The sequence below is a fragment of the Brevundimonas sp. genome, from assembly GCF_035999125.1.
Lineage (GTDB): Bacteria > Pseudomonadota > Alphaproteobacteria > Caulobacterales > Caulobacteraceae > Brevundimonas.
The window spans coordinates 1-55581 of the sequence record NZ_DASYGX010000008.1; the positions used below are offsets into that span (position 1 = coordinate 1).

The following is a 55581-nucleotide window of genomic DNA, read 5'->3' on the forward strand; positions in this document are numbered from 1 at the left end:
CCCTCCCCCGCGACGGAACCCCCAGATGCTGCCCCACGCCCAAACCGACGTCGGAAAGTCGCGGATGGAAAAACGCAGCGCGTTGAAAGAGCGAGGAAAGACGGGAGAAGTCGTCACGACTTCCCGACCCAAGGCGCCGCACCCTCTCCCGGCGGGAGAGGGCTTGAGCGTCCAAGAGCGGAGCGATTGGAAACGCGAAAGGGTGAGGGGCTGCGGGCGAGAGGGGGCCCCTCACCCTTTCGGCTTGGCGCATCGCTGACGCTCTGCGAGCCTCAAGCCCTCTCCCGCAGAGAGAGGGGCGGGTCAGGAAGGCGTGCGCTTTAACGGGGGGAGGCGGGTCAGGCGCGGCCGACGGTGACCGGGTGGTCCGGAGCCCTGGGGCGGTGGCGGTAGCGGGCGCCCTTGAGCAGCATCTTCAGGGCTTCCCAATGGATGGCGGCGGTGACCTTGAAGGTCAGCAGGGCGTGGGTGACGAAGAGGCGGGCCAGCGAGGCGTCGGTCAGGGGGCGGCGGTCGCCGGCGAAGGAGGCGGTCAGCAGGGGGCGGCCGTCGCGCTTCGCCAGGATGGCGACGGAGACGCGGTCGTCCGGGGCTTGGACTTCGAACTCATAGGTCAGGGCCGCGTCCATGAAGGGCGAGACGAAGTGGGTCTTGTCCGTCGCATGGCGGGCGTGGCCGTCGGGGGCGAGGCCGGCGGGCATGGCGTAGCTGTGCCGCTCGCCGAAGGTGTTGGTGACCTCGTGCACCAGTCCGCGCAGGGCGCCGTCGGGGCCGTGGGCGAACCAGACGCTGATCGGGTTGAAGCCGTAACCGAGCACGCGCGGCATGGTCAGCAGACGGATCGGGCCGCCGTCGAGGTGGACGTCGGCCTGAGCCAGCGCGGCCTCGATCTGGGCGCGCAGCGGCACGGCGGAACCGTCGCCGTGGTCGGACGGGCGCCAGGACAGCAGAGAGAAACGGCGACGGGAGAGCAGGCGCGGGCGCTCGGCCTCTATCGCGTCGAGGTCGATCAGCAGCATCCAGGTGCGATAGCGCAGGCGGTGGTCGAAGTCGGCCAGCCGGCGGTGGACGACGTGGCCGACGTAGAGGGCGCTTTTGAAATCCTCACCCGTAGGGGGAGGAGGACCGCGGAGGGCGGAGCCCGACGGGGTGGAGGGGGCATAATCCAAATCGCGGGGAGAAGCGGCGGGCGCCGACGGATGCGGCCATCCCCCTCCACCCCCGTCGCTGCGCTCCGGCGGTCCTCCTCCCCCTACGGGTGAGGATTTGTGGATCACGCAGCTTCCGCGAGGTCGGGGGCGGGCGTCAGGTGGATGCGGCCGCTTTCGTTCTCGACCTGCCACGGGCGACGGACGCCGCCGATGGCCTCGGCGACCGCAAGGCCGGCCTGGAGGCCGTCCTCGTGGAAGCCCGCGCCGAACCAGGCGCCGGCGAACCAGACGCCGCCCTGTCCCTGCAGGCTCCAGAGCTCCTTCTGAGCCGCCACGCCGGCGACGTCGAAGACGGGGTGCTCATAATCCCATTCGCCGATGACCAGTTCGGGGTCGGGCTCGCGCGCCGGGTTCAGGCTGACGAACAGGGGAGGCCCCGGCAGGGACTGGAGCTCGTTCATCCAGTAGGTGACGCCGCCTTCGCCCGCGCGGTCGGAGCGGCCCATGTGGGTCCAGGCGGCCCAGGCCTTGCGGCGGCGCGGCATCAGCGAGATGTCGCGGTGCAGGACGGCGCGGTTGGCGCGATAGGGGATGGCGCCCAGCAGGCGGCGCTCGGCGGCGGTCGGCGCCTCGAGCAGCCGCAGCGCCTGATCCGAGTGGGTGGCCAGCACGACGTCGTCGAAGCGATGCAGCGTGCCGTCGGCCATGCGCAGGGCGGCGCCGTCTTGGTCTCGGACCACGCCGACTATGCGGGCGCCGGTGACCACGCGACCTTCCAGCGCCTGCCCCAGACGATCGACGTATTCGCGGCTGCCGCCGTCGATGGTGCGCCAGGTCGGGCGCAGGTCGTAGGTCAGCAGGTTGTGGTTCATGTAGAACCGGACGAAGGCCGCGGCCGGATAGTCGGTCATCTGCTCCAGGGTGCAGGACCAGATGGCGGCGGCCTGGGGCAGCAGATAGGCGTCGCGGAACATGGGGCCGTAGCCGCAGCGGCCCAGCCAGGCGTCGAGGCTTTCGCCGCTGGCCTCCAGTTCCGAGAGTTGCCGCGGCGCCTCCTTCTGGAAGCGCAGGATGTCGCCGATCATGCGCCAGAAGCGGGGGCTGGCCCAGTTGCGCTTCTGGGCGAACAGGGCGCGCAGGCCCTGGGTGCAGTATTCCAGCGCGCCTTCGTCGATGGAGACGGCGAAGGACATCAGCGCCGGCTTGGTGGCGACGCCCAGGTGGGCCAGCATCGCGGTCAGGTTGGGATAGTTCGCCTCGTTGAAGACGATGAAGCCGGTGTCGACCGCCACGGGGCCGGCGGGGGAGGGGGCGTCCACGGTGTTGGAATGGCCGCCCAGCCGGTCGTCGGCCTCGAACAGGGTGACGTCGTGGGCCTTCGACAGGAGCCACGCCGCGGACAGTCCCGAGATGCCGGAACCGACGACCGCGATCCGTTTGCGGGCGGCGTGCGTGGCGGCGAAGGTGGTCATGGCGTCTCCAGATCTGCGCCAGAGCATGATCGTTTTTGCCGGAACCGCGAAGCGGTTACGGCAAAAGCGTGAATCATGCTCTCGCATTAATGCTGGAGCCTGATTCACCGCATCGGCGGAACCGCGAAGCGGCTCCGTCTTAGCGGATCAGGCTCCGTGGCAGCTACGTTACGCCTCATGTCATGGATGTGGGGCATCCGACACAAGACTCGTCGCGTAGTAATGACGCACAAGCGGAGCCGGTCCGCAGGCGCGCGCGTTGGTCGCGGGCGTCGAGGTCGATCAGGGGACGAAATCAACACATGAATCCGGCCACAGCCGCCATCCGCAACCTGCAGGACGCGCCCTTTCCCGACTTCGTGACGCGGCCGGCGATCGCCGCCCTGGTGACCGAGGCGCGCAAGCGGCTGGATCGGGAGGCGCCGCACGACGAGGCCGCCTTCGCCGCCGACATGGCCAGGCGCGCGGTGGCCGAACACGCCGACGCGGCCAACGCCCAGCACTATGAGCTGCCGCCGGAGTTCTTCCGCATCTGCCTGGGGCCGCGGCTGAAGTATTCCTGCTGCCTGTATCCGACGGGGTCGGAGACGCTGGCGGAGGCGGAGGTGCTGGCCCTGACCGAGACCTGCGCGCACGCGGGGCTGGAGGACGGGCAGCGGATCCTGGAGCTGGGCTGCGGCTGGGGCTCGCTGAGCCTGTGGATGGCGGAGCGGTATCCGCGGGCCCGGATCACGGCGGTGTCGAACAGCCACGGGCAGCGCGGACACATAGAGGCGCAAGCCGCGGCGCGGGGTCTGACCAATCTGACGGTCATCACCCAGGACATGAACGACTTCCGACCCGAGGTGGCGGAGCATGAGCGGTTCGACCGGATCGTCTCGGTCGAGATGTTCGAGCACATGGCCAACTGGCGGGCCCTGCTGACCCGGGCGAAGGGTTGGCTGAAGCCGGACGGGCGGATGTTCATCCACATCTTCACCCACAGGGCCGCCCCCTATCGGTTCGACCATTCGGACACCGGCGACTTCATCGCCCAGCATTTCTTCACCGGCGGGGTGATGCCGTCGAAAGGGTTGATGCGGCGGTTCCCCGATCTGTTCGAGGTGGAGCGGGAGTGGACCTGGAACGGGGTGCACTATCAGCGGACGGCCGAGCACTGGCTGAAGAACATGGACCTGAACGTGGACCGTGTGTCGGATCTGATGCGCGGGACCTATGGAGCCGATTGGAAGCTGTGGCGGCGGCGCTGGCGGCGGTTCTACCTGGCCACGGCCGGCCTGTTCGGCAACGACGACGGAAAGACCTGGGCCGTGAGCCATTACCTGCTGAAACCGACGGGAGCCGAAGCATGATCAAGTGGGTCGCGGGATATCTGGGGGCGGCGATCACCATGGCGGCGATCGACGCCGTCTGGCTGACGACGATGGCGGACCGGCTGTACCGGCCGGTGATCGGCGCGATCATGGCGGACAAGCCGGACATGAAGGCGGCGGTGGCCTTCTACCTGCTGTACATCTTCGGCATCTGCTTCTTCGCCATCGCGCCGGCGCTGAAGGACGGGCAGTGGACGCGGGCGCTGATCAACGGGGCGGTGCTGGGGCTGATCGCCTACGGCACATACGACCTGACCAATCAGGCGACGCTGTCGGTGTGGTCGACGCGGCTGACGATGATCGACATGGTCTGGGGCACGGCCCTGACGGCTGTGACGGCGACGGGCGGCTACCTCGCGGCCCGCTGGGCGGAGGGGCGCTGGGGCTGAGATCGGGCGGCGCCTAGGCGAGCGAGGGGGCCCCGTCTGTAGGTTCTTCACCAAGGACACCAAGAAAGAGAAGCCACCAAGGACACGAAGGGCCCGCGCTCGTCGTCGCGCGCAGCGCCTTGTTCTTCTGAAAGTCGAAATGCCTGCGGCGGCCAGTGCTCGGTCCCTTTGTGTCCTTGGCGTCTTCTTGGTGTCCTTTGTGATGAACCAGCGCTTTCTCCGCACCGCCGGGGGGTTAACCTTTTCCCTCGCCTGACACGCGCGCGCGGTGGCGGAACGGAGGATTTCGGGTAAGGGTGCGCCTCCGAAGGGTTAACCGGGGGCGGGCGTGAAGTTCGGCGTCAATACTGTGACCGCGATGTTCGTGGCGGGCGTGGTCGGCGGTCTGGCCCTGACGCCCGACGGCCGCGCCTGGCTGCGGTCGCCGACGCTGATGCTGGGCGGGCAGGCGAACGCCTCCGCCAGTCCGGAACCGGCGTCGGAGCCGGTCGCAGCGCCGCCCGCGGCTCCCGCGGTCCCTGTGCAGGACGCCTCGGTGCTGAGGGCCAAGGCCGGGAACCTGAGCGTCGGCGTGTTCGGCGACAGCATGGGCGACGGCGTCTGGGCGGCCCTGTACCGCGAGTTCCGCGACGACGCGGGCGTCGAGGTGACCAAGTTCAGCGAGGTCTCCACCGGCCTGTCGCGCTACGACTATGTGAACATCCAGGCCAAGACGACGCGTCAGCTGGACGAGGCGCCGGTGGACGTGGCGGTGGTCGTGTTCGGCACCAACGACGCCCAAGGCATCGACGACGGCGGCGTGATCCATGACTTCGGCACGCCGGGGTGGAAGGCCGCCTATGGCCGGCGGATCGACGACCTGGTCGGTCTGTTCCGGTCGCGCGGCGTGGTCGTCTACTGGGTCGGCATGCCGCGCATGAAGCGCGACGGCTTCGACGGGCGCATGGCGATCGTCAACGAGGTGGTCGAGGCGCGGATGAAGGCGCTGGGCGTGCCGTGGCTGGAGACGGTGGGCCTGACCACGGACGCCGACGGCGAGTACATGCCCTATGCCGAGGTGGGCGGACGGCGCCGGCTGATGCGGGCCAACGACGGCATCCACATGAGCATGGACGGCTATCTGCGGCTGGCCGGGCCGGTCGAGGCGGCCATCCGGCGCGACGCGGGGCTGGCCGAGTGAGAGCCCTGCTGGCGGTGGCCCTGCTGGCCCTGGCCGGCCCGGCCGTGGCCCAGACCTGTCCGGGCGGAGTGTGCGGCGCCGAGGCTCTGACGCCGTGGTTCGAGGATCTGGCGGCGCTGGAGGCGGGCGAGCCGATCAAGGTGCACGTGCTGCAGATCGGCGACAGCCACACGGCGGGCGAGGTGATCCCCGGCACGGTGCGCAGCCGTCTGCAGGGACGGTTTGGGCGCGGCGGGCGCGGCTATGTGGCGCCGGGCGTGCCGTTCGAGGGCTATGCGCCGCGACAGGTGGTGGTGACCGCGACCGGGTGGAGCTGGGCGCCGAGGCCGGCGCGGGTCGGCGGCTATGTGAACGCGGAGCGCACCGGGCTGTTCGGCGGGCCGGCGCGGCCCGGGACAGGCGACGTGCTGACGCTGGCGCTGGATCCGGAGGCGGAGACGACGCGGCTGGGCCTGTGCGGGCGCGACGGGCTGTGGGACGTGGCGGCGGACGGGGCGAAGCCGGAGCCGGCGCAGATCCTGGGCTCGCGCTGCCGCTTCATGCCGATCGCGGCGGGGGCGCGGACGCTGACCCTGACGTCGCGGACGGCCGACGGCGGGCTGGACGGGGTCTGGCTGGAGGGGCCGACGCCGGGGGTGATCCTGTCGAACGTCGGGCATGTGGGCGAGACCCTGGCCGACTTCGCGGCGCGGGACGAGGCGACCGTGCGGGGCGAGCTGGAGCCGCTGAACCCCCACCTGATCATCCTGGCCTACGGCACCAACGAGGGGTTCGACGACGGGCTGGACCTGTTCGCGCACGAGGCCCAGCTGCGCGACCAGATCTGGCGGCTGAAGCGGTTCGCGCCGGACGCGGCGATCCTGATCCTGGGCGCGCCGGACGCCCTGAGGCGGGGCGAGGCGACGACCTGCCCGGGCGCGGCCGAGCGCGGGCCGCCGCGCAGTCTGGCGCGGGTGCGCGACTTGCAACGCCGGGTCGCGGCCGAGACGGGCGTCGCGTTCTGGGACTGGCAGGGGCGGATGGGCGGAGCGTGTTCGGCGGAGCGGCTGGCGACGGCGCGCGACCCGATGATGCGCGGCGACCGCGTGCATTTCACCTCTGCCGGCGGCGAGTGGATCGGCGGCCTGCTGGCCGACGACCTGATCGGCGCCTACGACGCCTGGAAGGCGGCCCGGGCCGGGACGCCTTAGGATGCTGTTCCCGACGCTCGCCTTCGGCGTCTTCTTCCTGTTCGTCTATTTCACCTCGTGGTCGCTGGATCGCGAGAATGGCCGGCGCAAGCTGTTCCTGCTGCTGGCCAGCTGGTTCTTCTACGCTCAGTGGGACTGGCGGTTCGTCGGCCTGCTGATCCTGTCGGCGGTGCTGAACTGGGGCGTGGCGGCGCTGATCGCGCGCAAGGAAAAGCCCTCGACGCGGAAGTGGCTGGTCGCGCTGGGCGTGGCGGTCAACCTGCTGATCCTGGGCTTCTTCAAATACTACGGCTTCTTCGTCGAGGAGATGGGGCAACTGCTGGCGCGCGTGGGCTGGGAGCGGGATCTGCCGCTGCTGCAGATCGTGCTGCCGGTGGGGATTTCCTTCTTCACCTTCCAGGGCATCAGCTACGTCGTCGACGTGCATCGGCGCACGACCGAGCCGGCGAAGAGCCTGCTGGACGTGATGCTGCTGATGAGCTTCTTCCCGCACCTGGTCGCCGGGCCGATCGTGCGGGCGTCGGACCTGCTGCCCCAGTTCGACCGGGTGCCGCGCCTGACGCGCGAGATGGCGACGCACGGCCTGCTGCTGATCGTCTGGGGCCTGTTCAAGAAGACGGTGATCGCGTCGGAGCTGGCCGTGCGGCTGGTGGACCCGGTGTTCTTCGATCCCTCCGCCCATTCGGCCCTGGACATCGCCGCCGCCGTCTATGGCTACGCGGTCCAGATCTATTGCGACTTCTCGGCCTATTCCGACATGGCGATCGGGATCGCGGCGCTGCTGGGCTATTCCTTCCCGCGCAATTTCGATCAGCCGTATCGCGCCCATTCCATGCAGCAGTTCTGGCGGCGGTGGCACATCAGCCTGTCCAGCTGGCTGAGGGACTATCTGTACGTACCGCTGGGCGGGGGGCGGAAGGGCGTCGTCAGTTCCAGCATCAACGTGATGATCACCATGCTGCTGGGCGGGCTGTGGCACGGGGCGGCGTGGACCTTCGTGCTGTGGGGCGCGCTGCACGGCGGGGCGCAGGTGGTGGAGCGGGTCGGCAAGAAGTTGCTGGGCGGCCGGTCGGTCGTCCCGATGTGGTTGGGCGTGCTGATCACCTTCCACGTGGTCTGCCTGGGGTGGATCCTGTTCCGGGCGGAGACGTTCGATCTTGCCGTCGCCATGCTGCAAGGGCTTGGACGCTGGGGGCCGGTCGCGGTGACGACGCCTTTCCTGCTGGGACTGATCGTGATCGGCCTGGGCATGCACTGGCTGCCGCCGCGCGCGGTGGAAGGGATGACCGCCCGCCTGAAGGAGGCGCCGTCGATCACCCTGGGCCTGTTGATCGGCGCGGCCTTCCTGCTGATCGAGGCGGTGCGGCCCGAGGGCGTGGCGCCCTTCATCTATTTCCAGTTCTGACGGGAGGCGCGCGGTGACCGGACCGACCGACCCGAACGACCCCCGCCCGCCGGAAGAGACCGAGCGACCCGATCCGTTCCCCGTCTTCGAGGCACAGCCGGCGTTCTCGCCGTTCCCGCCGCTGGAGCCCGAGCCGGCGCCGGTCGCGGCGGAGCCCGCCGTGGTCGTACCTCTTGCCGTCGCGGTCGTCGCGCCGGAGCCGGATCCGCCCAGCGACTGGAACGAAAAGGCCGACGCCCACGACCTGATCGAGCGGGAGAACCGGCTGAAGACCATGGCCCGCTTCGCCTTTCCGCCCGGCCCGCCGCCGGACGACGACGGGCTGGCCGCGCGCGACCGGCGCTGGACCACGCGGGTGATCCTGGTGGTGACGGCGTTCATGGCGATCTTCAACGCCGCCTCCGTGCCCAACTGGTCGCGGCAGCAGGCGCCGGGCTGGGTCACCGACACGGTGCGCGGGGTGTCGGAGGTGTGGGCCCGGCAGGCGGCGCTGCTGGGCGCCGACCTGCCGCGCCAGGGTGTGCGCGACGCCTATGAGACGGCGCGGGACGCGGAGTGGGGGACGTCGCAATCAACCCCTTCTCCCCTTGCGGGAGAAGGTGGGCGACGAAGTCGGTCGGATGAGGGGGCTGCCTGAAGGGCGCGCGGCGAAAGCCCCCTCATCCGTCTCGCTTCGCGAGCCACCTTCTCCCGCAAGGGGAGAAGGGCAGCCTCCCTTGCCCCACCGCGACCCGCCCCCCATACCCGTCTGCATGAACGCGCCCTTCAAGAGCCCCGACGCCGACGCCCCGCTGTGGGATCTGTCCGACCTGTACGCCTCGCGAGAGGACGCGCGGATCGCCGCCGATCTGGAGGCCGCGCGGGCGGCGGTGGCGGAGATGGGCGGGATTGAGGGCCGGCTGGTCGCGGCGCGGGCCGAGCCGGCGGAACTGGGCGCGCGGCTGGACCGGGCGATCGGCCTTTATGAAAAGGCGTCGGACGCGCTGGGCGGGATCGCCGCCTATGCCTTCCTGGCCGCCTCCACCGCGCGGGACGACGCGGCGGCGCAGGGGTTCGAGGCGGACGTGCGGGAGAAGATCACCGCCGTGGCCACGCCGACCGTCTGGCTGACGCTGGAGATCAACCGGCTGGAGGAGGCCGAGATCGAGGCGGCGCTGGCGGCGCATGCGGGGGCCGCGCGCTGGCGGCCGTGGCTGCGGCGGGTGCGGGCGCAGAAGCCGCACGAGCTGTCGCCGGAGCTGGAGACCTATCTGGCCGAGCGCATGCCGATCTCGGCGCAGTGGCCGCGCCTGTTCGACGAGACGCTGGCGGCGCTGAAGGTCGGCAAGGAGGGGCTGACGCTGGCCGAGGCGCTGAACCGCCTGTCCGATCCCAAGCCGGCGCGGCGCAAGGCGGCGGCGGAGGGGCTGACCGAGGCGCTGAAGGGCGAGGCGCGGACGCTGGCCCTGGTGCTGAACACCGTGGCGGCGGAGAAGGCGCTGGAGGACCGCAAGCGCGGCTTCGTCCGGCCGGCGGACGGCCGCCATCTGGCCAACGAGGTGGACGGCGAGGCGGTCGACGCCATGGCCGAGGCGGTGGCTCGGGCCTATCCGCGGCTGTCGCACCGCTACTATGCGCTGAAGGCGAAGGTGCTGGGCAAGCCGGCGCTGGACCACTGGGACCGTAACGCGCCGCTGGAGACCCGGGCGCCGCGCACCTTCGACTGGGGGCAGGGGCGCGAGGTGGTGCTGGACAGCTTCGCCGCACTGGGGCCCGAGTTCGCCGATCGCGCGCGGGGCTTCTTCGACCGGCCGTGGATCGACGCCCGCGCACGGCCAGGGAAGCAGTCGGGCGCCTATGCCCACCCGGTGACGGCGAACCGGCACCCCTACGTCTTCCTGAACTGGATGGGCGAGCGGCGCGACGTGCTGACCTTGGCTCACGAGCTGGGTCACGGCGTGCACCAGACGCTGGCGGCGGATCAGGGCACGTTGCTGGCCGACACGCCGCTGACGCTGGCGGAGACGGCGTCGATCTTCGCCGAGGGGCTGACGTTCGACCGCCTGCTGGCCGAGGCGACGCCGGCGGAGCGGCGCGGGCTTCTGGCGGGCAAGATCGAGGACGGGCTGAACACGGTGGTGCGCCAGATCGCCTTCCACCGGTTCGAGACGCGGTTCCACGACGAGCGGGCGGGCGGCGAGCTGTGGGTCGAGCGGATCGGGCAGATCTGGCTGGAGGAAATGGGCGCGTCGCTAGGGCCGGCGGTGACGCTGAACGAGGGCTATGACGTGTGGTGGGCTTATGTGAGCCACTTCGTCCACTCGCCCTTCTACGTCTACGCCTATGCGTTCGGGGACCTGCTGACGGCGGCGCTGATGGAGACGCGGCGGGCGAATCCGGAGGGGTTCACGCCGCTGTACCGTGATCTGCTGGCCGGCGGCGGGACCAAGACCTACGTCGAGGCGCTGAAGCCGTTCGGCCTGAACCCGCGCGACCCGGCGTTCTGGACGATCGGCACGAAGCGGCTGGAACGGTTGATGAACGAGTTCGAGGGGCTGGTTTGATCCTCGAAAGGAGCGCGGACCTCCAGGTCCGCGTCTGCTCGCTCGACGGTGTCGCGGACCTGGAGGTCCGCGCTCCAAGTGAGCTCAGGTCCGCACGCGCATCGGCGCCGTGATCCCCTCGGCGGTCTTCTCCACCCGCCAGCGGCCGAGGGAACGGGTCTCGAAGGGCTTGGCGAAGAGGGTGGAGACGGCGATCAGCTCCGCCGTCGCCGCGTCGCGGGTGACGGTCAGGGTCAGGAAGCCCTTGGCCTTCTGGTCGCAGTGGACGACCTCGGGGTTGGCCTGGTCCAGCAGGGGGCCGAGCGGGATGGCGCCCACGGCGTCGCCGGGCGAAGGGCTGGAGATCGAGCTGGTCCCGAACTCTGCGCCGCGCCGCGCGCCCGAGGCGTCCTTCAGCTCGTTGACCCAGAAGGCGTGGCTGTCGCCGGCCAGGACGATCGGCTGGACGCCGGCCTGGGCGAACTGGGCGTACAGGCGCTCCCGGGCGACGGGGTAGCCGTCCCAGCTGTCGAGGTTGAACGGCAGGCCGGCCTTGAACAGCGGGATGACCTTGCGCAGGCCGTCGGCGACCTCGGCGGGCAGGGACGAGAGCGCGGCCTCGATCTGCTGCGGGCTTGCGACGGCGGTGACGTCGGGGCCGGCGACGCGGGCCATGACGACCTGGTTGCCGATCACCTGCCAGGCGGCGTCGCGGTGCCGGTTGAGCGTTTCCGACAGCCAGGCGCGCTGGGGCTCGCCCAGCAGGTCGCGCGACGGATCGTTCCGCTTCGCCTCGAACCCGGCCAGGTCGGGCGCGCCGTCGACCACGCCCATGTCGCGGGCGTAGTCCAGCTGTTCGGCGCGGGCGGTCAGGCGCGTCTCGACCATGTGCAGGGCCATCAGGTCGCCGAACCGGAAGGAACGGTAGATGGCGTCGGTCAGGCCGCCCTGCGGCTCGCGGATCGGCATCCACTCGGCATAGGCGCGGATGGCGGCGGCCTTGCGCGTGGCCCAGTCGCCCTCGGTGTCCGGCTGATGGTTCTCGGCGCCGCTCAGCCAGCCGTCGTTGGTGACCTCGTGGTCGTCCCAGACGCAGATGAAGGCGGCGCGGGCGTGGGCGGCCTGCAGATCGGGGTCCGACTTGTACTGGGCGTGACGCAGGCGATAGTCGGCCAGGGTCACGATCTCATGCGGCGGCTGGGGGATGCGGCTGAGCGCGGCGCCCGTGGCCATGCCGTAGTCGCCGGGGCCGGCACCGTATTCGTAGATGTAGTCGCCGAGGTGGATCACGGCGTCCAGCCGCTCCAGCTCCGCTATCGCCGCATAGGCGTTGAAGAGGCCGCCGGGGTGCAGCTGGCACGAGGCGACCGCGACCACGACGTCCTCGGTTGGGCCGACCGGCAGGGTGCGGCAGCGGCCGACGGACGAGACGACGTCGCCGACGGCGAAGTCGAAGGCGTAGTCCCGACCCGGCTGCAGGTCGGCGGCGTCGATCTTGACCGTGAAGTCCCGCTCGGCGCCGGCGGTGACGCGGCCCGTGGGGCGCGCGGGTCGGGCCTGGCCCCACGGCCAGATGCGCCAGTCGACCTGGACCGGGGCGTCGGTCGTGACGCGGGTCCACAGGACGACGCGGTCGGCGAGCGGATCGCCGGAGGCCACGCCGTGCAGGAAGGCGGGCGCGGGCTGGGCGCTCGCCGCCGTCGGGACCGTGGATCCGGCGGCCAGCAGGCCCAGCAGGCCGCGGCGGTGAAGTTCGGCCATGCGGCCCTCCGAGGCAGGCAGGCCGGGTCCGGAGACCCGGCCTTCAGGGTCAGTAGCGGATGCGCAGGCCGACGCCGTATTCCAGCGGGCGGCCGGCGATGAAGGTCGGCAGGCCCAGACCGTCGCCGGTGTTGCCCGCGTCCTTGATGTACTCTTCGTCCAGCAGGTTGTCGCCGTAGGCCTCGACCTGCCAGCCGCCGTCCAGCGGGGCCCAGCGGACGCGCAGGTTCAGCAGGCCATAGGCGTCCTGCACCTCGTCCTGCGCCGTGTCGGGCACCAGGTTGGAGACCTGCAGCGACGGGATGTCGTTGTCGTCGCTGAAGAAGGTCTCGGACTGCCAGGTGTAGGTCGGCTGGAACTCCAGATCGCCGCCGGCGAACGGCACACGCCAGCTCAGCCCCACCGAGGCCATGTGGTCCGGCGAAAGACGGAAGCTGTTGCCGTCGAAGATGCCGCTTTCGAAGCGCGAGCGGTTGAAGGCGTAGGTGCCGAAGACGTCGAAGGTTTCCGAGGCGATCCAGAAAACCTGGCCCTCAAAGCCGTAGGACGTCGCCTCGCCGGCGTTGGTGGTGATGAAGCGGGTGCCTTCCTGGACGGTCGTCTGGAAGTTCTCGTAGCTGTAGTGGAACACCGCGCCGTCGAAGCGCAGGCGGCCGTCGTTCAGGGCGGTCTTGTAGCCGACCTCGAAGCTGTCGACCGTCTCTTCGTCCACCGGGGTGAAGGTCGGGGCGCCGAACGGGACGGCCGGCGGACGCGCCGCCAGCACCTGGGGCCGTCGGCCGCGGGCGTAGTTGGCGTAGACGGCGCTGTCGTCGCCCAGGTCGTAGCGGGCGGTCAGACGCCAGGTCAGACCGTCGTCCTCCAGATCCTGATAGACGAAGTCGCCGTTGTTCGCCGTCGGCTGAACCCCGAGGCCGAAGGCCGGGAAGGCGGCCGAGAACGGAGCCGTCGCGGCGCCCGGCGTGGCCAGCTGGACGATCAGATTGTTGACGAAGGCGCCCAGGGCGGCGGCCTGGGCCAGCGACTGGGGCGTGCCCTGGGCGATCAGGGCGTTGATCTGCGCCTGATAGGCCGGCAGGGCCAAGAGGCCGCCCAGCACCGAGCGGCCGTTGGTGACCGAGGCCGAATAGCCGACGGTCTTCTCATCGGTGGTCCGGCGCACGCCCGCGGCGACTTCCAAGCGGTCGGTCAGGCGGAAGGTGACGTCGCCGAAGAGGTCGTACGAAGTCAGCTCTTGGCTGTTCGTGCCCTCCTCGATGTGGGCCGGCTTCAGGTTGTTGCGGATGCCGGGGCGCACGGGGGCGGGCAGGCCCAGACCGCCCAGGATGGGGTCGATCAGCGCCGGGTTGCCGTAGGCGATGAAGGGCAGGGTGTTGTTCCCGGCGGACAGGGGATTGCCGTCCAGCAGGCCGGCCACCTGGGTCAGGGCGATGCGTTCGTCGAACTGGGTGACGGCGCGCTGGCTGCCGTCCTCATGGAACCAGGCGGCGCCGACGAAGCCGGAGACGCGGTCGCCGCCGTCCCAGGCCAGGCGGAACTCCTGGCTGGTCTGCTCGCCGCGAGCGTCCTCGGCGGCCGTCAGGACGGGCAGGGAGATGCCGTCGGCGTCGAAGGTCTCATAGCTGTCGAACTCGCGGTGGGCGGTGATCGAGGTCAGGGTCAGGGACGGCGTGAAGGCCCACTCGCCGATGCCGGTGACGCCCCAGACCTCGCGGTCGAGGCCCAGCTCCTTGCCGCCGTCGAAGTCGGCGCGCGGGGTCAGCGCCGCGCCCTCCCAAGGTTCACGTCCGCCGAGGACGGCGCCGGTCGCCGGATCGGCCGGGAAGTACTGGCGCGACTTGAACGAGGTGCCCGTGCCCTCGTCGCCCTGCCAGTTGGCGATGACGTCGTAGCGGAAGGCGTCGGACGGCTCGAAGCCGACGGAGACGCGGAAGGCCTCGGTCTCCACGCCGTTGTAGTCAGGCCCGCCCAGCAGGTTCTCGACGTAGCCGTCGCGGTCCTTCAGCCGGCCGGCGAGGCGCACGGCGACCGTTTCGCCGATGGGCAGGTTCGACGCGAACTCGAAATTGGCGCGCTCCAGACTGCCGAAGCTGACGCCCCAGTCGCCTTCGTAGACGCCGATGACGGGCTTGTTCTGCACCAGGTTGACCGCCCCGATCAGGGCGCCGCGGCCGTACAGGGTCGACTGCGGGCCCTTGGCGATCTCGACGCGGGCCAGGTCGAACAGCTCGACGTAGCTGCCGCGCGACTTCGAGATCGAGACGCCGTCCTGATAGACCGAGACGCGGGGCTCGACCGTGGCCTCGCCCGAATCCGAGGTGATGCCGCGCATCACGAAGCCCGGGTTGTTCGGCGACTGGTTCTGCACCAGGAAGCCGGGCACGAAGGCCGACAGGGCGTCGAACTCCTGGACGCCGAGGTCCTGAAGGAACTCGCCGGTGTAGGTCGTCAGGGCGAAGGGCACCTCGACCGGGTCCTGCTCGCGCAGCTGGGCGGTGACGACGACGTCGTCGACGCGCGTGACCTCGGGCTCCTGATCCTGGGCCCGGGCGGCGCCGGCGAAGGACAGGGCCAGGGCGCCGGCTCCCAGAAGCAGTGACGAACGGGTGACGTGACGACGCATGATGGTTCCCCCTTGAACTCAGGGAACCGGCCCTAGCGGGCGCGCATGTCCGGCCCGCGACGGCGCGGCTGCACAAGCGTGACGGTAGGGCGTCCGTTCGTCGTCAAGTCCGCCGGTCGCAGACGATGCCTAGTGGGCGTGTTCGGCGGCCCAGGCGTCGACCTCTGCGATCCGCGCGGCCTTCTCCGCTTCGGTCAGGAAGCTGCCCTCGAAGCTGTTGCGGGCGATCCGCGTCAGCTGGTCGCGGGTCAGGCCCACAGCCTCGGCCAGGCGAACGTAGTTGTCGTTCACATAGCCGCCGAAATAGGCCGGGTCGTCCGAGTTCAGCGTGACGTGCAGGCCGCGCCGCAGCATCTCCGGCACGGGATGGCTTTTCAGGTCCTTCACAACGCAGAGCTTCAGGTTCGACAGGGGGCAGACCGTCAGAGTCATGCGCTCGTCGGCCAACCGGCGGATCAGAGCCTCGTCCTCCATGGAGCGGTTGCCGTGATCCATTCGGTCGATGTGCAGCAGGTCCAGCGCTTCATGGACGTACTCGGGCGGGCCCTCCTCGCCGGCGTGGGCGCAAAGCTTCAGCCCCATGTCGCGGGCGCGGGCGAAGACGCGCTGGAACTTGGACGGGGGGTGGCCGACCTCGGAGGAGTCCAGGCCCACGCCGACGATGCGGTCCAGCCAAGGCTCGGCGGCACGCAGGGTGTCGAACGCCGCGTCCTCGTCCAGATGGCGCAGGAAGCACAGGATCAGTTTCGAGGTGACGCCCAGCTCCTGTTCCGCCGCCTTCATGCCCGCCAGAAGCCCGTCGGCCGCGACCGCGAACGGCAGGCCGCGATCCGTGTGCGTCTGCGGGTCGAAGAAGATCTCGGCGTGCGTGACGCCGTCCGCCCCCGCCCGCCGGAAATAAGCCAGGGCCAGTTCGTGGAAGTCTTCCTCCGTCCGCAGCACGTCGGCCCCGGCGTAGTAGATGTCGAGGAAGTCCTGCAGGTTGGAAAAGTCGTACGCCGCCCGCACCGCCTCGACGCTGTCGAACGGAATGGCCACCCGGTTGCGCCGCGCGAACGCGAACATCTGCTCCGGCTCCAGCGAGCCCTCGATATGAAGGTGCAGTTCGGCCTTCGGCAGGTCGGCGACGTAGGCGGCGAGATCGGTCATGACATCATGGCTCCAACAACCGAACGGAAGCGCGGCAAGCGGCATTGCCCCAAGCTTTGCGGGCCAGCTTGCCGTCGAGCGTCACCATGGGCGCTGCCCGGCGCTCGGCCAAGGCGAGGTAGAAACAGTCGTACGCCGGGTGATCCAGCGTCGACGAGAGAGCCAGTGCGCGCCCGGCCAGGCCAAGGGAAGGTTCGAGTACGATCCCCGCGCTCGTGAGCACGGCGACGGCTTCATGGCCCTCATGTTCGAGAAGATGCCCGGCCGTCACGTTACGCCAAAGGGCATTCACGCATTCATTCACGAGAAGGTCCGGAGCGACGCACGTTTCGTCGGCCAGAAGAGCCCTCGCCGCCACGGTTTCGGCTTCCGGCAGCAGCGCCGCAATGACGACGCTGGCATCGACGACGATCATCTCGTGTCGCGGTCTTCGCGTATCAAATCCACGGAAGACGGGAGCGGCACGCCGCCGCGGCGTGCCAGGATCGAATGGCTCAAGGCTTCGGCGCGTCGATCCCATTCCTCGCGAGTCATGCCGCCGAACACCTTCTCCAACGCGGCGCGGTGTTCGGCTTCGGCAGAACGGCCGTTCTCTGCGGCGCGCTTCTTGATCGCGGCGATGATGTCGTCGTCGACATTGCGGACGTGCAGGTTTGCGGGCATCGGCAGCTCCTGTGCTATCATATATAGCACGTAGGAGGAGGGGCCGCTACATCCGGTCCGGCACGTCGATGCCCAGAAGGCCGAGCGCGGTCTCCAGCTGCAGCAGGGCCGCCGCCGAGAGGGCCAGACGCGAGCCGCGCGTCGCTTCGTGTCCCGGCGCCAGCACCGGGCAGGCGGCGTAGAATTTCGAGAAGCTCTGGGCCAGCCGATACGCGTGTTCAGCCACGACGTGCGGGGCGCGCTTGGCGTAGGCGTCGTCCACGGCCTGTTCGAAGGCGTCCAACGTCAGGGCCAGATCGCGCTCGGCCGGTTCGGCGACGGCGATGCCGCTGGGTTCCGCGCCCTGATCGGCGGCCTTCCGCAGCAGGGATTTGATGCGGACGGCCTGATACAGCAGGTAGGGTCCGGTCTTGCCCTCGAAACTGGTGAAGCGGTCCAGGTCGAAGACGTAGCTGGTGGTCCGGCCGTTCGACAGATCGGCGAACTTCAGCGCGGCGACGCCGACCTTGTGCGCGATGGCGTCGAACTCTTCCGCCGAGGCGTCCTCGCCGAGGTGCGCTTCGCGCAGGCGCTCGCGCGCCTTGTCGGTCGCCATCGTGATCAGGTCGTGCAGCTTCAGAACCCCGCCCGCGCGGGTCTTGAAGGGCTTGCCGTCCGCGCCGTTCATGGTGCCGTTGGCGGCGTGCTCCAGCTGGCCCTGTGTCGCGTATCCGGCCTTGTAGGCGGCGCGGAACACCTGCTCGAAATGGTCGCCCTGACGGGCGTCGACGCAATACAGCACCAGGTCGAAATCCTGCTCGCGGCGGCGCTGCAGGATGGTGGCCAGGTCGGTGGTGCCGTACATGGCCGAGCCTTCGGACGAGACCAGCAGCAGGGGCGCCAGCTCGCGCTTCTCGCCCTCTTCGGACACGCGGATGATCCAGGCGCCCTGGTCGAACTCCGCCAGGCCGCGCGCCTTCAAGTCTGCGACCATGTCGGGGATCAGGGGGTCGGCGTCGGACTCGCCGTTCCACAGGTCGAAGGTGACGCCCAGGGCCGAGAACTCGCGCTCCAGCGCGGTGCGGCTGACGGCGACGAAATGAGCCCAAAGCGCGCGGTAACCGGCGTGGCCGGTCTGAAGCGCAGCCGTCGCCTTGCGCGCGCGGTCGCGGAACTCAGGCTCTTCCTTGGCGCGGGCGGCGGCGGCCGGATACAGTCGCTCCAGATCTTCCAGCGTCACCGGGCTTTCGGTGGGGAAGGGGCCGGCTTCGGCCAGGAAAGCGTCGGCGCGACCTTCTTCGGCCAGGGCGGTGATCAGCAGCCCCATCTGGAAGCCCCAGTCGCCGAAGTGGGCGTCGCCCCAGACGACGTCGCCGCGGAGGCGGAACAGGCGCTTCAGGCTCTCGCCGATGATCGAGCTGCGCAGATGGCCGACATGCATCGGCTTGGCCACGTTCGGCCCCGCGAAGTCGATGACCACGCGGCGCGGCTCGGCCACGGCTTCGGCGCCCGCTCGCGCGGCGTCGGCCGCGATCTCGGCCGCGCGGGCCGAAAGGGCGGCGTCGGCGACCTTCAGGTTGATGAAGCCCGGGCCCGCGACCTCGACGGCCGAAAGGCGCGCATCGCCTTCAAGCCGCGCCGCCACGCGCCCGGCCAGATCGCGCGGATTGGCCTTGGTCGCCTTCGCCTGCGCAAGCGCCGCGTTGGACTGGAAGTCCGCCAGGTCGGGCCGGTCCGACGCGGTCACGCGCACGCCCGACGCGTCCACGCCTTCGGCGGCGAAGGCGGCCGCGACCGCTTCGCCGAGATCGGCTCTCAGCGCGCTCATCTGCGGACGCAGGTGCCCGGATCGGCTCCGACCGCGTCGACGCAGAATCGGCTGCCGCCGCGGTTGAACTCGGCCATCGCCGGTGTGACGTCGAAACCGATCAGGACTTCGAAATTCTCGCCCGAGGTGGTGGCCGTGGCGCGGGGGATGACGATCTGTTGCAGTTCGCGGGCTTCCATGCGGTCCGCGCCTTCCGCGAACGTCACCGGCAGATCGAAATATTCCTTGGCCAGAACCGCGCGGTCGCGGGCGGTGACGGCGACCCAATAGCGATACGTCCGGCCTTCACCCTGGGCCGCCGGTCCCTTGCCGAGCCGGAACAGCAGGTTCATGTCGATCGTGATGGGGTCGTCGTTACGATAGGTGCACTCGGATGTGACGCCCTCGATCTCGCCGGTCCAGCCGACGCTCGCGGCGCGGGGACGACCGTCCGCCAGTTCGACGTAACGCGCCGCGTCGTAGAGGATTCGCACGGTCGGACACGGACCGGCGTTGGCGCGCCGTGACAAGGGCGCGATCCGCGGTTGGCGATCCCGCTGGTCGGCCTGTTGGCCGTCGGCCGTCTCTCCTCGGCCGCCCTGGGATTGGGCGACGGCGACGGACGGCAGGGCCGCGAACGCCAGGCCGGCGGCGAGAAAAAGCGGAAAGACGCGACGCATGATCTTGGACATCCGGCTGGAAGGGCGGGCGTGCGGCTGCATGCCCCCGCCCGGTGTGACGCTCGTCGCTGATAGCGGCTAAAGCGAGGCGCGGCAAACGCCGCGCGGTGGCGCGCGGCAGGTCCGCGCTGTAGAAGACGGGCATGACCGTCGAAGCTGCCGTTTCCCCGCCAAAGCGCCCGCACTTGACCGTGCGTCTGGCCGCGCCGCGCGGATTCTGCGCCGGCGTGGATCGCGCGATCCAGATCGTCGAACGGGCACTGGAGAAGTACGGCGCGCCGGTCTACGTGCGGCATGAGATCGTGCACAACAGGCACGTGGTCGATCGGCTGAAAGCCATGGGCGCGGTCTTCGTCAAGGAACTGGACCAGTGCCCCGACGACCGGCCCGTCGTCTTCTCCGCACATGGCGTGCCTAAGTCCGTCCCGGCGACGGCGCGGTCGCGCGAGATGCTGTTCCTGGACGCCACCTGCCCCCTCGTCTCGAAGGTCCATGTGGAGGCGGAGCGGCACCACGCAGCGGGGCGGCACATCCTTTTGATCGGCCACGCCGGCCATCCGGAGGTCGTCGGCACGATGGGGCAATTGCCGGAAGGGGCGATCAGCCTGATCGAGACGGTCGAGGACGCCGAGGCGTTCGTGCGGCCGCATGACGCCCCTCTGGCCTACGCCACCCAGACCACGCTGTCGGTGGACGACACGGCCGAAATCCTGGCGGCCCTGAAGCGGCGGTTCCCGGAACTGCCCGATCCGCACAAGGAAGACATCTGCTATGCCACCACGAACCGTCAGGAGGCGGTGAAGCGTCTCGGAGAAGTCAGCGACCTGGTGCTGGTGGTCGGATCGAAGAACTCTTCCAACTCGGTTCGGCTGGTGGAGGTCGCCCTGCGCGCCGGCGCCGCCGCCGCGCATCTGGTGGACGACGCCTCGGCCATCGACTGGTCATGGTTCGACGGCGTGCAGTCGCTGGGCGTGACGGCAGGCGCTTCGGCGCCCGAGACCCTGGTCCAAGGAGTCGTCGACGCCGTGTGCGCGCGCTTCGACGCTGAAGTCAGCGAGGACGACGGCCTGCGCGAGACCGTCACCTTCAAACTTCCTAGGCTGCTGACGGCGTAGAGGGTCAGAGACCCGGCAGCTTGAACGCGCCGGGCCGCCGCGACTGGATCACGATCGCGTTCTGCCCGCCGGTCAGTTGCTGCATGCGCTCGTATTCCGTCGTCGCGTCGATCGTGACGGCGCCGTCACTGGTCGTGATGCGGGTCTCACCCTGCGTCGCGGCGTCGTCACGACGCCAGAACATGACGCGATCGGCCCAGCTGGTTTCCTTGTGGGCGAGATTGCCGAACTCGTCGTCGACCATGTAGCGGACGCGGCTGTCGATGGATTCGGTGCCGGCGCCGACGCGCTGGGCCAGCGCCCGTTCACCGTCCGAGCGGGTCACGGCTCCCCGTTCCTGGGCCAGGATCCGGCGGGCCTCCAGTTCAGGCGTGACGTCCTGAGGCCGCGGCTGGCCCGGCTGCGGCGGGCGCAGGCCGTACTCCGGCGGCAGGCTGAGCGGCGCGGTGGAGACGGTCAGGAACTCGTCCGGGACGACCCGCGTCGCGCCGATCGACTGACGGATGCTGGAGCAGGCCCCCAGGCTGAGGGCGGAGGCGGCGACGAGGCCGACGACGGCGAACTTGCGGATCGACATGGGGTCTTCAACTCACGACGGCGGGCCGGACGCGCGAGGCGCCTCCCCCTTGAGAAACGGCTGATTACGACTTTTCAGGGGCCACGCCAACCTGAGCCGGGCGACGGTCGCTGAGGAATCCGTCTATGAACAGCAGTGCGACCCCGACGGTGATCGCGGCGTCGGCGACGTTGAACACCCAGGGAAACAGGCCGGTGTCCGAGAAGTCGAGGAAGTCGACGACGTAGCCGTACTGGATGCGGTCGATGGCGTTGCCGACCGCGCCGCCGATGACCAGGCCGATCGCCGAGATCAGAATGCGCCGGTCGGTGCGCGTGGCCCACCAGACCAAAAAGGCCGACACCAGCAGGGAGAAGACGGTCAGCGCCCAGCGCGCCTCGCCGCCGCCGAACAGGCCGAAGCTGACGCCGGTGTTGCGCACCATGGTGATGTTGAAGACGCCGGGGATGATCTGGGCGAAGCGATAGCCGTCGGGAATCATCGCCACGTCCGACACGTCGGCCGAGCCCAGAACCCAGGCCTTGGTCGCCTGGTCCAGCACGATGATCAGGAGGGCGAAGCCGTAAGCGGCCCAGGCGATGCGGGGGATCTTCATGCGGCGCGGTTAGCAGGCGGCGGGGATCAAGGCTAGCCGAGGCGCCGGCGCCGGGTCTCGGCCGTCCGCAGCGTCGAGCGAAGGAACTCCGCCGGAGGGTCGGTTTCGGCCAGGACGTCTTCCTTGATGGCGCGCGGCTCTCCGAACAGGTGGCCCTGGCCCATGCCGACGTCGAGCTCCAGCACGTCGACGATCTGGCGCTCGCTCTCGCATTTCTCGGCGATCACCTCGATGCCGTAGCGCCGCGTCAGGCCGGCGAAGTCGGCGGCGCGGATGTCGGGCAGGGACGGCAGGGGGGCCCCGCCGTCGAGGTCGAGCAGTTGCTCGATCAGCAGATCGGCCGCCACCTTCACGAACTTGACGTCCGAGCGCTGCAGGTCGGCGAAGTCGAGGTCCAGCGTCTGGACCTTGTCGATGGAGAAGCGGAAGCCGAGGTCGGCCAGCTTGGCCATGTTGCGCGCCTCGGCGGCGCCGCGCGCGTCGAAGGTGGCCTGGCCCAGCTCGAAGATCAGCGCCTGGTTCAGGTCGCGGTTCTGGCTGAGGAACTCCAGGAACTGGGGAAAGAAGGTCTCGTCGCCCAGCGACGACAGGGCGACGTTGCAGAAGACGCCGACCTTGCGGTCCTGGCGGGCCAGCCGGCGCACGATCTGGGCGCAGCGGAACAGCAGCAGGTTGTCGATGGCCGGGACCAGGCCCTCGCCCTCGGCGATCGACAGGTATTCGGCCGGCATCATCACCCGGTCGGTCGAATCGCGAAGGCGAGTGAAGCTTTCGTAGAAGACGGTGCGCCGCTGCGGCAGGCTGACCACGGGCTGCAGATACAGGTCGACCCGGTTCTCGGTCAGGGCGTCGTGGACGGTGCGCAGCAGGGCGTCGGCCGCACGGCGATGACGATCCTCGAACGGGCTTGCGGGTGGGCGGGCGTCGGCCAGGCGCTGGTCCACGCTTTCGCTCATCTGCTGGATCAGGCTCTCCAGCATGCGGACCTCGCCGGTCAATTCTTCCGCCCGAGACAGGGGACCGCTCTCGATGGCCAGAGCCAGGTCGGACAGGGCCTCCTGCGTCTGCTCCATGGCGTCGGCCAGCAGGCGATGGGCCTCGCGCACCTGCGCGATTTCCTGGGACAGGGCGCGGGCCCGCGCGGCGGAGGCCACGGCGACGTGCACGGCGGCAAGGACGCCCAGACTGCCCAGCGTCCCGGCCACTCCGGCGCCCACGCCCAGCCCGCCCCGCCAGAGCAGGGCGCCCACGGTCATGCCGAGGAACAGATAGCCGAAGAACAGGAAGCCCGTGGTGACCGCGCGCATCGGGACAGAAGACCCTTTCCGGGTGGAATCGGCCAAGTATCCGGCTATTGCGTCGGAACGGCCAGAGATCGGCCGCAGAAACTTGGGAATGAAGGGGCCCCCCATGGAACTGTTCGACCTGACCGGCAAGACGGCCGTCATCACCGGCTCCTCGCGCGGCATCGGCAAGGCGATCGCCGAGCGCATGGCCGAGCACGGCGCCAACGTGGTGATCTCCTCGCGCAAGCCGGGGCCGTGCGACGAGGTGGCGACGGAGATCAACGCCCGCTTCGGCGCAGGACGCGCCATCGCCGTGCCGGCCAACATCGCGTCGAAGGAAGATCTGCGGCGGCTGGTCGACGAGACGCGCGCGGCCTTTGGTCGGATCGACGTCCTGGTCTGCAACGCCGCGTCGAACCCCTATGCGGGGCCGATGGCGGGCATCTCGGACGAACAGTTCGACAAGATTTTGCAGAACAATGTGGTCTCCAACCACTGGCTGATCCAGATGGTCGCGCCGGAGATGCTGGAGCGGAAGGACGGGTCGATCGTCATCGTCTCGTCGATCGGCGGGCTTCGTGGAAACGCGTTGATCGGCGCCTACAACGTCTCCAAGGCCGCAGACATGCAACTGGCGCGCAATCTGGCCGTCGAGTGGGGCCCGTCGAACGTGCGGGTGAACTGCATCGCGCCGGGCCTGATCAAGACCGACTTCGCCCGCTACCTGTGGGAAAATCCGGAGATCCTGAAGGTGGCCACCGACCCCGCGCCCCTGCGCCGCATCGGCATGCCGGACGAGATCGCGGGGGCGGCGGTCTATCTGGCGTCGCCGGCCTCGACCTACATGACCGGCCAGACTCTGGTCGTGGACGGCGGGATCACCATTGCCTGGTGACGAGCCGAGCCTGGGCCAGGATCTGGTCTGGCGGCTGGAGGCCGTCGCCTTCGCCGGGCTGACCGCGCTGCTGCGAACGCTGGGCGTGGAGCGAGCTTCGGCGTTCGGCGGCTGGCTGCTGAAGACGATCGGGCCCAGGACCGGCACGCATCGCACGGTGATGCGCAACCTGCGCATCGCCTTTCCGGACATGGATCCGGCGGCGCGCGAGCGGCTGGCGCTGGAGAGCTGGGAACGGACGGGCCGCACTTTCGCCGAGACGACGCTGCTGGACCGGATCACGATGGAGTCCGGGCGGTTGGAAGTCGTGGGGCTGGAGCGGCTGCACGCCATTCGCGACTCCGGTCGACCGGTGGTGTTCGTCTCGGGGCATCTGGCCTGTTTCGAAACCATGCCGGCGGCGATCCTGGCCGCCGGGGTGCCGTGCCAGATCACCTATCGTCAGGCCAACAATCCCTACGTCGACGCCCAGATCCGGCGGGCCCGCGCCCGCTATGGCGTCAAGCTGTTCGCGCCCAAGGGCGGCGACGGCGCGCGGGAGTTGCTGGCCGGGCTGGAGCGGGGCGAATCGGTCGCCCTTATGAACGATCAGAAGTTCAGCGAGGGGCCGGAGGTGGTCTTCTTCGGCCAGCCGGTGAACGCGGCGCCGGGGCCGTCGCGGCTGGCGCTGCGGTTCGGCACGGTGTTGCAGCCCATGAGCGTGGTGCGCCTGCCCGGCGTGCGCTTCCGCGTCACGGCGCACAAGCCGATCATGCTGGAAAAGACCGGCGACCGGCCCGCCGACATAGCCCGCGGAGTGCAGGCGGTCACCCGCTTCGTCGAGGACCGGGTGCGAGAAGTTCCCGAAGACTGGTTCTGGGTCCACAAACGGTGGCCCGACCGGGTCTATGCCGCCGTTTCATCGGCGGACTGAGCCGCGTCCTGGGAGTCGGTCGATCGACGGAAGGGGCCGCGGAAATTCTTGGCCTGGGTGCGCCGGCGATCGGGGCCGAAATAGCCGTCGGTCTTCACGAAGGGGCGGGGTTTGAAGATGACGGCGTTCAGCCGCTCCAGGATCGCCTTGGCGGTGATCGGCTTGACGACGAACTCCGTGACCCCGGCGTCGCGCGCCTCCTGCACCCGAGTTTTTTCCGAATGACCGGTCATCATGATGATCGGCAGATAGGGATTGGCGCTGTCGGGGCTGTTGCGCACCAGGCGGGTGAACTCCACCCCGTCAAGCGGGAACATGTTGAAATCGACGATGGTGACGTCGAAGACCTGTTCGCGCAGGGCGTCCAGGGCCGCCCCGCCGTCGGCGACTTCCCGTATCTTTCTGACGCCCGCGGACTGGAGGATGGCGGCCGTGATGGCGCGCATATGCTGGTTGTCGTCGACCAGCAGGATTTGAAGGGCGTTCAGGGAAGACATGCAGAAGGGATCGCAGCGCCGCCGGACCGCGGCAGAAGCATCAGGCTACAGAGGTGTAACAAGCCGGTAAATCGTTACTGAAACAATTTTTCATCGCAAACATAGGCTGTGGTGATGGGCGTCAGGCGACGATCATCAGCGACGGGTCGAGGTTCCGGTCCCGCCACTTCAGGCGCCAGCAGAGATGCGGACCGGTGGCGCGCCCCAAGGCCCCGACGCGGCCTACGATCTGCCCGCGAGTGACCTGATCGCCGCGTCGGACCTCGATCCTGGACTGGTGCAGATAGGCGCTGATCAAGCCTTGGCCATGATCGATCAGGGTCAGGCCGCCTTCGAAATGCAGGTCCGGTTCGGCGAGGGCCACGACGCCGGGGCCCGGCGCCCGGATCGGCGTGCCTTGGGTCGCCCCGAGGTCGATCCCGTAGTGCGGGCGAGCCGGCGTGCCGTTCAGGACGCGCTGGGCGCCCCAGGCGCTGGTCACGCGGATCTGGTCCAGCGGCCAGGCGAACCCTGCGTGGAAGTCGTCGGCGTCGATGCGGCTGGCGAAGCCCTCGGCCTTGACGGCCACCTCGCGTTCTATGCGGGCGAGCAAGTCGGGCGCGCTGGGTTCCACCGTCGAAGGCGGCAGGCCGTTCACCCGGGTTATGGGAAAGGTCCCCCGGGCGAGCGTCAGGGTGCGCCGGGCCTCCATCCTGCCGTCGCGGACGACGATCTCGGCGGAACCCGCCGCGTCGCGGTCGAAGCCGACGAAGAACCAGCCGGCGGCCGAGGCCTGGGTCAGCGCCTCGCCGTCGACGTAGACCAAGGCGCGGGGCGCCGTACGTCCGATGACGTGACCGCCCTGCTGGAATCGACCCTGCAGCGTCAGAGGCACGTCGGCTTGGGCGACGCCGGCAAGAGAAAACGCCCCGGCGCCCACCAGCAGTGCGCGCCGGTCGGCCCTCACCGCGACCCGCCCAGGGCTTGGGCCGCCTCGGCCGGGCCGGCATAGGCCTCTTGCCGCTGGGCCGACCAGTAGCGCAGGCCCTCAAGCGGGATCGGCTTGCCGGTGACGGCGCAGCGGACGAAACGGCCGGGCTTCACCACGGCGAAATCGCCGTCGCCATAGGACACGCGGGCTTCCTGATCGGTCATGCACGCAGGTTACGGGCGGGCGCGGTTGGGCTCAAGATGGGAGAGTCGTGGAGCGCGGACCTCCAGGTCCGCGCTCCCTAGAACAGGGCGCCCTGCTCGGGTGTGGCCGGCTTCGTTCTCGACGACTTGGCACGCTTCGGCTCGTCGCCGTCGATCGTGGCTCGGGCGGCGCCGTCGGACATGACCAGCCGGACCGGGCGGCCGGGCGTCAGGGCCGAGGCGGAGGTCAGCCACGCGCCGTCGGCGTCCTCGACTCGGGCGAAGCCGGGCTTGGGCCGGGCGGGGTCGAGGGTGGCGAGCGCGCGCGAGAGGGCGGTCAGGCGCTCGGCGCGTCGATCCAGCGTGGGCGGAAAGGAGGCCAGGCGGACGGAAACGGCGTCGAAACGCGCCCGGCGGCGCTCGATGGCGCGCTCCAGCAGATGCGGGCCCAGACGCGCGCCGAGCGCGGCGCTGCGGCGCTCGTGAGCGGCGCGGTTTCGCTCCAGCCCGGCGGCGAGCCTCAGCGACGCCTGATCCAGCCGCTGGCGGGGCAGGGCCAGCAGGTCGTCGCCGCGGGCGGGCAGGCCGCGCGCGGCGGCGCGCAGGCGTGTGCGTCGATCCTCGACCAGCCGCCCCGCCGCCCTCACGCTCCGCGCCGACAGGTCCGCGACCCAGCCGACCAGATCGGCCAGCACGGGCGTGACCATCTCGGCCGCGCCGGTCGGGGTGGGCGCGCGGCGGTCCGAGACGAAGTCGATCAGGGTGGTGTCCGTCTCGTGCCCCACGGCCGAGACGATCGGGATGCGCGCCTCGGCCACCGTGCGGGCCAGGGCCTCGTCGTTGAAGGGCCAGAGGTCCTCCACCGACCCGCCGCCGCGCGCCACGATGACCAAATCGGGCCGAGGCACGGGGCCGCCGGGGGGCAGGGCGTCGAAGCCGCGAATCGCCGCCGCGACCTGGCCCGCCGCCGCGTCGCCCTGGACGATGACCGGCCAGATGATCACGCGGCAGGGCCAGCGCTCGGCGATGCGGTGCAGGACGTCGCGGATGACCGCGCCCGTCGGGCTGGTGATGACGCCGATCACGTCGGGGTGGGGCGGCAGGGGCTTCTTGCGCGCGGCGTCGAACAGGCCTTCGTCGCGCAGCTTGACCTTCAGCGCCTCCAGCCTGGCCAAGAGGGCGCCGGCGCCGGCGGCCTCCATCGTCTCGATCACGATCTGATAGCTGGAGCGCGCCGGATAGCTGGTGATCTTGCCGGTGACGATCACCTCAAGTCCGGTCTCCGGCTGGATGCCCAGGCTCCGCACCGAGCCCTTCCAGATCACGCCGTCGAGACTGGACTTGTCGTCCTTAAGCGTCAGATAGACGTGGCCCGAGGCGTGGCGGTTCACCTTGGACACCTCGCCGCGCAGGCGCACGTGGCCGAAGCGGTCCTCCAGCGTGCGCTTCAGGGCGAACGACAGCTCCGAGATCGACAACGGAGGGTTGTTGTCGCGCGGCGTCGGCGCTTCGGCGGGCCCCTCGAAGACGTACGAGTCGTCGGTCATGATGCGACCGTAGACCGCCCGCATCCTGGGACAAACCGGAACCGGAGACCGCATGGCCGTCCAGCCCCCCGACCTTCCGCCGCCCGCCCGCGATCCGGACGAGAAGGAGCTGTCGCGACGAAGCCGGTCCGGGGCGCTGAACCCCGTGTTGATCGTCGTGGTGATCGTGCTGATCGGGACCGTGGCGTTCGTCTTCTGGGCGAGGGGCGGCTGAGTTTCCTTGACCGCGATGGGGCGGCACGTCATTCCCCGCGCCGATGAACATCCTGCTGGTCGGATCGGGCGGGCGCGAGCATGCCCTGGCGTGGAAGATCGCCCAGTCGCCGCTGGTCCGGCGGTTGGTCTGCGCCCCCGGCAATCCCGGCATCGCCAAGCACGCCGAGCTGAGGCCGGACCTCAAGGTCACCGACGCCGACGGTCTGACGGCGTTGGCGCGGGAGATGAAGGCCGATCTGGTCGTCGTCGGGCCGGAATCGGCTCTGGAGGTCGGGCTGGCCGACCGACTGGCTGCGGCGGGCATTCCCTGCTTCGGACCCTCGGCGCGGGCGGCGCGGCTGGAGACCTCAAAAGCTTTCGCCAAGGGGTTTCTGGAGCGGTGGGAGATCCCGACTGCGGGCTTCGGCGTCTATGAGAAGCTGAGCGAGGCGCGCGACGCGCTGAAGGTCTTCAAGCCGCCCTACGTCATCAAGGCCGACGGCCTGGCCGCGGGCAAGGGCGTGGCGATCAGCCCGGACCGCAAAGACGCCGAGGCCGAGATCGTGCGCATGCTGGACGGCCGCTTCGGCAAGGCGGGCGCGCGCGTGGTCATCGAGGAGTTCATGGCCGGCGAGGAGGGCAGCCTATTCGCCCTGTGCGACGGAACCCGCGCAGTGCTGTTCGGCGGCGCGCAGGACCACAAGCGCGCGTTCGACGGCGATCTGGGGCCCAACACCGGCGGCATGGGCGCCTATTCGCCCGCGCCGGTGTTCACGCCGGAACTGGTGGAGGAGGTCGAACGCCGCATCGTCCGGCCGACGGTCGCCGGCATGGCGCGCGAGGGCACGCCGTTCCGCGGCGTCCTGTTCGCCGGGCTGATGGCCACGGACGAAGGTCCGAAAGTGGTGGAGTTCAACGCCCGCTTCGGCGATCCGGAATGCCAGGTGCTGATGATGCGGCTGGCGGACGACCTGGTCCCCTATATGGTCGCCTGCGCGCGGGGCGACCTGTCGCGCCTGCCGCCCCCGGAGTTCCGGCCGCAGGCCTGCGTCTGCGTGGTGCTGGCGGCGCAGGGCTATCCGGACAGTCCGCTGGAAGGGTCGATCATCCGCGGGGCGGGACGCGACTTCGGTCCGCACGTGCAGGTCTTTCACGCCGGCACGCGCCGTGACGAGAAGGGTCTGCTGGTGGCGGCCGGCGGGCGCGTGCTGAACGTCTGCGCGCTCGGCGACGACGTTCGTCAGGCCCGGGACCGCGCCTATGAGGCCATCAAGTCGATCGACTGGCCGGGCGGCTTCCACCGCGCCGACATCGCCTGGCGGGCGTTGGAGCGTGACGCCGGGGACTGAGGAACGGTCCTGAAAAACCTGCGTTTCTGATCCGGCGCGGCATGGCGCCTGGAGGGATCGGGATGCGGGCGATGATGCGGGACCGCGGCGTGCGCTGGGTAGGGGGGCTGTTTCTGCTGTCGTGCGCGGCGTCGGGCTGGATGGCGTACGAGCTGTCGCCGCTGAGCAACGGCACCGATCAGGCGCGGTACGAGCGGTTCTTCGAAACGCGCTAGGCGGCTTTCGCCACAGCCGTCTCGGGGGCGCTGACGAGAGCCAGCAGTTCCGCAGCTTCGAACGGCTTGGCCAGATGCTTGTCGGCGCCCGCGGCGCGGGCGGCGGCGACGTGTTCGGGCAGGGCGTTGGCGGTCAGCATGACGATGGGCGTCAGCGCCCGCTGGGTCTCGCATTCGAAATCGCGGATGGCGCGCGTGGCGGTCAGGCCGTCCATCACGGGCATCTGCATGTCCATCAGCACCAGGTCGAAGTCGCCGGCGCGATAGGCGTCGACGGCTTCCCGCCCATTCTCGACCGACGTCAGGTCGACCCCGGCCGACGCCAGGATCAGCTCCACGACCTTGCGGTTTGTCGGATGGTCGTCGGCGAGCAGGACGCGGGTCACGGTTCCGGTCGTCTCCGACGCCGTCCCCACGTCGACCGGCGCCTGCGATGTGGCTTCGGCCGCGCGCAGAGGCAAAGAAAGAAGGAAGGTCGAGCCCCCGCCCGGTTCGCTCTCGGCCTCCAGGTCGCCGCCCATCATCTCGGCCAACTGACGGCAAATCGACAGGCCCAGACCCGAGCCGCCGTAGCGGCGGGTGATGGCGCCGTCGGCCTGTTCGAAGCGGCTGAACAGACGCTCGCGCTGTTCCGGGCCGAAGCCGATGCCGGTGTCGCTGACGGCCACGCGCAGGCGCGTCTCCCCGTTCGTGCCCGGCGCGCAGTGCGCCTCCAGCTTGATCAGGCCGGCCTCGGTGAACTTCACGGCGTTGGAGACCAGGTTGCACATGATCTGCTTCAGACGGACTTCGTCGCCGCGCAACCAGGACGGACAATCGTCGCACACCTCGACGATCAAGGTCAGGCCCTTGGCCCCGGCGGAGGCGCGGTAGAGGTCCGCCGCCTCGTGCACCGCCGCCTTCAGTTCGAAGGGCTCGTCCTCCAGCGACAGGCGGCCGCTCTCGATGCGGGCGAGGTCCAGGATGTCGCCCAGCAGGGTCAGCAGCATGCGGCTGGAGGACTGCATCAGATCCAGCATTTCTCGCTGATCGTCATTCAGCTCGGTGCGGCCCAGCGCCTGGGCCAGGCCGATCACGCCATTCAGCGGCGTGCGGATCTCGTGGCTCATGTTGGCGAGGAACAGGCTCTTGGCGGCGTTCGCGGCCTGGGCGGCGTCGCGGGCGTCGGCCAGGGCGGCGGCGGCGCGCTTCAGGTCGGTGATGTCGTTGACGACGGTGACGATCCCGCCGCCGGAGGTGCGCCGGTCCTGGACCCGCAGCCAGCGCCCGTCGTCACAGCGCTGCTCCATCGTGGCTTCCAGCTGGCTGCGCAGGGCCAGACGTTCGGCGCGCCATTCCGCCTCGCGGCCGATCGCGTCGGCATAGATGCCTTCGTCAAGGCCGATCTGGAGCACGTCCTCGAAGCGCATGCCCGGCTTCAGCTGGGCGACCAGTTCGGGGTTCACCTCGGCGTAGCGGGAGTTCCACAGCACCAGACGGCCCTGGGCGTCGTAGAAGCCGAGCGCGTCGGGCATGGCGTCCACGGCCTCGCGGATCTGGTGCAGGGTCCGGCCGTCGCTCCAGCGCGCTGCGGCGGTGACCATGCCGGCGACCAGCACCGGGACGGCGGCGGCGAGGGCGAGGGCGGTGAGCAGGCCGCTTTGATCGAGGCCCGCCGCCTCCGCCCGCGTGGGGGCGGGCACGATCGTCAGCGCGCCCATGGAGATGAAATGCAGGGCGCAGACGGCCAGAACGCCGCCCAGCGCCAGCAGGGTGATGTTGCGCCAGCCGCCGCGATGCGGGGCCAGCGCCACCGCCATGCCGCCGACCATGGCCAGCGCCACCGCGACGCCGACCAGACCGAAGTCCCACACGGGCATACCGGCCAGATGCAGGCCGCTCATGCCCAGGAAGTGCATGGCCGCCACGCCGGACCCGGCCATGGCTCCGGCCAGGCCCCGCCGCAGGCGCGAGGCGCCGAGCCCGACGAAGACCGCGCCGACGCCGAAGCCGACGGCCAGCACGAGAGAGGCGAAGGTGATCGGCAGATCGTAGACGACCGCCATGCCCGGCCGGAAGCCCAGCATGGCCGTGAAGTGGGTGCTCCAGATCGCCATGGCGCCGACCCCGCCGGCCGCGGCGGCCAGCAGGGCGCGGGGGCGGCCGTGCCCGGCCCATGCGCGGCGTCCCAGCCCCAGCGCCGTGGCCAGGCCGATCAGGCACACGGCGCCCGCCGCCAGGACCAGGCGGAGGTCATGCTGCGTGGTCAGGCAGAGCAGGACGGCGTTCAAGGGGTCGATCGGTCCATCGCGGGCGTTCGGGATCAGCTTGACCGCGACAGATGAAGAATCCGTGCGCTGCGGCGATCGCCTGTCACGCGAATGGCGGAAACGCGCGCTAAGCGCCGGTCCCTCCGCCCGTTTCCCTCCGACTGCGGAAGCTCTAGAGAACCGTGATGCCCGACGCCGCCAACCCGTCTCCGATCGCGCCGACGGCGACGTCGCGCCTTTGGACGGCCGGCGCGAGCGGCGGCGTCGCGACTCTGGTGCTGCTGGGGGTGGCGGCCCTGCACCCACATCATGCGCCGGTGCTGCTGGCCGGCGTGGCGGCGGTCGTGGCGGCGACCTGGATGGTCAATCGCGCCCAGCCGTCCGGCGAGACGTCGCCGGTCGTTCATCTGGCCCAGCCGCCGGCGTCGACGCCGCCTGCGGCGGCGCCGGACGGCGTCCTGCTGGACGCCGCCTTCGAGTCCTTGAGCGACGCTGTGCTGGTCATAAGCGGCGGCGAGCCGGACGACATCGCCGGACGGCGGGTCGTCCTGGCCAACCGGGCCGCGCGCGACCTGTTAAGGATTCAGCGGGACGGGGCGATCCTGGTGTCGGTGCTGCGCGATCCGGCCGTCCTTGAGGCGGTGGACGAGGCCCTGTTCGGCGGCCTCGAACGCTCGGTCGACTGGTCCGGCGTGCGCGACCGGCACTGGAAGGCGCAGGTGCGGCCGCTGCATCAGGGCGGCGAGCGGGCGCTGGCCGTGCTGGTGCTACGCGACGACACCGACGTGCGGCGCATGGAGCTGATGCGGGTCGACTTCCTGGCCAACGCCAGCCACGAGCTGCGGACGCCGCTGGCGTCTCTGTCGGGGTTCATCGAGACGCTGAAGGGCCACGCCAAGGACGACTCCAAGGCGCGGGACCGGTTCCTGGACATCATGTCGGCGCAGGCGGACCGAATGGGGCGGCTGGTGGCGGACCTGCTGTCGCTGAGCCGGATCGAGCTGAACGAACACATCCCGCCGTCGGGCCGGGTCGATCTGCCCCGGGCCGTCAGCGACGTGGTCGACGCGCTGAGCGTGCTGACGCACGAGAAGGGCGTGGAGGTCGTCGTCACCGGCGACGCCACGGCCCCCGTGCGCGGCGATCGGGACGAGATCGTGCAAGTGGTCCAGAACCTGGTCGACAATGCCGTGAAGTACTCGCCGCGCGGCGGTCGGGTGGACATCGAGGTGCGAGGAGGGGTGACGGCCGACCAGGCGACGGCGCCGTGCATGGAGGGGGCGTCTCGGCTGCCGCTGCTGACCCCCGACCACGACCCTACGCGGCGGTTCGCCGCCGTCGTCGTGCGCGATCGCGGACCGGGACTGGAGCGGGAGCATCTGCCGCGCCTGACCGAGCGCTTCTATCGGGTCGAGGGCCAGAAGAGCGGCGGCGACCGGCCGGGGACCGGCCTGGGTCTGGCCATCGTCAAGCACATCGTGAATCGCCACCGCGGTGGCCTGGCGGTCGAGAGCGCGCCGGGCCAAGGCACGGTGTTCACGGCGTTTTTTCCTCTGTCCGATGCGTTTGACGCCGCCAGATGAGCGGCTCTTGCGTTGTAACGGAACTGTCATGCCACAGTCGTAATCCGCTGACCTATCGCGGGCAGTTTCCCGGCCGGACGAGCCGGGCATTCGGCGCGGTCCGATTCGCGCTTCCCGGACCCGATGACCTGGCTTCTTTTCCTTCTGCCGATCGTTCTGGCCGTCGTCGCCTTCGGCGTCGGGCGCGGTCTGGCGCGCCGTCGCGCGGCCAACGAAAAGGCGCATTCGCGGCCTGAGCAGCACGGCTTCTACGCCGCCATCTGGGTGGCCGTTCCGGCGCTGGTGGTGGTGTTGGCCTCAATCGTCGCGGGCGGCGTGGTGGAGCGCGCCGTTCTGGAGGCGGGTCAGCCCGAGGCCGTGCGCGCCCTGGAAGACTTCCGCCGCGACGCCTTCTACGCCGACGTGGCGCGCGTGGCGGAGGGCGAGACGCCGCTGCAGGTCTGGGAGACGCCGCTGAACGCCGACATGACGGCGCAGGCGACGCGCGCGGCCCAGTTGGATCGCGTGCGGGCCGTCGGCGGGGTCGTGCTGGCTCTGCTGGCCGCTGCGCTGGGCGGCCTGTTCGCCTTTTCCCAGATCCGCCCGGGCCTGCGCGCCCGCAACCGGGTCGAGGGCTGGGTCGTCGGCGTGCTGCTGGCCTGTTCGGCCGTGGCCGTGCTGACGACCATCGGCATCGTAGCCTCGTTGCTGGTCGACGCCACCCGCTTCTTCCAGGCGGTGCCGGTGCAGCAGTTCTTGCTGGGCACGCAGTGGTCGCCGCAGACGGCGATCCGGGCCGACCAGGTGGGTTCGACCGGCGCGTTCGGCGCCCTGCCGCTGTTCGCCGGGACCTTCCTGATCATGCTGATCGCCATGGCGGTGGCCGCGCCCGTCGGACTGATGTCGGCGATCTATCTGTCGGAGTACGCCGGGCCGACGGTGCGCGCTGTGGTCAAGCCGGTGCTGGAGATTCTGGCCGGGGTGCCGACGGTGGTTTACGGCTTTTTCGCCGCCCTGACCGTCGGGCCGGCGTTCCGCAGTTTCTTCAACGGCGTCGGGGCCCAGCTGGTCGGCGGTCCGCTGGACGGTCTGGGGCAGTATCTGATGCTGGTCCAGAACCAGATGGCCCTGGTCGCCGGCGGGGTCATGGGGATCATGCTGATCCCGTTCGTCAGCTCGCTGTCGGACGACATCATCAACGCCGTGCCGCAGTCGCTGCGCGACGGTTCCTACGCCATGGGGGCGACCAAATCCGAGACGGTGGGTCGGGTGCTGATGCCCGCCGCCCTGCCGGGGGTGGCCGGCGCTTTGCTGCTGGCGGTGTCCCGCGCGGTGGGCGAGACCATGATCGTGACCATGGCCGCTGGCCTGGCCGCGCGTCTGACGCTCAATCCGCTGGACACGGTGACCACAGTGACGGTGCAGATCGTCACGCTTCTGACGGGCGACCAGGAGTTTGATTCCGCCAAGACCCTGTCCGCCTTCGGCCTGGGCCTGACCCTGTTCCTGGCGACTCTCGTGCTGAACATCGTCGCCCAGCGCATCGTCCAGACCTATCGGCAGCAGTATGACTGACGCGACGTCCATCGGCGCCCGGCGCACCCAGCGTCTGCAACAGGGCCTGCGTCGCCGCTATGCGCGCGAACGCCGGTTCCAGGTCTACGGCATCCTGGCCATCGCCGTGGCGGTGGGCTTCCTCGCGCTGCTGCTGGGGCGCATCTGGACCCAGGGCAACACCGCCTTCTGGGCGCACGAGGTCTCGATCCCCGTCTACATGGACCCTGCGCGGATCGACCCCGACTATCCGCAAGGGACCAACTTCCCGCAGATGGTGGCCGAGCAGCAGCTGGCGCGGCTGGGCGTGACCGACGATGCGGCCGGTCGGGCATCGACCGAGATGCGGCAGATCTTTTCGTCGGAGCTGAAGTTCGTGGCGGGCGACATGGTCAAGGCCGATCCGACGCTGATCGGGAAGACCGTGACGGTGACCGCGCCGCTGTCGGACGACGCGGACCTGTTCTTCAAGGGCGAGATCGAGCGGGAGACGCCGGCGGAACAGCGCCGCATCACCGACCGCCAGATCGGCTGGCTGGACAGGCTTGAAGCCGACGGCTTCGTGGAGCGGCGGTTCAACAGCCGCCTGTTCACTTCGGGCGACTCGACCGAGCCGGAACTCGCGGGCGTGCTGGGCGCGGTGGTCGGATCGGCGCTGATGCTGCTGGTGACGGCCTTGCTGGCCATTCCGATCGGGGTCGCCGCGGCGATCTGGCTGGAGGAGTTCGCGCCTAAGAACCGGATCAGCGCTTTCATCGAGGTGAACATCAACAACCTCGCCGCCGTGCCGTCGATCGTCTACGGCCTGCTGGGACTGGCGCTGTTCATCAACTGGATGCATCTGCCGCGGTCGTCGCCGCTGGTGGGGGGGCTGGTGCTGGCGCTGATGGCGCTGCCGACCATCATCATCGCCACACGGTCGTCGCTGAAGGCGGTGCCGCCGTCGATCCGCGAGGCGGCGCTGGCGCTGGGCGCGTCGAAAACCCAGACGGTGTTCCAGCACGTTCTGCCCCTGGCTCTGCCGGGCGTCATGACCGGCGCCATCATTTCCATGGCTCATGCACTGGGCGAGACGGCGCCCCTGCTGCTGATCGGCATGGTCAGCTTCGTGCCGGGCGTGGCGACCGACATCGCCGCGCCGACCGGGGCGCTGCCGTCCCTCATCTACATCTGGGAGAACGCCTCGGAGCGCGCGTTCCATGAGCGCACCGCTGCGGCCATCATGGTTCTCCTGGCCCTCATGATCGTCATGAACGCCGCCGCCATAATCCTGCGGCGCCGGTTCGAACGTCGGTGGTAAGCGACATGAAGTTCAAGATTTTCCGCTCGCACGACGACCGCGGCTCCGGCGATCCGACCGACATGCCGCGCATGGGCGGGCAGGTGCTGCCGGCCGCCGAGGCCGAAGCGCCGAAGTCCGCCCCGGCCGAGACGGTCGCGGCGTCCGTCGCCGACCCTTCGGCCGGCGCGGCCGTGACGCCGCGCCCCGCCGAGCCGGTGGGCCCTATCAAGATCCGGGCCCGCGACGTCTCGGTCCACTACGGCGACAAGCAGGCCCTGCATGAGGTCAGCCTGGACGTGCCGGACAAGACGGTGACGGCCTTCATCGGTCCGTCGGGCTGCGGCAAATCGACCTTCCTGCGATGTCTGAACCGGATGAACGACACCATCCCGTCGGCCCGAGTGTCGGGCTCCATCGAGATGGACGGCGAGGACGTGAACAGCCGCGCGGTCGATCCCGTGCTGCTGCGCGCCCGGGTCGGCATGGTGTTCCAGAAGCCGAACCCCTTCCCCAAGTCGATCTATGAGAACGTGGCCTATGGCCCGCGCATCCACGGGCTGACGACGTCGAAGGCTGAGCTGGACGAGGTGGTCGAACGCGCCCTGAAGCGCGCCGGCCTGTGGGAAGAGGTGGCGGACCGCCTGCAGTCGCCGGGCACCGGCCTGTCGGGCGGGCAGCAGCAGCGTCTGGTGATCGCCCGCGCCATCGCGGTGGAGCCGGAAGTCATCCTGATGGACGAGCCCTGCTCGGCCCTGGACCCCATCGCCACGGCCAAGATCGAGGAGCTGATCGACGAACTGCGCGAACAGTACTGCATCGTCATCGTGACCCACTCGATGGCCCAGGCGGCGCGCGTCAGCCAGCGCACGGCCTTCTTCCACCTGGGCCGTCTGGTCGAGCACGGCCCGACCGAGGAAATCTTCACGAATCCCCGCGAACGGCGCACGCTGGACTACATCACCGGGCGGTTCGGCTAAGGCGGCGAATGAACCAGCACACCGTGAAATCCTATGGCGACGAGCTGAACCAGCTCACCGCCGAGGTCGCCCGCATGGGCGGCCTAGCCGAGGCCCAGGTGGCCGACGCGGTGGATTCCGTCGCGCGCCGCGACGTGGCCCTGGCCCGCGCGGTGGTCGAGCGCGATCATAAGCTGGACGCCCTGCACCACGACATCGAGAAGAAGGCCATCCGCCTGATCGCCCTGCGGCAGCCGGTGGCCAGCGACCTGCGCAAGACGCTGTCGGCGATGAAGCTGGCGGTCGATCTGGAACGGACGGGCGATCTGGCGCGCAACATCGCCAAGCGCGCCCTGATCCTGGCCGAGGGCGAGCCCATGCTGCCGCTGACCCGCTCGATCGAGCGGATGGGGCGGCTGGTGTCGGCCCGCCTGCGCGACGTCATGGACGCCTACACCGCCTCGGAGGTCGATCGCGCATTGTCGGTGTGGAGCGCCGACGACGAGGTCGACGAGCACTACAACAGCCTGTTCCGCGAGCTGCTGACCTACATGATGGGCGACCCGCGAACGATCAGCGCCTGCACGCACCTGCTGTTCATGGCCAAGAACCTGGAGCGGATCGGCGACCACGCGACCAACATCGCCGAGACCATCCACTATGAGATCACCGGCGGCGACATGATCGGGGAACGTCCCCGCCTGAGCGCCCTGCCGAACGAAACCGACTTCAACGGCGGAACCGCCTGAGACCGCCGACACCGGAGAGCCGACCGTGCAGCCCTATGTCCTGGTGATGGAAGACGAGGACGCCCTCGCCACCCTGCTTCAGTACAATTTGGAGAAGGAAGGCTATCGCGTCGTCGTGGCCGGCGACGGGGAGGAGGGGCTGGTCCAGATCGACGAGCGCCTGCCCGACCTGGTGCTGCTGGACTGGATGCTGCCCAAGGTGTCGGGCATCGAGGTATGCCGTCGCATCCGCGGCAAGGCCGAGACCCGAAACCTGCCGATCATCATGCTGACCGCGCGGGGCGAAGAGACCGACCGCGTGCGCGGCCTGGACACCGGCGCGGACGACTATCTCACCAAGCCGTTCTCGATGACCGAGCTGATCGCCCGCATCCGCGCGGTGCTGCGCCGCATCCGGCCGGGCCTGGCCGACGACCGGATCAACCACGGCGACATCATCATCGACCGCGTGGCGCACAGGGTTCGGCGCGCGGGGTCGGAGGTCCATCTGGGCCCCACGGAGTTCCGCCTGCTGGACCACTTCATGCAGCACCCCGGGCGGGTGTTCAGCCGCGAACAGCTGCTGGACGCCGTCTGGGGCTCGGACGTCTACGTCGAGGCCCGCACGGTCGACGTCCACGTCGGCCGGCTCCGGAAAGCGCTGAACGTGGAGGGCACGGCGAACCCGATCCGCACGGTACGGTCCGCGGGGTATTCGCTGGATCTGGGCGGCTGACGCCGTCCTTCTCCCCTTGCGGGAGAAGGTGGCAGCCGAAGGCTGACGGATGAGGGGGCTCTCTGACCTTGGAAGTCGGCGTACGGGACGCAAGCGGGGCGGTCGCCGGTGCGACCCCTCATCCGACCCGCTTCGCGGGCCACCTTCTCCCGCAAGGGGAGAAGGATCACTCGGCGCTTTCTTCGGGACACAATCCCGCTACGGTTCCTCCCTGATCAGGGGAGACCGCCCATGCGTCGCCGCACGTTTCTGTCCACCCTGCCCGCCGGGGCGGTGATCGCCGGGGCGACCGCGGCCGTGGGGCAGGGGGCGACCGTCGCAGCCTCTCCGTCGCGGACGCCGGCGCAGGCCGCGCCGTCCGCCTATCCCTATCGCGGCGTCGGCATGGGCGACCGGATCATGGGAGCGCCGTTCGCGGGGCGGTCCACCGTCTGGGGCGCGCGCGGGGCGGTGGCGACGGCGCATCCGACGGCGACGCTGATCGGGCTGGACACGCTGCGGCGCGGCGGCTCGGCCATCGACGCGGCGATCGCGGTCAACGCCGCCCTAGGTTTCTTGGAGCCTGTCGCCAACGGCATCGGCGGCGACGCCTTCGGCCTGATGTGGGATCCGAAGCAGAGGAAGGTGGTGGGCTTCAACGGCTCGGGCGCCAGTCCGCGCGGCCTGTCGCTGGAGGCCGCGCGGGGCAGGGCGAACGCGCGGGGATATCTGCCGTCCTATGGCGCGGTGACGGTCAACGTGCCGGGAACGATCGACGCTTGGTGGCAGGCGCATCAGCGGCACGGCAAGCTGCCGTGGAAGGACGTCTTCGCGCCTGTGATCGAGCTGTGCGAGCGCGGCGAGGTCATGCCCCAGCTGATCGCCTTCTATCTGGAGCGCAACATGGCCGGCTTCGACCGCTCGGCCGCGATCATCGAGGACAACGACAACCGCAAGCGGGTCTACGCCCCCGACGGCCGCACCCCGCGCGTGGGCGAGGTCTTCGCCAATCCCGATCTGGCCCGCACCTATCGCCTGATCGCCGAGGGCGGGCGCGACGCCTTCTACGAGGGGCCGATCGCCGAGGCGATCGAGGGCTATTTCCGGCGCATCGGCGGCTGGATGACCCGCGCCGACCTGGCCGCGCACCGGACCGAGTGGGTCGAGCCGCTGACGTCCAACTATCGCGGCGTCGACGTCTGGCAGCTGGGGCCCAACACCCAGGGCCTGTCGACCCTGCAGATTCTGAACGTCTGCGAACGCTTCGATCTGAAGGGGCTGGGATTCCAGTCCGCCGCGTCCATCCACGTCCAGGCCGAGGCCAAGCGGCTGGCTTTCGAGGACCGCGCCCGCTGGTTCGCCGACCCGGCCTTCAGCCGCACGCCGGTCGAACGCCTGATTTCAAAAGACTATGCCGCCGAACGCGCCGCCCTGATCCGCATGGACCGCGTCATGGAGCGCGCCATGCCGGGCGACGCCCCGACGCAGGGCGACACCACCTATTTCAGCGTCGCCGACGCCGACGGGATGATGGTCAGCTGGATCCAGTCCAACTATCGCGGCATGGGCTCGGGCCTCGTGCCCGACGACGGGAACGGCGGCACGCTGGGCTTCATGTTCCAGGACCGGGGCGAGCTGTTCGCCCTGACCGACGGCCACCCCAACGTCTACGCGCCGGGCAAGCGGCCCTTCCACACCATCATCCCGGGCCTTGCGACCAGGGACGGCGAGCCCTGGATGGCCTTCGGCGTCATGGGCGGGGGCATGCAGCCGCAGGGGCAGGCGCAGATCGTGATCAACATGGTCGATTACGGGCTCGATCCGCAGGAAGCCGGCGATGCGCCGCGCTGGCAGCATGAGGGGTCGTCGGAACCGACGGGAGAGCCGGCCGAGGGGACGGGCGTGCTGCACCTGGAGTCCGGCGTACCCGAGGCGACGAAGGAACAACTGCGCGCCCTCGGCTGGACCCTAGGGCCGCCCAACGGCGGCTTTGGCGGCTATCAGAACGTGATGCGTCAGGTGAACGAACGCGGCCCCTGGACCTATGGCGCGGCGTCCGAGGTGCGCAAGGACGGGCTGGCGCTGGCTTACTGAGCCGACGCCGCCTCCGGCGCCAGTTCGTAGTTCCGGCCGCAGTATTCGCACTTCACGTGGATCTTGCCGTCGGCCTCGACTATGTCGGCGCGTTCGGCGTGGGTGAAGCTGGCCAGCATGGCCTCGATGCGGTCGGGCGAGCAGCGGCACTGCGCGCGCAGGGCCCGGGCGCCCTCCAGCCGCACGCCGTCCTCATGGAACAGGCGATAGAGCAGGGTCTCGGGCGTGACCGTGGGGTCCAGCAGCTCGTCGTCGGCCAGGGTGGCGAACAGGGCGCGGCTGCGGTCCCAGACCTCGGTGGTGTCGCCGCGCGACTGGTCGGCGGCGATGACCTGGATCAAAGCGCCGCCCGCGCGCCAGCGGGCGCCCTCGCCGGCGTCGACCGAGCCGACGGCCAGCCGCACCTTGGTCGGCACCTGTTCGGACTGTTCGAAGAAATGCTCGGCGCAAAGGCTGAGGCTCTCGCCCTCGATGGGGGTGATGCCTTGGGTGCGTTCGAAGTCGAGTCCGCGGTCCAGCGTCATGATCATCACGCCCTTGCCCAGCAGGGCCTGGGCGCCCGGGCGCGAGAAGCCCTGCGACGCGGCGGCCACCTCCTCCGGATCGAACCGGCAGAAGCCGCGCAGGGCGCCGTCGGTGCCGTAGTCGGCCACGACGTAGCGCACCGGGCCGTCGCCCTGGGCCTGGACCAGCAGGCGGCCGTCGAACTTCAGGCTGGACCCGACCAGGGCGGCCAGCACGCAGGCCTCGCCCAGAAGCGCGGCGACCGGCTCCGGATAGTCGTGGGCCGAAAGCACCTCGTGGATGGCGGCGCCCAGACGCACGATCCGCCCGCGCACCGGCCAGCCTTCGATCTGGAAGGCGGCGGCCAGGTCATCGGAGAGGGGGGCGGCGTCGGTCAAGGGGGGGACTCCGGAGGGGAAACGGGAAAGGCGCCAGATAGGCGCAGGCTTGGCGCATTGTAAGGCCGTCTGCTACGGCCCAGCTTAAGGAACCGCGTCGGACGGCGGCTCGTTGGCTTGTCGTCCCCCCCCTTGTCAGGAAGCCGAGACCGCATGTCCAGAAAGCCCGTCCTGAAGCCGCTGGATCGGCAGTCGATCGTCATCACCGGGGCCACGTCCGGCATCGGCCTGGCGACGGCGCGCCGGGCGGCGGGGGCGGGAGCGTGCGTCTTCCTGATCGCGCGGGGGGAAAAGGATCTGGCGCGGCTGACGGAGGAGCTTCAGGCCAAGGGCGCAAGGGCCGCCTATGCCGTCGCGGACGTGGCGGACTTCGACGCCCTGCACGAGGCGGCGGAGAAGGCGCGGCGGCTGTTCGGCGGGTTCGACACCTGGGTGAACAACGCCGGCATCTCGATCTTCGGCCCGATCCGCGAGGTCACGCTGGAGGACCAGCGGCGGCTGTTCGAGACCAACTACTGGGGCGTGGTCAACGGCTCGCTGATCGCCGCCGAGCATCTGCGCGAACGGGCCGAGGGCGGCACGATCGTCAACGTCGGATCGACACTGGCCGACGCGCCGATCCCGATCCAGGGCGTCTATTCGGCGTCGAAGCACGCGGTGAAGGGCTTCAGCAACGCGCTGCGGATGGAGCTGATGCGCGAGGACGCGCCGGTGGCGGTCAGCCTGGTCAAGCCGGCGGCGGTCGACACGCCCTACAACAAGCATGCCCGCAACATCACCGGCCACGCGGTGCACAATCCCCAGCCGGTCTATGCGACGCCCGTGGTGGCCGACACCATCCTGTGGTGCGCGACGCATCCGATCCGCGAGATCACCGTGGGCGGGGGCGGGCGCGTGATCGCAGCCTTCTATTCCGCCCTGCCGGGGATCGCGGAACCTCTGTTCGCCCGGTTCGCTCCCATGCTGATGCGGGACAAGCGCGGCGAATACCGCCCCTATGAGGACGGCCTCTGGGACCCTGCCGACGACGGTCTGGAGGAAGAAGTGCACTATCCCATGGTCAGGAACTTCAGCGCCCTGGCGGAGATCCGGAAGCACCCGGGCGTGGCGGCCGGCGTGGTCGCGGTTCTGGCGGGCGTGGGCCTGGCGACCCTGCTACTGAACCAGCGCAGCGGGCCGACGCGATACGAGCGCATCCGCGAGAGCGTGAATCCGGCGCGGCTGTGGTCGCGTCTGCGGGCCGGCGAGCGTTTGCGCGACGTGCGGGACCATGCCGAAGGCGGCTGGGATCGCGTCAGCGGTTTCGCCGATCGTCTGGCGGGACGGGACTCGCGCCGCCGCGCCGCCGACTATGCCCGCGACCACGCCCAGGAAGGCGCCGCCGCTGCGGCCGTGGCGACGATCGCCGCCGCCATCGGCGCCGCCGCGCTGAAGCACTGGCAGGACCGCCGCTGAGCCTTGCTGCGACTGCGAAGGTGGGTCAGGCTCGGGCCATGTCCGCGCCGACTCTGATCTTCGACTTCGACTCCACCCTGGTGGATTTCGAGACGCTGGAGCTGCTGGCGGAGCTGTCGCTGGCCGACGCGCCGGACGCCGCCGAGCGGCGCGAGCGGGTGGCGGATCTGACGGACCGGGCGATGGCGGGCGAGACCGGCTTCGCCGAGGCCCTGCAGGAACGTCTGGCTCTGCTGCCGATCACGCGGGAGCATGTTCAGGCGGCGGCCGCGCGCGCGACATCGCGCCTGGCGCCGTCGGTGGCGCGCAACCTGGAGACCTTGCGGCGGCACGCCGATCGGCTGGTCATCGTCTCGGGCGGCTTCCGCGAGGTGATCGCACCTGTCGGCGACCTGCTGGGCGTGTCGGCCGACCGCGTGCTGGCCAACGACCTGACCTTCGACGACGACGGCCGCGTCACCGGCGTCCTGCCCAACCCGATCCTCCAGCCGCAGGGCAAGGCCGCCGCGATCCGCGCCCTCAACCTGACCGGTCCCGTCGTGATGATCGGCGACGGCTGGACGGACGCGGAGGTGAAGCAGGCCGGCGCGGCCGACCGCTTCGTCGCCTTCACGGAAATCGTGCGCCGGGATCGCGTCGTGGCCGCCGCCGATCAGGAGGCCGCGACGCTGGACGAGGTGCTGCACGCCGAGGGGCTGGCGGGGCGCTGGTCCTATCCGCGCAGCCGCATCCGGATCCTGCTGCTGGAAAACGTTCACCCCGCCGCGGTTCAGCGGTTCGAGGCCGCCGGCTACACCGTCGAGACGGTCAAGGGCGCGCTGGACGAGGATGACCTGATCGCGCGACTGAAGGGCGTGCATGTCCTGGGCGTGCGGTCGAAGACCGAGGTCACCGCCCGCGCGCTGGACGCCGCCGACCGGCTTATGGCCGTGGCGGCCTTCTGCATCGGCACCAACCAGATCGATCTGGAGGCCGCGGCCGAGCGGGGCGTGGCCGTGTTCAACGCGCCGCATTCCAACACCCGCTCGGTAGTCGAGCTGGCGATCGGCCTGATCGTGTCGCTGATACGCGGCGTCGCCGACAAGTCCGCCGCCATGCATCGCGGTCAGTGGATCAAGTCGGCCGCGGGCGCGCGCGAGGTGCGCGGCAAGACCCTGGGCCTGATCGGCTATGGCGCGATCGGCAGCCAGTTGTCGGTGCTGGCCGAGGCCATGGGCATGCGCGTGGTCTTCCACGACCTGACCGAGCGGCTGGCGCTGGGCAATGCGCGCCGCCTGCCGTCGCTGGAGGCGGTGCTGGCCGAGGCCGACGTGATCAGCCTGCACGTCGATGGGCGGACGTCGAACACCGACCTGATCGGCGCGCGCGCGCTGGCGGCGATGAAGCCGGGCGCCCTGCTGCTGAATCTGTCGCGCGGCCATGTGGTCGACGTCGGCGCCTTGGCCCAGGCGATCGGCTCAGGCAGGATCGGCGGGGCGGCGCTGGACGTGTTTCCAGAGGAGCCGCGCACCAACGACGACCCGTTCGACAGTCCGCTGCGGGGCCTGCCCAACGTGATCCTGACCCCGCACGTCGGCGGCTCCACCGAGGAAGCGCAGGAGGCGATCGGGGAGTTCGCCGCCGAGCGGCTGCTGAGCTATCTGAACCGTGGCGACACGACGTTCAGCGTCAACCTGCCGAACGTGCAGCTGTCGGACGTGGCCGAGGCGCACCGCTTGCTGCACATCCACCGGAACCAGCCGGGCGTGCTGGCCGCCCTGAACCGCGCGCTGGCGGAGGCGGGGCTGAACGTGCTGGGCCAGCATCTGAAGACCGACGAGCGCACCGGCTACGTCATCGTCGACGTCGACCGCGACTATGATCCCCGCGCGCTGGATGCTCTGAGGACCATCCCGGGCACGCTGAGATTTCGGACTCTGTACTGAGGCAAGTGAGGAGGGTCCTCAGCCCCGGACAGCCGTCGGGGCCCGAATCGATCCGGGCTCGGCCTTCGCGGGACGCTGACTGGAGCGGCGGTTCTCACATGTGACCACGCGGGCAGCCGGTGGCGGAGCCGCCCGCTTACGCCGGCGTGCCAGCGCGCGCCGCCGCTGCCGCCGACGCGGTCATCTGGAAATCCTCCTCCGTCCGAACTGGGGCTCAAGTGTTTCGCAATGCGCGCGTGGACAGATCTCCGACGACCCGCTCCAGCAGACTTCGAGCTGCCTCGTCCGTTTCGATCACTTCGAGGACTTGCTCGACCGTCTGATGAAAACGGGCGTCGTTGGTCAAGGTACGGCCCAACTGATCGGCGAGCAGGTTCTGGATGAGAAACCGTCGAAACTCTCGATCATCGACGGCCTGAGACGCCGCCAGCGCGCGCACCGCGCCAAGCGGGTCTGCGGGGGCGGCCGAGTCCGTGCGGGACAGCGTGCCGCGCCGAGCCGCTTCCCGTTCCTGCAGGCGTTGCCGCAGGACTTGCACGAGACGATCGACGTTCGAAACCCGATCCATCCGAGACCTATCGCGCGGGAGAGGGGCCGAGCTGACGAAGCATCATGTCCGCCGCCGACGTCAACTCTTCCTCGCCGCGCGCTCTCAACAGTTCGTCGATGAGCCTTTGCATGTCGGCGTTGAGCGCCTCGTTGCCCGGGTTCGCGTCGATGCCCTGGCGCAGGGAGCTCACCGCCCCGTCCACGTCGTCCTGAAGCAATCGGAGCAGACCTTCCACGAACCTTTGAAGCGGATGGTGGGGCGTCAATGAAAGCAACGGTCGCCAAGTTTCTTCGGCAAGGGCCGCCCGACCGGAAGTGAACTCCAGCAGACCGAGCTGAAACCGGGCGATGTCGAACCCCGGCGCGAGGCCCACGGCCCGCGCAAGCCAGGTCCGAGCGTCTTCATAATCCCGCGCTGCGGCCAGCAAAGACCCTTGCAGGAAAAGAAGCCTCGGGTCGTTCGGATAGGTCGCCAAGGCCAGAGCGACCGCAGCGTCATCGCCTCCGGAAGCCGATCGGGTCACCTCCGCCAGGGTCGTTTCGGGACAAAGACCAAACTCCGTTTGCATCTGGTTTCCCCTTGGCGCGTCAAGAAGGTCGAAGGGCGGGAAGGCGGAGTCGAAGGCGCTTCAGCGCCGCAGCGTGAATCTGGGATACGCGCCCACGAGTGAGGCGCAAAGTATCTGCTATCCGCGCGAACTCCAGACCTTCGAGATAGTGAAGGCGAACGACGACGCGTTCTTTCTCAGGCAGGGCTTCGATCGCCTGCGATATGCGCGAAGCCGTCTGGGACCAGACCAGACTTTCATAGGGACTTTCGAAGGCCGTCACCGGGCCTTGCGTCGCCTCTTCCAGCATGATTCCGAGAGCGAGTTCGGTGGCCAAGTCCGCCAGGGCTCGGAGCGCGTCGTCGACCGGCAGGGCGGCGGCGTCTTGCGGAGTCAGCGAGCGGGCTCGTTCGCTGTGGATGCGGTTTCGCGTTGAAATCTGTCTGCGCCGTTCGCTGGACGCCGCGATGCCGTCGATGACATTGCCGGTGATCCGCCGGGCGGCGAAGGTCTCGAACCGGCCGCCTCGATCTGGATCGTATCTGTCGATGGCCTGAAGCAGACCCTCGGCCGCGAGTTGAATCAGTTCGTTCGGGTCCAGGTCGGCGCCGTGGCGATCGCGACGCACCTTGGCCGCCAAGGTTCTGGCGAACGGCATGTAGCTGTCGAAAAGCGCCAACCGCGCCGGTCCTCCTGGATCCTTTCGAAGACTGAGCCAGGTGGCCGCCTCTACGCCGGTCTCATCCGCTGGGGACATCGACTTAACGAAAACCCGCCGCAACTCCGGACAGCACCAGACTCCATCCGTCGATGAGAACGAACATGAGGACCTTGATCGGCAGGGAGATGCTGGTCGGCGGCACCATCATCATGCCCAGGGCCAAAAGGATTCCGGACACGACCAGATCGATCAACAGAAACGGCAGGAGGATGACGAAGCCGATTTTGAAGGCGGTCGCCAACTCATGGAGCATGAAGGCGACCGTCAGTTCCGGGAGCCCTACGGCTGCGGCCGTTTCCGGGAGAGGTTTGCGCGCGATCTCGTAGACGGTGGCGAGATCCTGATCGTTCACCTGCCGGAGCATGAAGGCCTTCATCGGCTCGGACCCGCGCTCGACGGCCTGGTCGACCGTCAGCGTGCCGTTCATGAAGGGCTGCAGTGCCTGCTCGTTCACTGCGGTCAGCGTCGGGGACATGATGAAGAGGGTCAGGAACAGCGCCATGCTGACCAGGATCGTGCTGGGGGGAGTCTCCGGCATGCCGAAGGCGTGCCGGATCATGGACAGACTCACGACGATGCGGATGAACGGCGTCATGCAGATCGCCATGGCGGGTATCAGGGCCAGGAGCGTCAGAAGGACGCTGAGCCTGACGGCCTCGGCGACTTGCGGCGCGGCGACCGTTCCCGAGGACAGAACGCTCGCGCCTTGGGCCCCGGAGGCCGTCATCGTCGCGACGACGATTATGCAACCTGCGATGACGGCGCGATTGGTCACGCTTCACCGTCCTCGGCGTCCGTGTCCAAACTGACCAGGATCAGCTGCCCCTGAATCGAGGATGCGACCATGTAGCTGCGCCCGTCGCACCTGAAGACCGAAAGCGTCACTTGCGGGGACAGTCGACGCGTCTCGACATCGGTCACGCGTCGCGCCCCAGCCGACGTTCGGGTGATTTCGAAGATCGAGGCCGGATCGAAGCGCCAAGTCGGTCCGACTGCCATACGGTGGCGGAGAACGAAGACCGCACCGGCCGCCAAGCCCAGACATAGCGTCAGTGCTGCGACCAACCGGAACCACGGTACTCCCGCCTCGTCGCCCTGACCCAAGGTTTGAGCCGACGCCGCACCGGCGAGGGCGGCGAGACACGTCGCGATCCCGATGCAGATCGATCTCGCCACGGTCAGGTCGCCCCAGCGATCTCGACGATCCGAACCCCGAAGGAGTCGTTGACGGCGACGATTTCGCCCCTGCCGACGAGGTTCCCGTTCAGACGGATTTCAACAAGGTCGTTCAAGCGCGAGTCCAGAGTGATGAGCTGGCCTGTCTTGAGCGCCAGCAATTCCCTGACCGACAAGGACACCGAGCCGAGATTGGCGTCGAGCTTGACGTTGACGGTCTTGAACACCGCCGAGTCCAAGCCGACGAGCGGGGAGTTCTCTTTGTCGTCGTCGGGGTTTGACGAGGCTTCACGCTTCTTCGTGGTCATTGAGACGTTCCGGCAGTGGCCGTCTGAAGGCGGACTGATCGTGGGGACGAGGCATCGACGAGAATGGCCCCAGCAAACCGGTCGCCGCCCTCGCCGGCGACGACGTCCATCGCTTGATCCACTCGACGGTCCAGCACGACGACGTCGCCCTGCGCGAGTCGGCGAGCGTCCGGCAGCGCGATCAACGCCGCGCCGATCCGCACCTTCACATCCACGAGCACGTCGGCGAACGCGTCGGTCAGGGACGTCAGAGCGCCAGTGGCCGGCCGGCGAGGGGGCAAGGCGTTGAGCAGCGCCTGGATCAGTTGCGCTTTCGGCGCTTCGATCGTCGCGACCGCCCGTCCGGCGCCGTCGTTCAGGATCACCGACAACAGGTCTGCCCGCGTCGAAGGCGCGTCGGGCTCGGCGCCGCGCGAGATCAGCGCGTCGTCCAGCGCATCGACCAGATCCTGAAACAGGGCGAGCAAGAAGCCGTCCAGCACCTTTTGGTCGTCCGCAGTCGGTTCGAGGCGAGAGAGATCGAATCCCAGGGCTCGGCCGGCCAGCTCTGAGGCCGTTTCCGGCTTCAATCGGACGGCGGCCAGCGAGCCGGTCGCTACGGCAGGATGGGCCGACTTGGCGTCCAGCCAGATCTTCTCAGCTTTGAAATCGCTGGCTGAGAACCACCGGTCAGACCAAGTCTTCACGACGCCGTCGAAGACGGCAAGGGCGCCGGGAGAGTTGAAAACCTCGTCGGGAAGCCAAGCGGAGTATGCCGCCGTCAACCCTGACCTCGGATGCCGAACAACTGCTGAATCATGTCGTTGGACACGCTGACCACTTGAGACGACGCCTGGAAGCCGCGTTGAACCAGGATCAGGTCGCCGAACTGCTGCGCCAAGTCGACGTTGGAGGCCTCGATTTGCCTGGACACCAGGGTCCCGACGCTCGTCTGGGCGCTGCTGGCCAAGGTCGGCGCGTCGCCCGTGTTGCGGAAGACCCCGCCGCCCGTCCGCTCCAAGGCCTGCGGATCGCGAAACGCGGCGAGGGCGACGGCGCCCAGATCCTCGGTACGGGAGTTGGAATAGGTCAACCTGACCGTCCCCGCTTCGGTGATGGTCACGCTCGTCAGGGTCCCCAGGCCGACCCCGTCGACCGTGGAGGCTCTGAGGGACGACGTCGTTCCCGCGGAGAAGCTGGTGACCGTGCTGAAGTCCAGGGTCACCGAGGTCGCCTCACCATCGTCGCCCGTGTAGCTGAAACTGAGTTGAGACGGGTCAGTGACGGCTCCGGCCAGGCTGAACTGCAAGGCCTTGGGCGCATCGACGATGGCTCCGGTCTCGTCGGTGACGGTCACGCTCCACTTGCCCGGCACACTCGGCGTCTCGGTCGAGGGCTTCAGATTGATCTTCCACACGTGCCGACCCCCGCGGGCGTCGTGGACGATGACGTCCGACACGTTGACGTCGGTCGCCCCTGTGGACACGTTGCCGTTCAGCCTGACGTTTCGCGTGGCCTCCGGCCGGCTGATGCGACGGTCGTCGACGTTCACCGGGCTCGCGCGTCCGCTCTCGTCCAGAATGTTCAGTCGATAGGTGGATCCGAGCAGGGAGACGAACCCTTCGCCGTCGATGCCGAACTGGCCGGTGCGGGCGTAGTAGGGACCGTCGGCGCCGGTCAGAACCAGAAACCCTGAGCCCTGGACGGCCAGATCAAGATCCCCGCCCGTCTGCCGCACGTCCCCTTGTGTGAAATCGATGGACTGGCTGCCGAACCGAACGCCCTGACCGGTGAGACGCCCCCGCTGCGAAAAACCCGAGCCGAGGCCTCCGATGCTGAAGACGTCCGAGAACGTCACCGTCGAAGCCTTGTAACCCGGCGAATTGAGGTTGGCCACGTTGTTGCTGATGGCCTGAAGCCCGCGTGAAAAGGCATTCATGCCGCTCAAACCGACATAGATGGAACCCAGCATTGGCTTCTTCCTCTAGAGACGGATATTGGACACGTCGGTGATCGACAGGCCCGAAATGATCTGATCGTCAGGTGTTCGAATGGTCACGGTCGGCTGGCCGGTGGAGAACGAAACGGCCTCCACCCGGCCGGAGCGTGTTTCCGGGCCTACGCTGAAGTCTACCGTGCGACCCAGCAAGCTTGTGGCCTGATTGGCGGCCTGGGCGACCAGTAAATCGTTGACCTGATCGTTCAGGGTCTGGCTCTGTTGAAGCTGCGAAAACTGTGCCAGTTGGGAGACGAACTGAAAGTTGTCGACCGGTTTGAGCGGGTCTTGATAGGTCAGCTGCGTCAGGATGATCCGCAGCAAGGACTGGAAATCCAGTCCAAAGGCGCTTTGCGTGGACCCGGCGCTACCAATGGGCGTCATCGTCATTGCAACGGCCTGTGTCTGGGCGGAACAACTTCCTCACGAACCCTACCATTCAGGGTCAGCTTGTCGAGATCGAAGCCGTGCACGGCCAGAAGGGATCGGGCGGCCGAACGAAACTGGAGCAGTTCGTCGTCCGAAAGGCCGGCGGCGCCGACCGCGACGTTAAGGGCGACCGTCGTGACGCCGGGGGCGACGCGCACCAATGCCGGCAACGGCTTCGTCGGCGGCGCCTCCAGGTGATCCAGCGGGCCATGACCGGAGGCGATTTCCGGTGATTCGGCGAGCGGCGATGTTGGACGTTCTTCGCAGGGCAGGGCTGTCGAGGCCGCTTGAACGAGCGTTCTTGCATCCGACGTCGTGTCCACACCCCCTGGGCGTGATGCCGCTGCCCAGTTGCGGATCGCGACGACCGGTCCGGACTTCCAGACCCGGTCTTGCGGCGAAGCGGATTCTTCGGGGGCGTCGCCGTCGGATTCCCTGATTTGCGGTCCGGCCGTCGGCAGGGTGGGGGACGTGTGCGGAGGCTCGCCCGTCTCCCCATGGAACCCCATCATTCCCGTGGCGTCGAAGGGCGTGGCGCGCGCATCGACAGCGGCTTGCACCGGCGTGAAGTCCTGTGACTCGACGAGCGCGCTTACCAGCAAGTGCGCGGGGTCGAGGCTCCCATGAGCGAGTCGGGGGGCCTCCGTCCGATAAGCGTCGAATGGCCCCAGCGGCGAGGCCCTGACCTCTGACGTCGCCGTGCTCGGCGGGTTCAGCGTTTGGTCCCAGGTCGCCGACCCCAGGCGCCATGCCTCGATGATCGGCTCGGACGCGGCCTGAGCGTCGGCCGGCGAATCCCACGAGCGCTCTGCGGCCTCTCGCGTCAGATCGGCCGTATTTTGGGAGGAACGGGCGACGACCGCCGCCTCAAGCGCCCGGGCGAAGCTGAAGGTCGAAGCCGGCCCTTCCGACCGACCGGAGGAGGCGGTGAGGATCGCTGACGTCGACGGGTCCAGTCTCATCGAGCGACATCCTCGCTTCGGCCCATGTCTTCGACGGCCTGAAGTCTACGTTCTTCGACGGATCGGAGGAAGGCGCGTCGAGACTCCTTGAAACCTGCCTCAGCGGCGTCGAGGCGCATGACGTCGTGAGCGTGATCGGTCGCGCGGACCCTTGCCGACGTCTCGACGACCTTCAGAAGGTCTTCCGCGGCCTGGACCTCGGCGATGGATATCTCTGCGTACCGACGCCAAGCGTCGATGGTGTGGACGTCGAGGGTGGGAGAGTTAAGGGAGGCCCCCCACGCGGTCTCCATGCGGACTTGATCGGACCGCTTGTCGTCAAGAGCCGTCGACGCGTCTTGGACGTCTTTCTGGGCGAGCCGCAATCGCGTGAGGGAGGCTTGTTTCTGCACCAAGCGCAGCCGGACTACGAGGTCGGCGTCCGTCATCGCCTTTCGCCGGGCGCTCATGCTTCGAGAGCCCTTTTCAGGGAAGCCAAGCTCTCGTGCGGCGCCGAGCGGGTTTCGCCCTGCGCGAGGAAGGCTTCGATTCCTGGTCGCCGTCGGATGGCGGCGTCTATGTCCGCGTTGGCTCCGGCCGCATAGACACCCGCCTCGATCAGGGGGCGGGCCGTCTCATAGGCGCTGAGCGAGGCGAGGGCTTGTTGGGCCAAGGCTCGATGTTCCGGCGACATGAGGCCTGAAGCCAGACGACTGATGCTGCGAGGCACGTCGACGGCCGGATGGCGCCCCTGCTCGGCGATCTGCCGTGACAGGACGATGTGCCCGTCGAGAAGCGATTTCATGATCTCGGCGACGGGATCGTCCACATCGTCGGTTTCACACAGAACCGTCATCACGGCCGTGATCGCGCCTCCGCCTCGTACCGCGCCGCATCGCTCGACCAATTTCGGCAGCGCCGCGAAGACCCCAGGGGTATAGGCACGCACCGTGGGCGGTTCTCCGGAGGCCAACCCAACCTCGCGCAAGGCCATGGCGTAGCGCGTGGCGGAGTCGAGAAGCAGCAGGACGTGATGGCCTTCGGCTCGCCATCGCATCGCCAATGCCAGCGCCTGCTCCACGGCTCGCGTCCGAAGCGCGGCTCCATGATCGGACGTCGCCGCCACCAGGGTGGTGAGGGAACGTCGGCGATCGTCGAGCGCCGACCAGAGCGCATGCACTTCCCGCCCTCGTTCGCCGACCAGGCAAACAATGTGGCGATCGGCGTCGACCTGCGCGCCGATCTGATTGAGCAGGGTGGTCTTCCCCACGCCAGGCGCGGCGAAGATGCCGATCCTCTGCCCCTGAGCGAGGGGAAGCAGCCCATCGATGACGCGCATTCCCGTGATCATCGGCCGCTGCGGCGTAATCCGATCCAGCGGGTCCGGCATCGTGGTCGAGGCGTCCTCGCCGGCAATCGCGGCCCCTCCGTCCAGGGGCCTTCCAAGGCCGTCGACGGCACGGCCCAAGAAGGCGTCACCGGTCCTTGGCATGTTGGCGGTGGAGACAAGCCGCGCCTTGGAGCCGAGGTGCAGCGTACCCAAAGGATCCAGCGGGGCCAGCGCGATCCGGTTCGAGTCCGCGGAGACGACCGTGGACAAGACCTGGCCTTCAGACGTTTCGAGCGAGCATAGCGACCCGACCGGCGCGTCCGGGCCGTTCGCCTCGACATAGGTCGACGCGATCCGCGTCACGCGACCGAACTTCTGGCCCGGCTCGAACCGCAGGATTCGATCGGAGAGCGCCGGTAGGCAGGCCGTCACACCAAGCCTCCCAGGACGTTTCGCAAGCGCTCCGTCTGAGTGCGAAGATCGAGGTCGACCTCTCCGATCTCAAGGCGCAGCCGGCAGCCGCCAGAAGCAAGATCGTCTCCGATCCGGACGACGACGTTCTGTGGAACCTGTGCCTTCAACCTTTCCAGGTCTGCGAAATCGGCAGCCGACACCTCCACCGCGACGACCGAACCGCCGAAGGTTTCCGCTACCGCGCGACGGACCGTCGCCTCGATGAGGTCGGCACTTTCCGAGACGTCGCCGACGATGCGTGACAGAGCCATGCCAGCCAGATGGCCAGTCGCCTCCTGAAGCGCCGCAAGCTGGGAGACGAATGCCGTCGATGCCGTCGTCGCGGCTGAGGCGACGGCGTCGAGAAGGGCGTTTGCCTGAACTTCGGCTTGGCGCTTGCCCTCTTGAACCCCGGCATGATGACCATCCCGCCAGGCTTCATCCGCCGCCGTGCCCAGCGCCCTGATTTGCTCTTCGAGCGCGGCGATCTCTGCGGCGGCTTCCACCAATCGTCGTTCCACCGCCGCCATGTCATCGGGCTGAGCGTTCTGAGGGCCCAAGACGACGTCGACCCGCCGAACCGTGTGGTCGGACGGATCATCGCCGGACTTGATGATCAGGGCGGCGTTCATAGACGAAACCGCCCAGTCGGCCGCACCGAGGCGCCGGAGACCTGTGACCACCCGATGTCGGCCGCAACCTTGCGCAACTCGCGGACGCCCCGCAGCGTCATGTGCCTGTCTCCCGTACCCTCGAGATGCTCGATCAGCCAAGGGCTCAGGATCGGCTGTGGCGGGGGCGGTTCGCTTTTCGCTCCCCTCTTTGAGAAATCCCCCTGCCGGAACTCATTGATGAGGGCGAACAGCCGCGTACGGGCCGTGGGCTCCAACTCGTCGGCGATGAGTCGGAGGTCGTCGTCGTCAAGTCCCGCGAGTTCGACGACCAGCGAACGCAACTCGCTCCGGGTCTGCTCCACCGACATGTCAGCGATCCTCCGCCAGCAGATCTTGCAAGCGTTTGGCGTAGGCGTCGCGTTCGGCTTCAGTCAGAGTCCGAGGTCCACACCGCCTCGTGCGTTCTCGAAGGGCGAGGGTCACGAACAGGCCTGCGGCGGCCAGAACGCCCAGCAAGCCGACCCAAAGGCCGCCGAGCGGGTCGGCCGCGCTCGCCGAGGGTGACGACGGCGGGGTCGGCTCAAGTGGCGGAGCGATCGAAGCGGTGGGTTCGGACGCCATTCGCGCCTCCGCGTCGGCGAACACCAAGACGTCGCCCAACGCCGGCGACCATCCGACTTCCGAGATCAGGAGGGCGCCGATTTCATCCCTCAGGCCTTCATCGACGCCGCCGGGAGCCGACGCCTCCAGCGCCAGAGCGAACGTTCGGGCGGCGGGCGTCCAGGTGTCCAGCGCTTCTTCGCGATCGGCGTCGTCCGACCACTGGCCGGCAGGAATGGAAACGCTGACCGACACGTCGCGCCCGAGGGGGCGCAGGGCCCGAAGCGACGTCGCTTCATAGTACTGCTCGATCGCCCGCAACTGTAGGGTGGAGGGGGACAGATCAGGATCGACCGCGGCGACCTCCGCCGACGGCGTCGCCAGTCGCCCCGCGCCGTCGAGAACGACCACCTCGGCCGCGCTCAGGTCGGACACCGACGCGGCCACGAGGCGTTGGATGCCGGCGACCAGGTCGGGCGACAGGGTTTTCCCAGCTCGAACGGTCAGCGTCACGGACGCTTTTGCGGGCTTTCGGTCCGCGCGAAAGATCGATGGTTCCGGCAGCGTCAGATGGACCCTGGCGGCGTCCACGCTCTCGATGGTCATGATCGTGCGGGCCAGTTCGCCCTGAAGCGCGCGCTGATAGTTGATGCGCTGAGCGAACTCAGTCAGCCCCATGTCCGACTTGTTGAACAACTCGAAACCCACGGTCCCCTTCAGGGGCAGGTCCGCGCCCATGATGCTCAGCCGGGTGGCGTCTATGGCCGCCGCCGGGGCCAGGATCGTTCCTCCCCCGTCGGTCAACTTGTAAGCGACTTTCTGCTTGTCGAGCTCGGCCACGATGGTCGCTGCGTCGGCGGGCCTGAGATCTCGA

55 protein-coding genes and 2 pseudogenes (1 of these 57 only partly in view) are annotated in these 55581 nt (G+C 69.1%); 24 read left to right on the plus strand and 33 right to left on the minus strand.

Features of this window, described 5'->3' with window-relative positions:
* Nucleotides 1–338: 338 nt before the first annotated feature.
* Together VGN45_RS08220 and VGN45_RS08225 are read right to left on the minus strand one after the other, a co-directional pair.
* Nucleotides 339–1169, minus strand: coding sequence for a DUF1365 domain-containing protein (locus tag VGN45_RS08220; RefSeq protein ID WP_327461273.1), 831 nt, complete (start codon nt 1167–1169; stop codon nt 339–341).
* A 104-nt stretch (nt 1170–1273) separates the two neighbouring features.
* On the minus strand, nt 1274–2623 hold the full coding sequence (locus VGN45_RS08225; RefSeq protein ID WP_327461275.1) for an NAD(P)/FAD-dependent oxidoreductase: 1350 nt from the start codon (nt 2621–2623) through the stop codon (nt 1274–1276).
* A 302-nt stretch (nt 2624–2925) separates the two neighbouring features.
* Between VGN45_RS08225 and VGN45_RS08230 the strand changes: the two genes are divergently transcribed.
* The 7 genes from VGN45_RS08230 to VGN45_RS08260 all read left to right on the plus strand — a co-directional run bounded on the left by VGN45_RS08230 (nt 2926) and on the right by VGN45_RS08260 (nt 10703).
* On the plus strand, nt 2926–3975 hold the full coding sequence (locus VGN45_RS08230) for a cyclopropane-fatty-acyl-phospholipid synthase family protein (protein WP_327461277.1): 1050 nt from the start codon (nt 2926–2928) through the stop codon (nt 3973–3975).
* On the plus strand, nt 3972–4385 hold the full coding sequence (locus VGN45_RS08235; RefSeq protein ID WP_327461279.1) for a DUF2177 family protein: 414 nt from the start codon (nt 3972–3974) through the stop codon (nt 4383–4385). Before VGN45_RS08230 ends, VGN45_RS08235 begins: the two co-directional genes overlap by 4 nt.
* A gap of 328 nt (nt 4386–4713) precedes the next feature.
* Nucleotides 4714–5565, plus strand: a complete 852-nt coding sequence (locus tag VGN45_RS08240; RefSeq protein WP_327461281.1) for a GDSL-type esterase/lipase family protein — start codon at nt 4714–4716, stop codon at nt 5563–5565.
* Nucleotides 5562–6755: a GDSL-type esterase/lipase family protein gene (locus VGN45_RS08245; RefSeq protein ID WP_327461283.1), complete on the plus strand. Its 1194-nt coding sequence runs from the start codon at nt 5562–5564 to the stop codon at nt 6753–6755. Before VGN45_RS08240 ends, VGN45_RS08245 begins: the two co-directional genes overlap by 4 nt.
* A gap of 1 nt (nt 6756) precedes the next feature.
* On the plus strand, nt 6757–8160 hold the full coding sequence (locus VGN45_RS08250; RefSeq protein WP_327461285.1) for an MBOAT family protein: 1404 nt from the start codon (nt 6757–6759) through the stop codon (nt 8158–8160).
* Between the two features lie 13 nt (nt 8161–8173).
* On the plus strand, nt 8174–8797 hold the full coding sequence (locus VGN45_RS08255; protein WP_327461287.1) for a hypothetical protein: 624 nt from the start codon (nt 8174–8176) through the stop codon (nt 8795–8797).
* 115 nt (nt 8798–8912) lie between these two features.
* The gene (locus tag VGN45_RS08260) at nt 8913–10703 is read left to right on the plus strand and encodes a M3 family oligoendopeptidase (RefSeq protein WP_327461289.1); all 1791 of its coding nucleotides are present in this window, start codon (nt 8913–8915) and stop codon (nt 10701–10703) included.
* An 84-nt stretch (nt 10704–10787) separates the two neighbouring features.
* Here VGN45_RS08260 and VGN45_RS08265 read toward each other — a convergent pair whose 3' ends face one another.
* The 7 genes from VGN45_RS08265 to VGN45_RS08295 all read right to left on the minus strand — a co-directional run bounded on the left by VGN45_RS08265 (nt 10788) and on the right by VGN45_RS08295 (nt 19344).
* Nucleotides 10788–12443 carry an alkaline phosphatase D family protein gene (locus VGN45_RS08265; RefSeq protein ID WP_327461290.1) on the minus strand — a complete coding sequence of 552 codons (1656 nt, stop codon included), beginning with the start codon at nt 12441–12443 and terminating at the stop codon, nt 10788–10790.
* Nucleotides 12444–12492: 49 nt separating this feature from the next.
* Nucleotides 12493–15066, minus strand: coding sequence for a TonB-dependent receptor (locus tag VGN45_RS08270; protein ID WP_327461292.1), 2574 nt, complete (start codon nt 15064–15066; stop codon nt 12493–12495).
* A 129-nt stretch (nt 15067–15195) separates the two neighbouring features.
* Nucleotides 15196–16215, minus strand: a complete 1020-nt coding sequence (locus VGN45_RS08275) for an adenosine deaminase (RefSeq protein WP_327461294.1) — start codon at nt 16213–16215, stop codon at nt 15196–15198.
* A 4-nt stretch (nt 16216–16219) separates the two neighbouring features.
* Entirely contained in the window at nt 16220–16630 is a 411-nt protein-coding gene (locus tag VGN45_RS08280) for a type II toxin-antitoxin system VapC family toxin (protein ID WP_327461296.1), read from the minus strand.
* Nucleotides 16627–16878, minus strand: a complete 252-nt coding sequence (locus VGN45_RS08285; RefSeq protein WP_327461298.1) for a FitA-like ribbon-helix-helix domain-containing protein — start codon at nt 16876–16878, stop codon at nt 16627–16629. Before VGN45_RS08285 ends, VGN45_RS08280 begins: the two co-directional genes overlap by 4 nt.
* Nucleotides 16879–16924: 46 nt before the next feature.
* Complete coding sequence (argS, locus tag VGN45_RS08290; protein ID WP_327461300.1) at nt 16925–18685, minus strand: arginine--tRNA ligase; 1761 nt, start codon at nt 18683–18685, stop codon at nt 16925–16927.
* Entirely contained in the window at nt 18682–19344 is a 663-nt protein-coding gene (locus VGN45_RS08295; RefSeq protein ID WP_327461302.1) for a Tat pathway signal sequence domain protein, read from the minus strand. Before VGN45_RS08295 ends, argS begins: the two co-directional genes overlap by 4 nt.
* Before the next feature lie 143 nt (nt 19345–19487).
* On the opposite strand from VGN45_RS08295, the gene ispH reads away from it, so the two are divergent.
* Complete coding sequence (gene ispH / locus VGN45_RS08300; RefSeq protein ID WP_327461303.1) at nt 19488–20459, plus strand: 4-hydroxy-3-methylbut-2-enyl diphosphate reductase; 972 nt, start codon at nt 19488–19490, stop codon at nt 20457–20459.
* A gap of 4 nt (nt 20460–20463) precedes the next feature.
* On the opposite strand, the gene VGN45_RS08305 is transcribed toward ispH, so the two are convergent.
* The 3 genes from VGN45_RS08305 to VGN45_RS08315 all read right to left on the minus strand — a co-directional run bounded on the left by VGN45_RS08305 (nt 20464) and on the right by VGN45_RS08315 (nt 22938).
* Complete coding sequence (locus VGN45_RS08305) at nt 20464–21036, minus strand: DUF3035 domain-containing protein (RefSeq protein WP_327461305.1); 573 nt, start codon at nt 21034–21036, stop codon at nt 20464–20466.
* A 64-nt stretch (nt 21037–21100) separates the two neighbouring features.
* Nucleotides 21101–21631: a signal peptidase II gene (gene lspA, locus VGN45_RS08310; protein WP_327461307.1), complete on the minus strand. Its 531-nt coding sequence runs from the start codon at nt 21629–21631 to the stop codon at nt 21101–21103.
* A 32-nt stretch (nt 21632–21663) separates the two neighbouring features.
* Nucleotides 21664–22938 (minus strand): EAL domain-containing protein, encoded by a 1275-nt coding sequence (locus VGN45_RS08315; RefSeq protein WP_327461309.1) that lies wholly within the window; start codon nt 22936–22938, stop codon nt 21664–21666.
* A 103-nt stretch (nt 22939–23041) separates the two neighbouring features.
* On the opposite strand from VGN45_RS08315, the gene VGN45_RS08320 reads away from it, so the two are divergent.
* Entirely contained in the window at nt 23042–23812 is a 771-nt protein-coding gene (locus tag VGN45_RS08320; RefSeq protein WP_327461313.1) for an SDR family oxidoreductase, read from the plus strand.
* Nucleotides 23802–24725 carry a lipid A biosynthesis acyltransferase gene (locus tag VGN45_RS08325; RefSeq protein ID WP_327461315.1) on the plus strand — a complete coding sequence of 308 codons (924 nt, stop codon included), beginning with the start codon at nt 23802–23804 and terminating at the stop codon, nt 24723–24725. Before VGN45_RS08320 ends, VGN45_RS08325 begins: the two co-directional genes overlap by 11 nt.
* On the opposite strand, the gene VGN45_RS08330 is transcribed toward VGN45_RS08325, so the two are convergent.
* The 4 genes from VGN45_RS08330 to xseA form a co-directional block, all read right to left on the minus strand.
* Nucleotides 24698–25222, minus strand: coding sequence for a response regulator (locus VGN45_RS08330; protein ID WP_327461317.1), 525 nt, complete (start codon nt 25220–25222; stop codon nt 24698–24700). The two genes, VGN45_RS08325 and VGN45_RS08330, sit on opposite strands and share 28 nt — an antisense overlap.
* Before the next feature lie 121 nt (nt 25223–25343).
* The gene (locus tag VGN45_RS08335) at nt 25344–26168 is read right to left on the minus strand and encodes a M23 family metallopeptidase (RefSeq protein WP_327461319.1); all 825 of its coding nucleotides are present in this window, start codon (nt 26166–26168) and stop codon (nt 25344–25346) included.
* Complete coding sequence (locus VGN45_RS08340) at nt 26165–26356, minus strand: DUF2093 domain-containing protein (protein ID WP_327461321.1); 192 nt, start codon at nt 26354–26356, stop codon at nt 26165–26167. The genes VGN45_RS08335 and VGN45_RS08340 overlap by 4 nt, the downstream gene beginning before the upstream one ends.
* Nucleotides 26357–26433: 77 nt before the next feature.
* Nucleotides 26434–27882 (minus strand): exodeoxyribonuclease VII large subunit, encoded by a 1449-nt coding sequence (xseA, locus tag VGN45_RS08345; protein ID WP_327461323.1) that lies wholly within the window; start codon nt 27880–27882, stop codon nt 26434–26436.
* A gap of 52 nt (nt 27883–27934) precedes the next feature.
* Between xseA and VGN45_RS08350 the strand changes: the two genes are divergently transcribed.
* Genes VGN45_RS08350 through VGN45_RS08360 form a run of 3 tightly spaced genes read left to right on the plus strand, consistent with a single transcriptional unit; the run spans nt 27935 to nt 29641 of the window.
* Nucleotides 27935–28096: a hypothetical protein gene (locus tag VGN45_RS08350; protein ID WP_327461325.1), complete on the plus strand. Its 162-nt coding sequence runs from the start codon at nt 27935–27937 to the stop codon at nt 28094–28096.
* 43 nt (nt 28097–28139) lie between these two features.
* Nucleotides 28140–29426: a phosphoribosylamine--glycine ligase gene (purD, locus tag VGN45_RS08355; protein WP_327461327.1), complete on the plus strand. Its 1287-nt coding sequence runs from the start codon at nt 28140–28142 to the stop codon at nt 29424–29426.
* Between the two features lie 41 nt (nt 29427–29467).
* A complete protein-coding gene (locus VGN45_RS08360; protein ID WP_327461329.1) occupies nt 29468–29641 on the plus strand; it encodes a hypothetical protein in 174 nt (57 codons plus the stop codon).
* Here VGN45_RS08360 and VGN45_RS08365 read toward each other — a convergent pair.
* Nucleotides 29638–31911, minus strand: coding sequence for an ATP-binding protein (locus VGN45_RS08365; RefSeq protein ID WP_327461331.1), 2274 nt, complete (start codon nt 31909–31911; stop codon nt 29638–29640). The two genes, VGN45_RS08360 and VGN45_RS08365, sit on opposite strands and share 4 nt — an antisense overlap.
* Before the next feature lie 164 nt (nt 31912–32075).
* Here VGN45_RS08365 and VGN45_RS08370 point away from each other — a divergent pair, with 164 nt between their 5' ends.
* The 8 genes and pseudogenes from VGN45_RS08370 (at nt 32076) to VGN45_RS08400 (ending at nt 40781) form a co-directional block, all read left to right on the plus strand.
* Complete coding sequence (locus VGN45_RS08370; protein WP_327461333.1) at nt 32076–33473, plus strand: ATP-binding protein; 1398 nt, start codon at nt 32076–32078, stop codon at nt 33471–33473.
* A 123-nt stretch (nt 33474–33596) separates the two neighbouring features.
* Complete coding sequence (gene pstC / locus VGN45_RS08375; RefSeq protein ID WP_327461335.1) at nt 33597–35027, plus strand: phosphate ABC transporter permease subunit PstC; 1431 nt, start codon at nt 33597–33599, stop codon at nt 35025–35027.
* The gene (gene pstA, locus VGN45_RS08380) at nt 35020–36306 is read left to right on the plus strand and encodes a phosphate ABC transporter permease PstA (protein ID WP_327461337.1); all 1287 of its coding nucleotides are present in this window, start codon (nt 35020–35022) and stop codon (nt 36304–36306) included. The genes pstC and pstA overlap by 8 nt, the downstream gene beginning before the upstream one ends.
* 62 nt (nt 36307–36368) lie before the next feature.
* Entirely contained in the window at nt 36369–37265 is an 897-nt protein-coding gene (gene pstB, locus VGN45_RS08385; protein WP_414643419.1) for a phosphate ABC transporter ATP-binding protein PstB, read from the plus strand.
* A gap of 8 nt (nt 37266–37273) precedes the next feature.
* Nucleotides 37274–37993: a phosphate signaling complex protein PhoU gene (gene phoU, locus VGN45_RS08390; RefSeq protein WP_327461342.1), complete on the plus strand. Its 720-nt coding sequence runs from the start codon at nt 37274–37276 to the stop codon at nt 37991–37993.
* A gap of 25 nt (nt 37994–38018) precedes the next feature.
* Nucleotides 38019–38708: a phosphate regulon transcriptional regulator PhoB gene (gene phoB / locus VGN45_RS08395; RefSeq protein ID WP_327461344.1), complete on the plus strand. Its 690-nt coding sequence runs from the start codon at nt 38019–38021 to the stop codon at nt 38706–38708.
* Between the two features lie 85 nt (nt 38709–38793).
* Nucleotides 38794–38874 (plus strand): annotated as a pseudogene (locus VGN45_RS14660) (hypothetical protein); the annotation flags it as partial.
* Between the two features lie 65 nt (nt 38875–38939).
* Nucleotides 38940–40781, plus strand: a complete 1842-nt coding sequence (locus VGN45_RS08400; RefSeq protein ID WP_327461346.1) for a gamma-glutamyltransferase family protein — start codon at nt 38940–38942, stop codon at nt 40779–40781.
* Here the strand turns inward: VGN45_RS08400 and VGN45_RS08405 are convergent.
* Nucleotides 40775–41683 carry an Hsp33 family molecular chaperone gene (locus VGN45_RS08405; protein ID WP_327461348.1) on the minus strand — a complete coding sequence of 303 codons (909 nt, stop codon included), beginning with the start codon at nt 41681–41683 and terminating at the stop codon, nt 40775–40777. The genes VGN45_RS08400 and VGN45_RS08405 overlap by 7 nt on opposite strands.
* 153 nt (nt 41684–41836) lie before the next feature.
* Between VGN45_RS08405 and VGN45_RS08410 the strand changes: the two genes are divergently transcribed.
* The 3 genes and pseudogenes from VGN45_RS08410 (at nt 41837) to serA (ending at nt 45063) form a co-directional block, all read left to right on the plus strand.
* Nucleotides 41837–43138, plus strand: coding sequence for an SDR family oxidoreductase (locus tag VGN45_RS08410; protein ID WP_327461350.1), 1302 nt, complete (start codon nt 41837–41839; stop codon nt 43136–43138).
* Between the two features lie 38 nt (nt 43139–43176).
* Nucleotides 43177–43698: pseudogene (locus VGN45_RS08415) on the plus strand (HAD family hydrolase); the annotation flags it as partial.
* 135 nt (nt 43699–43833) lie between these two features.
* Nucleotides 43834–45063 (plus strand): phosphoglycerate dehydrogenase, encoded by a 1230-nt coding sequence (gene serA / locus VGN45_RS08420; RefSeq protein ID WP_327461403.1) that lies wholly within the window; start codon nt 43834–43836, stop codon nt 45061–45063.
* Between the two features lie 214 nt (nt 45064–45277).
* Here serA and VGN45_RS08425 read toward each other — a convergent pair whose 3' ends face one another.
* From VGN45_RS08425 to fliF, 15 genes are all read right to left on the minus strand, one after another.
* Nucleotides 45278–45631 (minus strand): hypothetical protein, encoded by a 354-nt coding sequence (locus VGN45_RS08425; RefSeq protein WP_327461352.1) that lies wholly within the window; start codon nt 45629–45631, stop codon nt 45278–45280.
* 7 nt (nt 45632–45638) lie between these two features.
* Complete coding sequence (locus VGN45_RS08430) at nt 45639–46181, minus strand: tetratricopeptide repeat protein (RefSeq protein WP_414643416.1); 543 nt, start codon at nt 46179–46181, stop codon at nt 45639–45641.
* Between the two features lie 19 nt (nt 46182–46200).
* On the minus strand, nt 46201–46839 hold the full coding sequence (locus tag VGN45_RS08435; RefSeq protein WP_327461356.1) for a sigma-70 family RNA polymerase sigma factor: 639 nt from the start codon (nt 46837–46839) through the stop codon (nt 46201–46203).
* A gap of 82 nt (nt 46840–46921) precedes the next feature.
* Nucleotides 46922–47656 (minus strand): flagellar type III secretion system pore protein FliP, encoded by a 735-nt coding sequence (gene fliP, locus VGN45_RS08440; RefSeq protein ID WP_327461358.1) that lies wholly within the window; start codon nt 47654–47656, stop codon nt 46922–46924.
* On the minus strand, nt 47653–48057 hold the full coding sequence (locus VGN45_RS08445; protein ID WP_327461360.1) for a hypothetical protein: 405 nt from the start codon (nt 48055–48057) through the stop codon (nt 47653–47655). The genes fliP and VGN45_RS08445 overlap by 4 nt, the downstream gene beginning before the upstream one ends.
* 2 nt (nt 48058–48059) lie before the next feature.
* On the minus strand, nt 48060–48365 hold the full coding sequence (locus VGN45_RS08450; RefSeq protein ID WP_327461362.1) for a FliM/FliN family flagellar motor switch protein: 306 nt from the start codon (nt 48363–48365) through the stop codon (nt 48060–48062).
* Nucleotides 48362–49129 carry a FliM/FliN family flagellar motor C-terminal domain-containing protein gene (locus VGN45_RS08455; protein WP_327461364.1) on the minus strand — a complete coding sequence of 256 codons (768 nt, stop codon included), beginning with the start codon at nt 49127–49129 and terminating at the stop codon, nt 48362–48364. The genes VGN45_RS08450 and VGN45_RS08455 overlap by 4 nt, the downstream gene beginning before the upstream one ends.
* Entirely contained in the window at nt 49126–50316 is a 1191-nt protein-coding gene (locus VGN45_RS08460) for a flagellar hook-basal body complex protein (protein ID WP_327461366.1), read from the minus strand. Before VGN45_RS08460 ends, VGN45_RS08455 begins: the two co-directional genes overlap by 4 nt.
* A 12-nt stretch (nt 50317–50328) precedes the next feature.
* On the minus strand, nt 50329–50730 hold the full coding sequence (locus VGN45_RS08465) for a flagellar hook assembly protein FlgD (protein WP_327461368.1): 402 nt from the start codon (nt 50728–50730) through the stop codon (nt 50329–50331).
* A complete protein-coding gene (locus VGN45_RS08470; protein ID WP_327461370.1) occupies nt 50727–51731 on the minus strand; it encodes a hypothetical protein in 1005 nt (334 codons plus the stop codon). The genes VGN45_RS08465 and VGN45_RS08470 overlap by 4 nt, the downstream gene beginning before the upstream one ends.
* The gene (locus VGN45_RS08475; protein ID WP_327461372.1) at nt 51728–52159 is read right to left on the minus strand and encodes a hypothetical protein; all 432 of its coding nucleotides are present in this window, start codon (nt 52157–52159) and stop codon (nt 51728–51730) included. Before VGN45_RS08475 ends, VGN45_RS08470 begins: the two co-directional genes overlap by 4 nt.
* Nucleotides 52160–52176: 17 nt before the next feature.
* A complete protein-coding gene (locus VGN45_RS08480; RefSeq protein WP_327461374.1) occupies nt 52177–53472 on the minus strand; it encodes a FliI/YscN family ATPase in 1296 nt (431 codons plus the stop codon).
* Entirely contained in the window at nt 53469–54125 is a 657-nt protein-coding gene (locus tag VGN45_RS08485) for a hypothetical protein (RefSeq protein ID WP_327461376.1), read from the minus strand. The genes VGN45_RS08480 and VGN45_RS08485 overlap by 4 nt, the downstream gene beginning before the upstream one ends.
* A complete protein-coding gene (locus VGN45_RS08490) occupies nt 54122–54475 on the minus strand; it encodes a hypothetical protein (protein WP_327461378.1) in 354 nt (117 codons plus the stop codon). The genes VGN45_RS08485 and VGN45_RS08490 overlap by 4 nt, the downstream gene beginning before the upstream one ends.
* Nucleotide 54476: 1 nt before the next feature.
* Nucleotides 54477–55581, minus strand: partial view of a flagellar basal-body MS-ring/collar protein FliF gene (fliF, locus tag VGN45_RS08495; RefSeq protein ID WP_327461380.1) — the 3' portion only. The gene runs 134 nt beyond the window's last position; only the last 1105 of its 1239 coding nucleotides appear in the window; its start codon lies off the right edge, out of view; it ends in the stop codon at nt 54477–54479.

Coding starts and splice junctions, on each gene's coding strand:
- VGN45_RS08225 (WP_327461275.1), bottom strand. CDS start 2,623: ATGACCACCTTCGCCGCCACGCACGCCGCCCGCAAACGGATCGCGGTC.
- VGN45_RS08230 (WP_327461277.1), top strand. CDS start 2,926: ATGAATCCGGCCACAGCCGCCATCCGCAACCTGCAGGACGCGCCCTTT.
- VGN45_RS08235 (WP_327461279.1), top strand. CDS start 3,972: ATGATCAAGTGGGTCGCGGGATATCTGGGGGCGGCGATCACCATGGCG.
- VGN45_RS08250 (WP_327461285.1), top strand. CDS start 6,757: ATGCTGTTCCCGACGCTCGCCTTCGGCGTCTTCTTCCTGTTCGTCTAT.
- VGN45_RS08260 (WP_327461289.1), top strand. CDS start 8,913: ATGAACGCGCCCTTCAAGAGCCCCGACGCCGACGCCCCGCTGTGGGAT.
- VGN45_RS08265 (WP_327461290.1), bottom strand. CDS start 12,443: ATGGCCGAACTTCACCGCCGCGGCCTGCTGGGCCTGCTGGCCGCCGGA.
- VGN45_RS08270 (WP_327461292.1), bottom strand. CDS start 15,066: ATGCGTCGTCACGTCACCCGTTCGTCACTGCTTCTGGGAGCCGGCGCC.
- VGN45_RS08275 (WP_327461294.1), bottom strand. CDS start 16,215: ATGACCGATCTCGCCGCCTACGTCGCCGACCTGCCGAAGGCCGAACTG.
- VGN45_RS08280 (WP_327461296.1), bottom strand. CDS start 16,630: ATGATCGTCGTCGATGCCAGCGTCGTCATTGCGGCGCTGCTGCCGGAA.
- VGN45_RS08285 (WP_327461298.1), bottom strand. CDS start 16,878: ATGCCCGCAAACCTGCACGTCCGCAATGTCGACGACGACATCATCGCC.
- argS (WP_327461300.1), bottom strand. CDS start 18,685: ATGAGCGCGCTGAGAGCCGATCTCGGCGAAGCGGTCGCGGCCGCCTTC.
- VGN45_RS08295 (WP_327461302.1), bottom strand. CDS start 19,344: ATGCGTCGCGTCTTTCCGCTTTTTCTCGCCGCCGGCCTGGCGTTCGCG.
- ispH (WP_327461303.1), top strand. CDS start 19,488: ATGACCGTCGAAGCTGCCGTTTCCCCGCCAAAGCGCCCGCACTTGACC.
- VGN45_RS08305 (WP_327461305.1), bottom strand. CDS start 21,036: ATGTCGATCCGCAAGTTCGCCGTCGTCGGCCTCGTCGCCGCCTCCGCC.
- lspA (WP_327461307.1), bottom strand. CDS start 21,631: ATGAAGATCCCCCGCATCGCCTGGGCCGCTTACGGCTTCGCCCTCCTG.
- VGN45_RS08315 (WP_327461309.1), bottom strand. CDS start 22,938: ATGCGCGCGGTCACCACGGGCTTCCTGTTCTTCGGCTATCTGTTCCTC.
- VGN45_RS08320 (WP_327461313.1), top strand. CDS start 23,042: ATGGAACTGTTCGACCTGACCGGCAAGACGGCCGTCATCACCGGCTCC.
- VGN45_RS08330 (WP_327461317.1), bottom strand. CDS start 25,222: ATGTCTTCCCTGAACGCCCTTCAAATCCTGCTGGTCGACGACAACCAG.
- VGN45_RS08340 (WP_327461321.1), bottom strand. CDS start 26,356: ATGACCGATCAGGAAGCCCGCGTGTCCTATGGCGACGGCGATTTCGCC.
- xseA (WP_327461323.1), bottom strand. CDS start 27,882: ATGACCGACGACTCGTACGTCTTCGAGGGGCCCGCCGAAGCGCCGACG.
- VGN45_RS08350 (WP_327461325.1), top strand. CDS start 27,935: ATGGCCGTCCAGCCCCCCGACCTTCCGCCGCCCGCCCGCGATCCGGAC.
- purD (WP_327461327.1), top strand. CDS start 28,140: ATGAACATCCTGCTGGTCGGATCGGGCGGGCGCGAGCATGCCCTGGCG.
- VGN45_RS08360 (WP_327461329.1), top strand. CDS start 29,468: ATGGCGCCTGGAGGGATCGGGATGCGGGCGATGATGCGGGACCGCGGC.
- VGN45_RS08370 (WP_327461333.1), top strand. CDS start 32,076: ATGCCCGACGCCGCCAACCCGTCTCCGATCGCGCCGACGGCGACGTCG.
- pstC (WP_327461335.1), top strand. CDS start 33,597: ATGACCTGGCTTCTTTTCCTTCTGCCGATCGTTCTGGCCGTCGTCGCC.
- pstA (WP_327461337.1), top strand. CDS start 35,020: ATGACTGACGCGACGTCCATCGGCGCCCGGCGCACCCAGCGTCTGCAA.
- pstB (WP_414643419.1), top strand. CDS start 36,369: ATGCCGCGCATGGGCGGGCAGGTGCTGCCGGCCGCCGAGGCCGAAGCG.
- phoU (WP_327461342.1), top strand. CDS start 37,274: ATGAACCAGCACACCGTGAAATCCTATGGCGACGAGCTGAACCAGCTC.
- VGN45_RS08400 (WP_327461346.1), top strand. CDS start 38,940: ATGCGTCGCCGCACGTTTCTGTCCACCCTGCCCGCCGGGGCGGTGATC.
- VGN45_RS08410 (WP_327461350.1), top strand. CDS start 41,837: ATGTCCAGAAAGCCCGTCCTGAAGCCGCTGGATCGGCAGTCGATCGTC.
- VGN45_RS08425 (WP_327461352.1), bottom strand. CDS start 45,631: ATGGATCGGGTTTCGAACGTCGATCGTCTCGTGCAAGTCCTGCGGCAA.
- VGN45_RS08430 (WP_414643416.1), bottom strand. CDS start 46,181: ATGCAAACGGAGTTTGGTCTTTGTCCCGAAACGACCCTGGCGGAGGTG.
- VGN45_RS08450 (WP_327461362.1), bottom strand. CDS start 48,365: ATGACCACGAAGAAGCGTGAAGCCTCGTCAAACCCCGACGACGACAAA.
- VGN45_RS08460 (WP_327461366.1), bottom strand. CDS start 50,316: ATGCTGGGTTCCATCTATGTCGGTTTGAGCGGCATGAATGCCTTTTCA.
- VGN45_RS08465 (WP_327461368.1), bottom strand. CDS start 50,730: ATGACGATGACGCCCATTGGTAGCGCCGGGTCCACGCAAAGCGCCTTT.
- VGN45_RS08470 (WP_327461370.1), bottom strand. CDS start 51,731: ATGAGACTGGACCCGTCGACGTCAGCGATCCTCACCGCCTCCTCCGGT.
- VGN45_RS08475 (WP_327461372.1), bottom strand. CDS start 52,159: ATGACGGACGCCGACCTCGTAGTCCGGCTGCGCTTGGTGCAGAAACAA.
- VGN45_RS08485 (WP_327461376.1), bottom strand. CDS start 54,125: ATGAACGCCGCCCTGATCATCAAGTCCGGCGATGATCCGTCCGACCAC.
- VGN45_RS08490 (WP_327461378.1), bottom strand. CDS start 54,475: ATGTCGGTGGAGCAGACCCGGAGCGAGTTGCGTTCGCTGGTCGTCGAA.